A 56,976-nucleotide genomic window follows, 5' to 3' on the forward strand; every position below is an offset into this window, starting at 1 on the left:
GGCGCGCAATTCTGGGACCTGGACGTGCGCTGGCATTACCCGCAGCCGGGGTTGATTCGGGTGTTGGAAGTGGTTCGATCAACCATTTGATGAACACCCCTCTCCCGTAGCAGCACGGCTTGCCGGCGGGTGCGGTGTGTCTATGATGGATGTGCCACCTGACACACCGCTCCCGCCGGCAAGCCGTGCTGCTACGGTCGGGGTTTGCAAATCCTGAACAACACCCACAAAAAAACCGCCTGGTCCGTGACCTCCAGGCGGTTTTTTTCAGACGCCAAGTTACTGGTGCCTGTACTGACCTAGTCGCGGATGAACCCGCCCCCACAGTGATTGTGAGAGCGCCTCATCCGCGATCGGGTCCGATTCTTTGTGCTTACTTCTCGACGAATGCGCGCTCGATCAGGTAGTCACCCGGCTCACGCATGCGTGGCGAAACGGTCAGGCCAAAGCTGTTCAGCACTTCGCTGGTCTCGTCGAGCATGCTCGGGCTGCCGCACAGCATGGCGCGGTCGTCCTGCGGGTTGATCGGTGGCAGACCGATGTCGCTGAACAGCTTGCCGCTGCGCATCAGGTCGGTCAGGCGGCCTTCGTTCTCGAACGGCTCGCGGGTAACGGTCGGGTAGTAGATCAGCTTGTCGCGCAGCGCTTCGCCGAAGAATTCGTTCTGCGGCAGGTGCTCGGTGATGAACTCGCGGTAGGCGACTTCGTTCACGTAGCGCACGCCGTGGCACAGGATGACCTTCTCGAAACGCTCGTAGGTTTCAGGGTCCTGGATCACGCTCATGAACGGCGCAAGACCAGTGCCGGTGCTGAGCAGGTACAGGTGCTTGCCTGGCTTCAGGTCATCCAGCACCAGAGTGCCGGTAGGCTTCTTGCTGATGATGATCTCGTCGCCTTCCTTCAGGTGCTGCAGCTGGGAAGTCAGCGGGCCGTCCGGCACCTTGATGCTGAAGAATTCCAGATGCTCTTCCCAGTTCGGGCTGGCGATGGAGTAGGCACGCATGAGCGGGCGCCCGTTGGGCTGCTGCAGACCGATCATGACGAACTGACCGTTCTCGAAACGCAGACCTGGATCACGGGTGCACTTGAAACTGAAAAGGGTGTCGTTCCAGTGATGAACGCTGAGGACACGCTCGTGATTCATGTTGCTCATGGTACGTGGGAACTCCTGAATATTTGCATGCGCCAATCAAAGCGCCATTGCGCAATATTCTAGTGGCAGACACAATATCTGTTAACTGAATTATCAAGATATGGGTTATCGGTTATATAGATATGCGATTTACTCTCCGTCAGCTGCAAGTCTTCGTCGCCGTGGCCCAGCAGGAAAGCGTTTCCCGCGCTGCCGTGCAGCTGTCTCTGTCTCAATCTGCGGCCAGTACCTCCATTACCGAACTGGAGCGCCAATCCAGTTGCCAGCTGTTCGATCGGGCGGGCAAGCGCCTGAGCCTGAACGCCACCGGGCGCCAGTTGCTGCCCCAGGCCGTGGCATTGCTGGACCAGGCCAAGGAAATCGAAGACCTGCTCAACGGCAAGTCCGGCTTCGGCTCGCTGGCGGTGGGCGCCACCCTGACCATCGGCAACTACCTGGCGACCCTGCTGATCGGCAGCTTCATGCAGCGCCACCCGGAAAGCCAGGTGAAGCTGCATGTGCAGAACACCGCCAACATCGTGCAACAGGTGGCTCACTATGAAATCGACCTGGGCCTGATCGAGGGTGATTGCAGCCACCCCGATATCGAAGTGCAGACTTGGGTTGAGGATGAGCTGGTGGTGTTCTGCGCCCCGCAGCATCCGCTGGCCAAGCGCGGCCAGGCCACCTTGAAAGAGCTGACCCACGAGGCCTGGATTCTGCGGGAACAGGGTTCAGGGACGCGGCTGACGTTCGACCAGTCCATGCGCCATCACCTCAACAGCCTCAACGTGCGGCTTGAGCTTGAGCACACCGAAGCGATCAAGCGCGCGGTGGAATCGGGGCTGGGGATTGGCTGTATCTCACGCCTGGCGCTGCGCGATGCGTTTCGCCGGGGCAGCCTGGTGGCGGTGGAAACCCCTGAGCTGGACCTGGTGCGGCAGTTCTACTTCATCTGGCACAAGCAGAAGTACCAGACGTCGGCGATCCGCGAGTTTCTGGAGCTGTGCAGGGCGTTTACCGCAGGGGTGCGGCGCAGTGACGAGATTGTGTTGCCCAGTATTGCCTGACGTTGACGCATTTCCCGTAGCAGTCCGGCTTGCCGGCGTCGGCGATTTTGAGGACGCCGACGCCGGCAAGCCGGACTGCTACAGGAATGTATTCAGCTCAGCAGAATCAGGCCCCAGACCACCGCAATCATGCTCAAGGCCACGAACTGCGCGGCGCTGCCCATGTCCTTGGCGTTCTTGGAGAGCGGGTGACGGTCCAGGGAGATGCGGTCGATGGCCGCTTCGATGGCCGAGTTGAGCAATTCAACGATCAGCGCCAGCAGGCACACCGCAATCAGGATCGCCCTTTCGCCACGACTGACGTGAAACAGGAACGACAGCGGAATCAGAATGACGTTGAGCAGCACCAGTTGCCGGAAGGCGGCTTCGCCCTTGAAAGCGGCAACCAGCCCGTCGAGGGAATAGCCTGCGGCGTTGAGCACGCGTTTGAATCCGGTTTGGCCTTTGAACGGTGACGTCATGAGGGAAACTTACTGATAAATGAAGACGAGGGAGGCTAGTTCAGCGACAGTCAAAAAAGTGTGAAGGTCTGCCGCCGAATGCCTTGAAACAGAGCGAAAACGCGCAAATCAGTTGGGCGAAATCGATTCCAGTTGTTGCAGCAACAGCGCGGCCTGGGTACGGGTACGCACGTTCAGCTTGCGGAAGATCGCCGTGACGTGGGCCTTGATGGTGGCCTCCGAAACGTTGAGTTCGTAGGCAATCTGCTTGTTGAGCAGGCCTTCGCAGACCATGGTCAGCACCCGGAACTGCTGCGGCGTGAGGCTCGCAAGCCCTTCGCTGGCCGCGCGGGCTTCATCCGAGACTCGCACGCTTTCATTCACCTGCGGCGGCCACCAGACATCGCCATCGAGCACGGTGCGCACTGCCTGCTGGATGGTTTCCAGGGAGCTGGACTTGGGAATGAAGCCGCTGGCACCAAACTCCTTAGACTTGACCACCACGGCCGCTTCTTCCTGGGCCGACACCATCATCACCGGCACCTGCGGATACTGGCCACGCAACAGCACCAGCCCGGAAAAACCATAGGCGCCGGGCATGTTCAGGTCCAGCAGGACCAGATCCCAATCGGATTTCTCAGTGAGGCGCGTTTCGAGGTCAGCGATGCTTTCGGCTTCGACCAACCGGGCATCGGGGCCCAGGCCAAGCGTCAGCGCTTGATGCAAGGCACTGCGGAATAAAGGATGGTCATCGGCGATCAGGATTTCGTAGTTCATTTCATGATCCTGTTTATAAGTGAGCGCCGACGGATTCAGCCCTCACGATGGCATCGGTAAATGCCAGCCCTCATCACCGTGTGCCACTGCGGCGCAAACCACGCCAAAAGCACGGGATACAAGGCGTTCGAACATTCATGCGGCGCCAAGGATGCCCAGCGAAGCCGGGGTGGTCAAGCTCGACGGTTTACGGCACAGTCTGCGGCCCTGAATCGACGAGTGCCATCATGCAACGACACGCCCTGCGAGCGGACCTGCTCATGCTCCTGACCGCCATGATCTGGGGCTCAGGCTTCGTCGCACAGACTGCGGGCATGGATCACATCGGCCCCTACCTGTTCTCCGGCCTGCGCTTTGCGTTGGGCTCGATCTGCCTGCTGCCGCTGATCCTGCGCCGCCCTGCCAGCGACCCTGCACCGGAACCCCTGATGACCCGCGGGCTGCTGCAAGGCGGCATCGTCATGGGCATCGCGCTGGCACTGGGCATCAACCTGCAACAGGTCGGACTGCTGTTTACCAGTGTCACCAACGCAGGCTTCATCACTGGGCTGTATGTCATTGTAGTTCCACTTCTGGGGCTGCTTCTGGGTCACAAGACCGGCATGGGCACTTGGCTCGGTTGCGTGCTGGCGGTGATCGGCATGTTCCTGCTCAGCGTCGGCGACAACTTTAAGGTCGCATCCGGTGACTGGCTGCAACTGATCGGCGCGTTCGTCTGGGGCGGGCACGTGATTCTGGTGGGCCTGTTCGCCAGCCGCCATGACCCGATCCGCCTGGCGTTCCTGCAATTCGCCACCTGCTCGGTCATCAGCCTGATCCTGGCTTTGATCTTCGAGCCGATTACCCTGGACAGCATCATCGCCGCGGGCCCTGCCCTGCTCTACGGCGGCGTATTCGCGGTGGGCGTCGGATACACCTTGCAAGTGGTGGCGCAGAAGCACGCCATTGCCTCCCATGCCGCGATCATTCTGTCGCTTGAAGCGGTGTTCGCCGCGATTGCCGGCGCGTGGTTTCTCGGCGAGGCGTTACAACTGCGTGGATATGTGGGCTGCGCGCTGATGCTGGCGGGGATGTTGCTGGCGCAGCTGTGGCCGAGGAAAGAACTGGCCTGACATCGCTGCATTCTGCTGTTGTGGGAGCGGGCTTGCCCGCGAAAGCGGAGGGTCAGGCACCTTTGCAGAGTCTGGACTGATGCCTTCGCGGGCAAGCCCGCTCCCACAGGTCTCGTGTCGCAGCGGATTCCCGCCCCCACAGGTTTGGTGTAGAGGCTACCTACAGAAACGGCTTTAGATGGCTGTGCGGGGCGTCATCCGGGTCGATGGGCAACAGGAACTTGGCGCCCAGGTAGTGGGCGCTGAACACATCCAGATAGGCGTCCAGCACCCCTGCGGCCTGTTGATCGCCGGCAAGCTCCAGACACAACGCCGCCACCTCGGCCGTGCAGAAATGATCGTCGCGCTTGGAGCGGCGCAGCCGATAGCGTGACATCTGCTCAGGCTCAAGACTCAGCACCGGCAGATTGTCCAGATAGGGGCTCTTGCGAAACATCTTGCGCGCCTCGGGCCAGGTGGCATCAAGGAGGATGAACAGCGGGCGTTTGCCCGGCTGCGGCGTCACTTGGGTGACCACCCGCTCGGGCGCCACGAACTCACCGGGGAACACGATGTAAGGCTGCCATTGCGGATCATTGAGCAGCGCCGGGAGCTTTTCGTCCACCTCGGTTCGCGACCAACTGAAGGCCTCGGTGTCCTTGATGACATCGGCAATCAGCCAACCCGTGTTGGTCGGTTTCAACGGCTCGGTGTCATACATCAGCAGACAGACTGCCGACTGCGCCTGAACCTCTGGTCTCCACGCGCACAGGCAGTAGCTTTCGATCACCCGGCATCTTGCACAGCGAGGCGCGCGCGAGCCTCGCGCAATGAACGGCTTGGTGCTGCGGGCCAGGCGTTCGGCGCGCAGACGCGAGACGGCATGGCTCATGGGGCAAGGCGCCCGGGTAACGGCAGCGGGCAGCAGGAAGACAACGACACAGGAAACATCCGGCAGGAAAAAGTCGCCGCAGTTTACCAGAGGCCGCCGGATCTCTGGTGTCGGCCTTGGCGACTCCCCTATACTGCCCGGCCTTGAAAGCCTTATGTCACCAGTGAACGCCTGCCGTTGTCGCCGGTCCAACACCGTTCATTGCTCCAGGAGAATCCAATGCTGCGCCTCATCGCCCCCGCGCTTACGCTCTTGCTCGTTGCCCCTCTGTGCGCCAACGCGGCGTCCAAACAGGACTACGAACTCAACAAGGAGCTTGAACAGGTCGCTGCGAAAAGCAACGTCGGAAAGCCCAACGCGCTCAGCGAAGACATTCTGGACAACGGCTACACCGTCGAAGGCAAGGTGCTCATCAACCACCTGAGCGTGCAGGCCGGCCAGGCTGCGCAAATGCGCGAGAACCCGGACCTGATGGGTCGCCAGTTGGGCACCAGCGTCTGCCGCAATGCTGGATACCGCCAGTTGATGGCCAAGGGCGCGGTACTGCGTTACGACTTCCGCGAATACAAGACCGATCGCCCGATCACCACTCAGCAGATCACCGCAGCCGACTGCGCCGCAAAACCGCCTACCAAGAAGAAGTAACCTGCCCTGCTAGCAGGCTGCGCGCCGTTGCTGATCTTCGGCGCGCAATTCGGCGACCAGCGCCTGAAGATAGTACGAGCGCCGGCCGTTCTGGCTCAGGCGCCTGACGCATTCCTGCTCCAGCGTGCAACGACTGCTGCGCGCCGACTCGATCAGCGAGTGGTACAGCTCCTGATCGACTTCCAGCCTGATGATTTCCATTTCATCCTCCCTGGCCCGTCCACGCCAGACGTGCACGTGGGCAAACCTCGATGACCGCCGTTCGACGCGCCACCCGACATTCGGGCCCGTCGATGCTATCCAGGTTGCAATGGCATTACTCTGCCATCTCTTTCAGTAAATCAGAGCGCTGACGCCTCATGCTGGCTTCCGACGAGTGGAAAGCAGGTTGCCCGATGCTCGTAAAGAGTCGTTGCCAGCGTGGATTGTTGGGCACATCATCGAGTCAGCCGCTGTACCTACCGTATTGATTCATCGTGTTTCACGGGCAAGAAAGGGGGTTGCCTGTCACAGTCGTCACGCACACTATTTTCTTTTCAACCCAAGGACATAGGCAGAATCAACGTGGCGTCAGCCTGTCGCCATCGAGCAATTGACCCTGGCCCCCGATGGGCTGTGAGCAGCGACGCATGAAGCGTCGTGATCCTGTGGCAACGCACCGGATCAATGATTCTGCAGAAGGAGAAAGTCTGAATGCCTTATGTACCCAATGATCTGTTGTCCCGCCATTTCCAGAGCAACGGAATGGACCTGACCGCCAAGGTCGAAGAACAACTCAACCTGGTGGCCCCCAACAGCCCCAATCTTGCGCTGTACCGAGACATGATGCTGACCGTCCTGCGCATGGCCCAGGACGACAGCAACCGCTGGAACGCCAAAATCGTCCTTCAGGCCCTGCGCGAACTGGACAATGCTTTCCGTGTGCTGGAACAGTTCCGGGGCCGGCGCAAGGTCACGGTGTTCGGCTCGGCCCGCACGCCGCTCGAGCACCCGGTGTACGCCCTGGCCCGTGAGCTGGGTGCCAAACTTGCCGCCTCCGACCTCATGGTGATCACCGGCGCAGGCGGCGGGATCATGGCCGCTGCTCACGAAGGCGCCGGGCTCGACTACAGCCTGGGCTTCAACATCACCCTGCCTTTCGAACAACACGCCAACGCCACCGTCGACGGGACGGGCAACCTCTTGCCCTTCCACTTCTTCTTCACCCGCAAGCTGTTTTTCGTCAAGGAGGCCGATGCCCTGGTGCTCTGCCCGGGCGGTTTCGGCACCCTGGATGAAGCGCTGGAAGTGCTGACACTGATCCAGACCGGCAAGAGTCCGCTGGTGCCCGTGGTGCTGCTGGATGCACCGGGCGGCACATTCTGGGAGGGAGCCCTGAGCTTTATCAGAAACGAACTGGAAGCCAACCGCTACATCCTGCCCAGCGACATGAACCTGCTGAAACTGGTGTACAGCGCCGACGAGGCCGTGGCCGAGATCAACCAGTTCTACAGCAACTTCCACTCAAGCCGCTGGCTGAAGAACACCTTCGTGATTCGCATGCACCATGCCCTGAGCGAGCAGGCGCTGTCGCAGATTCAGCAGAGCTTCGCCGACCTGCGCCTGAGCGATGATTTTCATCAGCACAGCTATCAGGAAGAACACGACGAGGCGCAGTTCAGCCACCTCATCCGCCTGGCGTTCAAGTTCACAGGGCGCAATCATGGACGGCTACGTGAGTTGGTGAATTTCATCAACCAGAGCGAAAACTGGGCGAAGCCGGTGCAAGGTATCAAAGCCACCGGTCGCGAACCCCTGCAGGCGACGTGAAACCGATCCCGTAGCAGTCCCGCTTGCCGGCGTCGGCGATTTCGAAACCGCTGACGCCGGCAAGCCGGACTGCTACGGGGGTATGCTCGCATCTGTGATCAGTCGTCGTAGCCTTTACCGCTAAGCAGACGGCTGATGAGTTCCGGCGGATAACCCCGATAACTGAGAAAGCGCATCTGCTGCCCACGCTCGCGGGCATCCTGGGGCAATTGTCCACCGAACTTGCGCTGCCAGCACTCTTCCAGCTTCTCTCGCCAGTCAATGCCGCACTCGCGAAGCGCCAATTCGATATCGGCACGCTGCAACCCACGTTGCCCCAGCTCTTCGCGGATGCGCAAAGGGCCGTAGCCAGACCGGGCACGGTAGGAAACAAAACTTTCGAGATAACGGGATTCGGAAAGCAGACCCTCTTCCGTCAGACGGTCGAGCTCCGTTTCGATCAATTCAGGAGGGGCGCCTCGCTGACGCAACTTGCGCGTCAGCTCAACCCGACCGTGCTCGCGACGTGCGAGCAGGTCCATTGCAGTACGCCGTACGGCGACGGGCGTATCAAGCTCTACCGACATGACAGCAATCAGATGTCAGCGTCTTCGACTTCAGCGATGTCGTCTTCGGCAACGCGAGACGATTGGGCTTTGACGTCAGGCGCAGCAGTCAGCAGTTTTTCGCGGATTTGCTTCTCCAGGGTCGCACCGATTTCCGGGTTGTCCTGCAGGAACTTGGCCGAGTTGGCTTTACCCTGGCCGATCTTGTTGCCCTGGTAGCTGTACCAGGCGCCGGATTTTTCCAGCAGACCGTGCAGCACACCCAGATCAATGATTTCGCCGTTACGGTAGATGCCCTTGCCGTACAGGATCTGGAATTCAGCCTGACGGAAAGGAGGAGCTACCTTGTTCTTGACGACCTTGACGCGGGTTTCGCTGCCGACCACTTCGTCGCCATCCTTGACGGCGCCGGTGCGGCGGATGTCCAGACGAACCGAGGCGTAGAACTTCAGCGCGTTACCACCGGTGGTGGTTTCAGGGCTGCCGAACATCACGCCGATCTTCATGCGGATCTGGTTGATGAAGATGACCAGGCAGTTGGCGTTCTTGATGTTACCGGTGATTTTACGCAGCGCCTGAGACATCAGACGGGCTTGCAGGCCGACGTGCATGTCGCCCATTTCACCTTCGATTTCAGCTTTTGGCACCAGCGCGGCAACGGAGTCGACGACGATGACGTCGATGGCGTTGGAGCGCACCAGCATGTCGGTGATTTCCAGGGCCTGCTCACCGGTGTCCGGCTGCGAGACCAGCAGGTCGTCGACGTTGACGCCCAGCTTGCCGGCGTATTCAGGATCAAGCGCGTGCTCGGCGTCGACGAACGCACAGGTGGCGCCCATCTTCTGAGCTTCGGCAATGACCGACAGGGTCATGGTGGTTTTACCGGAAGACTCCGGGCCGTAGATTTCAACGATCCGGCCTTTTGGCAGACCGCCGATACCCAGTGCGATATCGAGACCCAGCGAACCGGTGGAGATAGCAGGAATAGCCTGACGGTCATGATCGCCCATGCGCATGACTGCGCCTTTGCCGAACTGACGCTCGATCTGACCCAAGGCCGCAGCCAAGGCTTTCTTCTTGTTGTCGTCCATTGAAGTCCTCTCGTAATCGGTTAGGCCTGATGGCCGATATAACTGTATAAGTGAACAGTATTATTCCACAGGGTTGAGCCCGCGCCTACCCCTGATTTGGTATTTCTGCCTGAGTGAGCTGGATCAGCCCCTCTAGAGCGGCCTTCACCGTTTGTCGGCGCACCTGATCGCGGTCACCGGCGAACTGAAAGCGTCGGGCAATCAGCTGCTCTCCTGCACCCCAGCAGATCCACACTGTGCCCACCGGTTTCTCCGCTGACCCGCCATCGGGACCGGCCACACCGCTGACCGCGACCGAGAACCGGGCGCTGCTGTTGTCCTGTGCGCCCCGGGCCATGGCCTGAACCACTTCCTGGCTGACAGCCCCGACCTGCGCGAACAGATCAGGCGCAACGCCCAACTGCCGGGTTTTCTGCTGGTTGGAATAAGTGACGTAGCCAGCCTGGAACCACGCCGAGCTGCCGGGAATGCGGGTGATGGCCTCGGCGATGCCCCCGCCGGTGCAGGATTCAGCGGTACTCACTTGCGCATGTACTTTTAACAGCTGCTGCCCAAGGGTGGCAGCCAGTTGAGTGATGTCATCCACAGCGATTCTCCGAATGTTCCGGGCAAGCGCCACACGCTACACGAGCGTGCCGGCAGTGCAAGACAGGACGCGACCGCCCGGCAACCGCGCCTGTCCGATGGTCTATGCGGGCTCCAGCGGAACGGGGCATTTCTTGGGTGGCTTGATGGTTTCGGTGACGGTTTCCCGCGGTCGCTGCCGCGCCTCTTCCAGGGTGATGAAGCGTCCGTTGGTGGCGTCCCGTGCGCGTTTGCGTTTTTTCATATGAAAGTCCTTTTTCATGCCGGTCCGGAATCGGACCGCAGCCCCCACATCCTAGACAGCTGCAGCGGCAAAATGTGGCCCCGGAAACGCGCCGTGACGAATAACCCGGACCTGCGAGCCACGAGCGTGCGTGATACCCTTGGCCCCATCGCAAAAGCAATCGGATCTGGCGTCGACCCACGTAGGTGGAGTCCCACGCCACGCGCTCCATTTGCCCCAATCTTCCAACGAATTTGCCTAAATAACTGATGAATAAAGCAATTTCCGATCTCTCGTCGCACACGCCCATGATGCAGCAATACTGGAAGCTGAAGAACCAGCATCCAGACCAGTTGATGTTCTATCGCATGGGTGACTTCTACGAGATTTTCTACGAAGACGCCAAGAAAGCCGCCAAGCTGCTGGACATCACCCTGACCGCCCGCGGGCAGTCGGCCGGGCAAAGCATCCCGATGTGCGGCATTCCCTACCACGCCGCCGAAGGCTACCTGGCCAAGCTGGTCAAGCTGGGCGAATCCGTGGTGATCTGCGAGCAGATTGGCGACCCGGCGACAAGCAAGGGCCCGGTCGAACGTCAGGTGGTGCGCATCATCACCCCAGGTACCGTGAGCGACGAAGCGCTGATGGACGAGCGCCGCGACAACCTGATCGCCGCCGTGCTGGGTGACGAGCGCCTGTTCGGCCTGGCCGTGCTGGACATCACCAGTGGCAATTTCACCGTTCAGGAAATCAAGGGCTGGGAAAACCTGCTGGCCGAGCTTGAGCGCATCAACCCGGTCGAGCTGTTGATCCCGGACGACTGGCCACAAGGGCTGCCTGCCGAGAAACGCCGTGGCTCGCGCCGTCGCGCACCATGGGATTTCGAGCGGGATTCGGCACACAAGAGCCTGTGCCAACAGTTCTCCACCCAGGACCTCAAAGGCTTCGGGTGCGAGACCCTGACGCTTGCGATCGGCGCTGCCGGCTGCCTGCTGAGCTACGCCAAGGAAACGCAGCGCACTGCCCTGCCCCATTTGCGCAGCCTGCGCCACGAGCGCATGGACGACACGGTCATCCTCGACGGCGCCAGCCGCCGCAACCTGGAGCTGGATACCAACCTGGCAGGCGGGCGCGACAACACCTTGCAGTCGGTGATGGACCGTTGCCAAACCGCCATGGCCACCCGCCTGCTGACCCGCTGGCTGAACCGCCCGTTGCGCGACCTCAAAGTGTTGCAGGCACGTCAGGAATCGATCGGCTGCTTCCTGGAGCGCTACCGGTTCGAACAGCTGCAACCACAACTCAAGGAAATCGGCGACCTGGAGCGCATCCTGGCGCGTATCGGCCTGCGCAATGCGCGTCCGCGCGACCTTGCCCGCCTGCGCGACGCCCTGGCGGCGCTGCCCGAGCTGCAACTGGCGCTGGCCGAACTGGAAGCCCCGCACATCCAGCAGTTGGCAGTGACCACCAGCACCTACCCGGAACTGGCGGACCTGCTGCAACGGGCGATCATCGACAACCCGCCGGCGGTGATCCGTGACGGCGGTGTACTGAAGACCGGTTACGACGCCGAGCTGGACGAACTGCTGTCACTGAGTGAAAACGCCAGCCAGTTCCTGATTGACCTGGAAGCCCGCGAGAAAGCCCGCACCGGCCTTGCCAACCTCAAGGTCGGTTACAACCGGGTTCACGGCTATTTCATCGAATTGCCGAGCAAGCAGGCCGAACAGGCGCCGGCCGACTACATCCGTCGCCAGACGCTCAAGGGTGCCGAGCGCTTCATCACCCCTGAGCTGAAAGAGTTCGAAGACAAGGCCCTCTCCGCGAAGAGCCGCGCCCTGGCTCGGGAAAAAATGCTTTACGAAGCATTGCTCGAAGACCTGATCGGCCATTTGGCGCCGCTGCAGGACACCGCCGCCGCCCTGGCTGAACTGGACGTACTGAGCAACCTGGCCGAGCGTGCCCTGAACCTGGACCTTAATTGCCCACGCTTCACCGACGAGCCGTGCATGCGCATCGAGCAGGGCCGCCACCCGGTGGTCGAGCAGGTGTTGTCGACGCCTTTCGTGGCCAACGATCTGGACCTGCACGACAACACCCGGATGCTGGTGATTACCGGCCCCAACATGGGCGGTAAATCCACCTACATGCGCCAGACGGCGCTGATCGTGCTGCTGGCCCACATCGGCAGCTTCGTACCGGCGGCCAGCTGCGAGCTGTCGCTGGTTGACCGCATCTTCACCCGCATCGGCTCAAGCGATGACCTGGCGGGCGGGCGCTCGACCTTCATGGTGGAAATGAGTGAGACGGCGAACATCCTGCACAACGCCACCGACAAGAGCCTGGTGCTGATGGATGAAGTGGGCCGCGGCACCAGTACCTTCGATGGTCTGTCGCTGGCCTGGGCTGCGGCAGAATGTCTCGCCCAGTTGCGCGCCTACACCCTCTTTGCAACGCACTATTTCGAGCTGACAGTGCTCCCGGAAAGCGAGCCGCTGGTGGCCAACGTGCACCTCAATGCCACCGAGCACAACGAGCGGATCGTCTTCCTGCACCGCGTGCTGCCGGGGCCGGCCAGCCAGAGCTACGGCCTGGCCGTGGCCCAGTTGGCGGGGGTTCCAGGCAAGGTCATCAGCCGGGCCAAGGAGCATCTGCAGCGTCTGGAAACCACCAGCCTCCCCCACGAGCAGCCCAAGCCCAAGCCTGGAAAAGCGCCGGCGCCGCAGCAGGCGGACATGTTCGCCAGCCTGCCGCACCCGGTGCTCGAAGAGCTGTCGAAGCTGAAAATCGACGACATGACGCCGCGCCAAGCTATCGAATGGTTATATGGACTGCAAAACCGGATCTAACGGTGTTCGTTACAAGCTGTTAGAATCCCGCGCGGTTTGGGAACGGTACGGCCAGCAGCCGTGCCGTAAGACATCCGAGCCGCGTTCGAACATCGCCGAACCAAAGCCACGCCTGCATGCCCTGTCGGCATGGGGCTGCGCTGGCGATGTTCAGAATGGCCCGGGACCGTTCCCGACCGAGCAACCCTGACGTGAGGGGCTCTGCTGCCGCCGCCTGAGGAGAGAATTAGAAATGACCTTCGTCGTCACCGACAACTGCATCAAGTGCAAATACACCGACTGCGTAGAAGTATGTCCGGTGGACTGCTTCTACGAAGGCCCGAACTTCCTGGTGATTCACCCGGATGAGTGCATCGACTGCGCTCTGTGCGAGCCTGAATGCCCTGCCGTAGCGATCTTCTCGGAAGACGAGATCCCGGCCGGCATGGAAAACTTCATCGAGCTGAACGCCGAGCTGGCGGATGTCTGGCCTAACGTCACCGAGCGCAAGGATCCGCTGCCGGATGCTGCGGAGTGGGATGGCAAGCCAGGCAAGATCGAGCATCTGGAGCGCTAAGCCCGGTGCGACACCAGAAAAGACCCTGCGGGGTCTTTTTTGCGTTCAGGGGCCAGAGAAAACCTGGACGTCCTTTTGCGAGGGCACTTTCCTGCAGGCGAAAAAAAGGGGCGGTTTGACCCGCCCACATTTTTTCCGTAATTCCATTTAATCCTTTGTCATCATCCTGATGAATCGCATCCTGCGATGTCCCTGAGCAGTCCTCCTTGACCGCCTGTGCCAATCCGTCGGCACAGGTCTGATATTAGTGATTTAACGATCCAGAGCAACCACCCTGATTTTTCAAAAGTATTCATGAACACATGTTCAACAAAAATAAACAGCAGGGAAATCAGCGACCTGTATAATTTCACTCATAATTAAAAGGCGTGTGCGCACTTGAAATAGTGCAATATCTGACAAGTCACGTAAGAAATCGCTTACAACTAAAGTAATAGATCCCTACAGATTCACTTCACACCGGATAAACATTTCTGTAGTCCGGATTAACCAATTGTTCATCGTTGTCACATCATTTCATCACATAAAAAAAGCCCCGACTGTTCGGGGCTTTTATTTGATGCTAGTTCGCCATCAACTTGCGCGAACTGCTTGTTTCACTGAAACAATGACTCACTCGACAAGCCGTTCTTCTCGAGGATTTCACGCAGGCGCTTGAGGCCCTCGACCTGAATCTGGCGAACCCTTTCACGGGTCAGGCCGATCTCCAGGCCCACATCCTCCAGCGTGCTGCTTTCGTGGCCGCGCAAGCCGAAGCGGCGCACCACCACCTCGCGCTGCTTGTCGGTCAGCTCCGACAGCCACTGGTCGATGCTCTGGGACAGATCGTCGTCCTGAAGCAGCTCGCAGGGGTCTGTAGGGCGGTCGTCGGTCAAGGTGTCGAGCAGGGTCTTGTCCGAATCCGGCCCCAGGGACACGTCAACGGAGGATACCCGCTCATTCAGGCCGAGCATGCGCTTGACCTCACCGACCGGCTTCTCGAGCAGGTTGGCGATCTCTTCGGGTGAAGGTTCGTGATCGAGCTTCTGGGTCAGTTCCCGCGCAGCACGCAGATAGACGTTGAGCTCCTTGACCACATGAATCGGCAGGCGGATGGTCCGCGTCTGATTCATGATCGCGCGTTCGATGGTCTGACGGATCCACCAGGTCGCGTAGGTAGAGAACCGGAAACCGCGCTCCGGATCGAATTTTTCGACCGCCCGAATCAGGCCAAGGTTGCCCTCTTCGATCAGGTCCAGCAATGACAGGCCACGATTGACGTAGCGTCTGGCGATCTTGACCACCAGGCGCAGATTGCTTTCAATCATGCGCTTGCGCCCGGCCGGATCGCCGCTTTGCGACAGACGCGCAAAGTGGACCTCCTCCTCCGGGGAAAGCAAGGGTGAAAAGCCGATTTCATTGAGGTACAGCTGCGTGGCATCCAGTGCCCGCGTGTAGTCGATGTACTTGTGCTGCTTGAGTGCTGCGGAGTTTTTGGTCTTCGCACGAACAGAAGGTGTAGCTGGCTTCTCATCCGTTGCAGAATCCAGGACGATCCCGTGCTCCATCAGGAGAACCTCGTCGTCTATGTCAAACTCCGGCACTTCTTTGTTGAGAGCCATTGTTATAGTCCTTTGATGAGTTCGACCTCAAGCTCCAGTGGCGCCTTTTTCCCTGGCATCACGTGAGCCTGTCCCCTCTACGGCAGGAACAGGCTGGTAACCGATCAACGACGCGGCAAAAATTCAAGTGGATCGACTGGCTTGCCCTGACGGCGAATCTCGAAATGGAGCTTCACCCGATCAGTCCCCGTTGACCCCATCTCGGCAATTGTCTGCCCTGCCTTGACCTGTTGCCCCTCCCGAACCAACAGCCTACGGTTGTGACCGTAAGCACTGACGTAGGTATCGCTGTGTTTGATGATTACTAACTCGCCGTAGCCCCGTAATCCACTTCCGGCGTACACCACTGAACCATCAGACGCGGCTAAAACAGGCTGTCCCAAATCACCCGCGATATCAATTCCTTTATTCAAACTACCGTTTGAAGAAAATTTGGCGATCAAAACACCACTAGTTGGCCAGGCCCAGCCGCTCGGCGAACGCGCGCCAGCAACTACGGGCGTATTGACCGGTGCGGTCACCGCTGGCGGCGTGGTAGTGGAAGTGCTACCTGAAGTTGCACCTACAGGGCGTGTAATGACCGTGGTCTTGATTGAACCCGATGGCGAATTTGTGGTGTTCGATGTACTCGGTGCAATCACCACAGGCGCAGTTGCAACGGCTGTGGAATTTGAACTCGAACGGCCGTCGAAGCGGATCGCCTGGCCGACGTGAATGGTGTAGGGCTCCGGAATGTTGTTGCGCGCTGCCAGGGCTTTCCAGTCCCAGCCGTAGCGAAAGGCGATGGAGAACAGCGTGTCACCACGCTTGACGACGTACTGGCCCGTGGTGACCGGCTGACGGGTGGGCGCAGAAGGCTTGCCGTCGTTGCGATCGACGACGCGCACGCCGCCCGATGGCGAGCTGGAGCAGCCAGCCAGAAGGAAACTCAGGGCAATGCCAGTCACCAGACGTTGAAAACATGTTGAAGACATACGCTGCCGAATGACTGTGAGACTCACCCGCCACTCCCTTTACCGGTGACTGAATTAAAGCTGCCTATTGTGTCTTGGTGATGACTGGCAGCCATGGAAAAACTGGTTACGACATTTGTGCACAACGGCCAGCAGCGTTCGGGCAGACCCTCCTCGCAAACAGCCAGCCTGTAGACAGGCGGCGCCTTGCGGAATTCATTGCAGCTGCAAAACAGTCTTTACGCCAGCGGCCCGTTGAGCAGCGGCACGAAACGCACGGCCCCCAGCACATGGCGGGAGAATCCGTGCTCTTCGCGGATGATCAGCATCAGTTGCTGCACCTCGCCCGCCCCGACCGGAATCACCAGGCGTCCGCCGGGTGCCAACTGGTCCAGCAGCGCCTGAGGTACATCGGTGGCCACCGCCGTGACGATGATGCCGTTGTAGGGGGCCAGCGCCGGCCAGCCTTCCCATCCGTCGCCCCAGCGAAACACCATGTTGCGCAGGTTCAGCTCCTGCAGGCGCTCCTTGGCGCGATCCTGCAGCACCTTGATTCGCTCGACCGAGAACACCCGCTCCACCAGTTGCGCCAGCACGGCAGTCTGGTAGCCGGACCCCGTGCCGATCTCCAGTACCTTGTCCAGCGGCCCTGCCGCCAGCAGCAGCTCGCTCATGCGGGCCACCATGTACGGCTGGGATATGGTCTGGTTGTTGCCGATCGGCAGCGCCGTGTCTTCATAGGCACGGTGGGCCAGGGCTTCGTCGACGAATAGATGCCGGGGCGTCTTGCGAATCACCTCCAGCACCTGGGTGTTGGCGATGCCTTCTTCGTACAGACGCTGGATCAGGCGCTCGCGGGTTCGCTGCGAGGTGAATCCCACACCCCGGCGTAACAGATCATCTTGCTCACGCGACATCAGGCCATGCCCTCCAGCCAAGTGTTCAGGCTGTTGAAACCGTCCTGATAGGTCCGATCCAGCTGCAACGGCGTAATCGATACATAACCTTGCATCACGGCATGAAAGTCCGTGCCTGGCCCGCCATCCTCGACATCCCCGGCAGCGGCAATCCAGTAACCGGCCTTGCCACGGGGATCGACCACCTGCACGGGGGCGGCAGCGCGCGTGCGATGCCCCAGGCGGGTCAACTGGATGCCGCGCACATGGTCCAGCGGCAGGTTCGGAATATTCACGTTCAATACGGTACGCGGTGGAAGATCGAGCTTGTCGTGAGCTTCGACCAGAAGCCGGGCGTAGTGCGCGGCGGTTGCCAGGTTATCGACCTGACGCGACAAAAATGAAAAGGCAAACGAGGGACGCTGCAGAAAACGCCCCTCCAGCGCTGCGGCGACGGTACCGGAGTACAGCACGTCATCGCCCAGATTGGCGCCCAGGTTGATGCCGGAGACCACCATGTCGGGCTCCTGCTCCAGCAGGCCGTGGATCCCCAGGTGCACGCAATCGGTCGGCGTGCCGTTCAGGCTGATGAAGCCGTTGTCCAGAACGATCGGGTGCAGCGGCCTGTCGAGGGTCAGCGAACTGCTGGCACCGCTCTTGTCTTGATCGGGAGCGATGACCGCGCACTCGGCATAGCCCGCCAGCGCACCGTAGAGCGCAGCCAGTCCGGGTGCCGTGACCCCGTCATCATTTGAAATCAGAATACGCATGAGCTGTCCGTCTGTCCTGCGGGCGCCAGATCGACGAGTTCACGCACCAATGCGGTGGCGAAGCATCCGGCCGGCAGGACGAATTCCAGTTGCAGAATGTCAGGCTCGGGATAATGCCACGTCAACCGCCCGATGGGCAGTCGCAGGATGCGACGTTCGTGCTCCATTCCGGCTTTTATCAACCAGTTACACAGCGATGACTCGCGCTGGGCGATGCTGTTTTCAAGCTCGGCGGTGGCCCCGGCTGCCGGAGAATCGCCTTCGCCCCACTGGGGACCTGTGGGGTGCAGGTCCAGGATGGCCAGGCGCGGATCGCTGCATTCGGCTTCGCCCGCCGGGAAGAAACTGCGGCTGTCGGTGAATGCCAGCAGATCCCCGACCTGCGCGCGCTGCCAACTGCCATCGGCGACCCGGGCCGCCAGCACCTGATTGAACAGGTAGCTGCGCGCCGTGGACAGCAGCCGCGAACGCACATTGCGTTGTTCAGGCAATGCCTGGCGTTCAGCGTAGTGGCGGGCTTCGCCGACGTTGCCGCCCTCGTAGCCGAAGCGCTGGGCACCGAAATAATTGGGAATGCCGGCAGCCTTGATCGCTTCCAGGCGTTGATCCAGCGCAGCCTTGTCGGCCTGCAACTGCGTCAGGCGCAGGGTGAAACCGTTGGCCGCATGGGCGCCGCGCTGCAGCTTGCGCTTGTGGCGCTTGCTGTCGAGGATCTTCAGGGTGTCGTTCTCGGCCGCCGACATGTCCGGATCGGCCTTGCCGGGCAGCTGAATGCTGAACCACTGGCGCGTCAGGGCCTGGCGATCTTTAAGGCCGGCGTAGGCGACGGTGCGCAGCGGCACGCCTGCGGCCTTGGCCAGCCGACGGGCTGCTTCCTCGGTGTTCAGGCCGCGTTTCTCAACCCACAGCCACAGGTGCTCGCCGTCGCCGGACAGTGGAATGTCCAGCACTTCGTCCACTTGAAAATCTTCGGCGGTGGCCTTGAGTACCGCAGTGCCCAGCGCATCGCCATAGGCCCGCGGGCCCAGCAGTTCGAATTCGGTCATTGGGCGATCAACAACGCCACGGCGTGAACCGCGATGCCTTCTTCACGGCCGGTAAAACCCAGCTTCTCGGTGGTGGTGGCCTTGACGTTGACCTGGTCGAGTTCGACCTGCAGGTCTTCAGCGATCAAAGCGCGCATGGTGTCGATGTGCGGTGCCATCTTGGGCGCCTGGGCGACGATGGTGGCGTCGACGTTGCCGACCTTCCAGCCCTTGGCATGCACTTGCTTGAGGACGTGACGCAGCAGCACGCGGCTGTCGGCGCCCTTGAATTGCGGATCGGTGTCCGGGAAATGCTTGCCGATATCGCCCAGGGCGGCGGCGCCCAGCAGGGCATCGCTCAAAGCATGCAGCAGGACATCGCCATCGGAATGAGCGAGCAGCCCGAACTTGTGCGCAATACGCACCCCACCCAAGGTAATGAAATCGCCCTCAGCGAAACGGTGCACATCGTAGCCGTGGCCAATACGCATAAAAAAACGCCCTGAAAAAGTCAGGGCGTGATTCTACCTATTTTGTCGGACATTAGGGCGTCTGACTGACTGAACACCGCGTGCTGCGGCGCAGCAATATCCCGTAGCAGTCCGGCTTGCCGGCAGGGACAGACTTGATTGCGCCACCGCCGGCAAGCCGGACTGCTACGTAGAGCACGCCATCAGACCAAGGTGTTGCATGACCTCGTCAACCCGCCAGTGCTTGCGCGTGGTGACGCAGGTGATCCTCGACGAAGCTGGCGATGAAGTAATAGCTGTGGTCGTAGCCTGGCTGCATGCGCAGTTCCAGCGGATGGCCCGCCGCCTTTGCCGCCTGCACCAGTGCCTCAGGCTTGAGCTGGTTGGCAAGGAAGTCGTCACGATCGCCCTGATCCACCAGCAACGGCAGGCGCTCGGCCGCATCGGCGATCAGCACGCTGGCATCCCATTCGCGCCAGCGCGAGCGGTCTTCGCCCAAATAGCGGGAAAAGGCCTTCTGCCCCCAGGGGCAATCCATCGGGTTGGTGATCGGCGAGAATGCCGACACCGATCTGTAGCGCCCCGGGTTGCGCAACGCACACACCAGCGCACCGTGCCCGCCCATCGAATGGCCGCTGATGCTGCGTTTGTCGGAAGCCGGAAAATGCGCCTCGATCAGGTTCGGCAGCTCGCTGACCACATAATCGTACATGCGGTAGTGGCGCGCCCAAGGCTGTTGGGTGGCGTTCAGGTAGAAGCCGGCGCCCAGGCCGAAGTCATAGGCGCTGTCCGGGTCGTCCGGCACGTCGGCGCCGCGAGGACTGGTGTCCGGTGCGACGATGATGATCCCAAGCTCGGCGGCGATGCGCAGGGCACCGGCCTTCTGCATGAAATTCTCGTCGGTGCAGGTCAGGCCCGACAGCCAGTACACCACCGGCAGCTTGCCGCCCTGCTCTGCCTGAGGCGGCAGATAGACCGCGAACACCATGTCGCAACCCAGCACGTCGGAATGGTGTTTGTAACGTTTATGCCAGCCGCCGAAGCTTTTCTGGCACGAGATGTTTTCCAGACTCATAGGTCGTTCCTCCCAGCCGCAAGCGTCAAGCCGTCAGCTGCAAGTCGGGCAGCGGCGCGCCTTCTTGCAGCTTGCGGCCTGTAGCTTGTCGCTGCTTTTAGAAGTGGATGACCGAACGAATGCTTTTGCCTTCGTGCATCAGGTCGAATGCTTCGTTGATCTTGTCCAGGCCCATGGTGTGGGTGATGAAGGTGTCCAGCGGGATTTCGCCGGTCTGGGATTTTTCAACGTAGCTTGGCAGCTCGGTACGGCCCTTCACGCCGCCGAACGCCGAACCGCGCCAGACGCGACCGGTCACCAACTGGAATGGACGGGTGGCGATTTCCTGGCCAGACGGCGCGACGCCGATGATGACCGACTCGCCCCAGCCTTTATGGCAGCATTCCAGCGCGGCGCGCATCAGTTGTACGTTGCCGATGCACTCGAAGCTGTAGTCCACGCCGCCGTCGGTCATTTCGACGATCACGTCCTGAATCGGCTTGCTGTGCTCTTTCGGGTTGATGAAGTCGGTGGCGCCCAACTCACGGGCCACGTCGAACTTGGCCGGGTTGATGTCGATGGCGATGATGCGCGAGGCCTTGGCCATTTTCGCGCCGATGATCGCCGCAAGGCCAATGCCGCCCAGGCCGAAGATCGCCACGGTGGCGCCCTCTTCCACTTTGGCGGTGTTCAGCACCGCGCCGATGCCGGTGGTCACGCCGCAGCCCAGCAGGCAGACCTTCTCCAGCGGCGCTTCCTTGGGGATTTTCGCCAGGGAAATTTCCGGCACCACGGTGTACTCCGAGAACGTCGAGCAACCCATGTAGTGGTAGACCGGCTGGCCGTTGTAGCTGAAACGGGTGGTGCCATCGGGCATCAGGCCCTTGCCTTGGGTGGCGCGGACTTTCTGGCACAGGTTGGTCTTGCCGGATTTGCAGAATTTGCACTCGCGGCATTCGGCGGTGTACAGCGGGATCACGTGATCGCCCACGGCCAGGGAGGTGACGCCCTCGCCCACCGCCTCGACGATACCGCCACCTTCGTGACCAAGGATGCACGGGAACACGCCTTCGGAGTCCGCACCGGACAGGGTGTAGGCGTCAGTGTGGCAAACGCCGGATGCGACGGTACGAATCAAGACCTCACCGGCTTTCGGCGCCTCGACGTCCACTTCGACAATTTGCAGAGGCTCGTTTGGCGCGAAGGCTACGGCTGCACGTGACTTGATCATCAATCTTCTCCAGCGGGTTTAAAAAAGGTTAAACAGACCAGGAGTGTAAAGCAGTGCCGTTTGATGAATAATCCGGACAAAAGCAAAACATTAATGCTGTACAGGGATAATCGATGTACACCAATCGCTGGGATGGACTGGACGAATTCGTCGCGGTGGCCGAATGTGGGCAATTCACCGCAGCCGCAGAGCGCATGGGGGTGTCGTCGTCCCACATCAGCCGGCAGATCGCGCGCCTGGAGGAACGGCTGCAAACCCGCTTGCTGTACCGAAGCACGCGCAAGGTGGCGCTGACCGAAGCCGGTCAGACGTTCTTGCATCATTGCCAGCGTCTGCAGGATGGACGCGAGGAGGCACTGCGCGCGGTGGGCGATCTGACCAGCGAACCCAAGGGCCTGCTGAGGATGACCTGCGCGGTGGCATACGGCGAACGCTTCATCGCGCCGCTGGTGACCCGGTTCATGGATGAGTACCCGCAATTGCGCGTGGACATCGAGCTGACCAATAACACCCTGGATCTGGTGCATGAGGGGATGGACCTGGCGATTCGACTTGGTCGGCTGCAGGAATCGCGAATGGTCGCCACCCGCCTGGCTCCCCGGCGCATGTACCTGTGCGCGTCGCCCTCCTATCTGGAGCGCTATGGCCGGCCACACAGCTTGTCGGAATTGAACCGGCATAACTGCCTCATTGGCAGTTCGGACAGTTGGCTGCTGCAGCAGAACGGTAAGGAATTCTCCCAGCGCGTCCACGGAAACTGGCGCTGCAACAGTGGGCAAGCGGTACTGGATGCGGCGCTACAGGGGGTGGGGTTGTGTCAGCTGCCGGATTATTACGTGCTTGAGCATTTGAAAAGCGGCGCATTGATTTCATTGCTCGATGCCCACCAGCCTCCCAATACCGCAGTGTGGGCGCTGTACCCGCAGCAACGGCATCTGTCGCCGAAGGTAAGGAAGCTGGTGGATTATCTGAAGACAGGGCTGGCGTTGCGGGATGAGTACCGGTAGCAGCCGGGCTGGCCCGCGGGGTTTGGGGTGAACCCAGATGCCGCGAACTCGCCCGGGCCCTGTAGGAGCGCGCTTGCCCGCGATGGCGGCGGGTCAGACGCAGCATCTGTCACAGGCGAATCGCAGTCGCGGGCAAGCGCGCTCCTACAGGTTGGGGGGCAGGTAGATACCGAGAACTGGCCCCGACTCTTGTAGGAGTGAGCTTGCTCGCGATGGCGGCGTGTCAGGCACCGTGATGGCGAATGACTCACCGCAATCGCGAGCAAGCTCACTCCTACAGGATCGCCTGCACTCGTCCAACCAACGCTTGAATTTACCGCAGTGCAGATAACTGCCGTTACCGTACCAGCCGGGCTTGCCCACGGGGTTTGGGGTGCACGCAAATACTGCGAACTCGCCCCCGGCCCTGTAGGAGCGCGCTTGCCCGCGATGGCGGCGGGTCAGGCGCAACATTTGTCACAGGCGAATCGCAGTCGCGGGCAAGCGCGCTCCTACGGGGCCGGATCAGCGGTTGAATTCACCGCGACGCTGGCGCAGCCATTCGAGGTCTTCGGGGCGGGTGACTTTGATGTTGTCGGCGCGGCCTTCGATCAGGCGGGGGGATTGGCCGGCCCATTCGATGGCCGAGGCTTCATCGGTGATCGAGACGTTGGACACCAGGCTGTCCGCCAGTGCCCGGTGCAACGCGCCCAACCTGAACATCTGCGGCGTATACGCCTGCCAGATCAGGCTGCGATCAACCGTTTCAGTGACCCGGCCATTGGCATCGGCGCGTTTGAGGGTGTCCTTGGCCGGTACCGCGAGCAAGCCGCCCACAGGGTCGTGCGCCAACTCACCCAGCAGGTTGTCCAGGTCGGACCGCGCCAGGTTCGGGCGCGCGGCGTCATGCACCAACACCCAGTCATTGTCATCGGCGCCATTGGCGTGCAGGTGCAACAGTGCATTGAGCACCGAGTCCGCACGCTCCTTGCCACCGGCGACCCGCTGAATGCGTGAGTCCAGTGCACAGGGCAAGGTGGGCCAGTAAGGATCATCCACAGCAAGGCTCACCACCATCCCTTTGAGCTGGGGATGATCGAGAAAGCAAAGCAGGCTGTGTTCAAGAATTGTGAGGCCGCCCAGTTGCAGGTACTGCTTGGGACGGTCTGCCGCCATGCGTGCACCAACGCCCGCTGCGGGAATCACTGCCCAGAAGGCAGGAAGGGATTGAGTCATTTACAGGAGGTCACTGTGCCAACTGATAAAGGGTCTCGCCGTCCTTGACCATGCCCAGTTCATGACGGGCACGTTCTTCAACGGTTTCCAGGCCTTTTTTCAACTCAAGCACTTCGGCGTCCAGAACCCGGTTGCGCTCGAGCAACACATCGTTTTCGGCATGCTGATCAGCGATTTGCTGGGTCAGACTGGCCACCTGCGCAAGGCTGCCATTACCCACCCACAGGCGATACTGCAGGCCAGCGAGCAGCAAGAGCAGAACGAGGAACAACCAGTTAGGACTGCGCATTGTGAATATCTGTTACCCGGTGGAGAAAGACAGCAAAACCGACCATTTCAAATGCCCAAGAGCCCGGTGGTCACCGGGCTCGTGGATCAGGACGTCAGGATAAATCGCTTTTGACGATTTGCCCTACAGCGCCTGCTGCCTTTTTACCATCTAACTATCAGCCGCGAAACTCGCCGCGACCACGGTATACAGCTTTGGCGCCCAATTGCTCTTCGATACGCAGCAGTTGGTTGTACTTGGAGATGCGATCGGAACGGCTCAGGGAACCGGTCTTGATCTGGCCAGCCGAAGTGCCCACAGCCAAGTCGGCGATGGTCGAATCTTCGGTTTCGCCGGAGCGGTGCGAGATCACGGCGGTGTAACCGGCGGCCTTGGCCATCTGGATGGCTTCCAGGGTTTCGGTCAGGGTGCCGATCTGGTTGAACTTGATCAGGATCGAGTTACCGATTTTCTTCTCGATACCTTCTTTCAGGATCTTGGTGTTGGTCACGAACAGGTCGTCGCCCACCAGCTGGATCTTGTCGCCGATCTTGTCGGTCAGGACTTTCCAGCCATCCCAGTCGGACTCGTCCAGACCGTCTTCGATGGAGATGATCGGGTGCTTGCTGACCAGATCGGCCAGGTAGTCGGCGAAACCGGCGGAGTCGTACTCGCCTTCTTCGCTCAGCACGTACTTGCCGTTCTTGTAGAACTCGCTGGCTGCGCAGTCCAGGGCCAGGGTCACGTCGGTGCCCAGCTTGTAGCCGGCGTTTTTCACGGCTTCGGCGATGGCGTCCAGGGCTTCGGCGTTGGAGTTCAGGTTCGGTGCGAAACCGCCTTCATCACCTACGGCAGTGTTCAGGCCACGGGCCTTCAGGACAGCCTTGAGGTGGTGGAAAATCTCGGTGCCCCAGCGCAGGCCTTCGGAGAAGGTCTTGGCGCCGACTGGCTGAACCATGAATTCCTGGATGTCGATGTTGTTGTCGGCGTGCTCGCCACCGTTGATGATGTTCATCATCGGGACCGGCATAGTGTACTCGCCCGGCGTGCCGTTCAGGTTGGCGATGTGCGCGTACAGCGGCAGGTCCTGATCCTGTGCAGCGGCCTTGGCGGCAGCCAGGGACACGGCGAGGATGGCGTTGGCGCCCAGGCTTGCCTTGTTCTCGGTACCGTCGAGCTTGATCATCGCGTGATCCAGCGCTTTCTGGTCAACCGGATCCTTGCCCAGCAGCAGGTCGCGGATCGGGCCATTGATGTTGGCCACAGCCTTCAGAACGCCCTTGCCCATGTAACGGCTCTTGTCGCCATCACGCAGCTCAAGTGCTTCACGCGAGCCGGTGGAAGCACCGGACGGCGCGCAGGCACTGCCGATGATGCCGTTGTCGAGGAGCACATCTGCTTCCACGGTGGGATTGCCACGGGAGTCGAGAACTTCACGACCTTTGATGTCGACGATTTTTGCCATTGTTGTTAACACTCCAAGATTGACGAAAACGACGCAGCTGGGAAAAGCGACTGGCGTCTCGGAGCACTAGACAGCGGGCAGGCCCGAGACGACAGAAATTCCCGACCCGTTGGTCGGGAATGAAACGAGCGGCACTGTACCGGAGGTGACGGTGCCGCAGAAGCGGATTTTAAGCCGTTTCGATGGTCGGGAACGCCTTGACCAGGTCATCAAGGGCCTTGAGCTGGGTCAGGAACGGCTCAAGCTTCTCAAGACGCAGGGCACACGGGCCGTCGCATTTGGCGTTGTCCGGATCCGGATGCGCCTCCAGGAACAGGCCCGCCAGGCCCTGGCTGATGCCGGCCTTGGCCAGGTCAGTCACCTGGGCACGACGACCACCGGCAGAATCCGAACGACCGCCCGGCATCTGCAAGGCGTGGGTCACGTCGAAGAATACCGGGTATTCGAAAGCCTTCATGATGCCGAAGCCGAGCATGTCCACCACGAGGTTGTTGTAGCCGAAGCTCGAACCACGTTCGCACAGGATCAACTGATCGTTACCGGCTTCTTCGCACTTGTTCAGGATGTGTTTCATTTCCTGAGGCGCTAGGAACTGGGCCTTCTTGATGTTGATCACGGCGCCGGTTTTCGCCATCGCCACGACCAGGTCGGTCTGGCGCGACAGGAAGGCCGGCAACTGGATGATGTCGCAGACTTCAGCCACGGCAGCAGCCTGATGCGGTTCATGCACGTCAGTGATCACGGGCACGCCGAAGGTGCTCTTGATCTCTTCGAAAATGCGCATGCCCGCTTCCAGGCCCGGACCGCGATAGGAGGTCACGGAAGAACGGTTGGCCTTGTCGAAGCTGGCCTTGAACACGTAGGGGATACCGAGCTTCTCGGTCACCCGCACGTACTCTTCGCAGACTTGCATGGCCATGTCCCGCGACTCCAGGACATTCATGCCACCGAACAAGACCATGGGCTTGTCGTTGGCGATGTCAATGGAGCCCACGCGGATGATTTTCTGTGCCATGTAATGAATTCCCTATCAGGCGTTCTTCTGGTGTTGAGCGAGCGCTGCCTTGACGAAGCCACTGAACAGCGGGTGACCGTCACGAGGCGTGGAGGTGAACTCCGGGTGGAACTGGCAGGCCACGAACCATGGGTGATCCTTGGACTCGACCACTTCGACCAGCGCGCCGTCACCGGAACGACCGGAAATCTTCAGGCCCGCATCGATCAGTTGCGGCAGCAGCTTGTTGTTCACTTCGTAGCGATGACGATGGCGCTCGACGATGGTGTCGTTGCCATAGCAGTCGTGCACCAGAGAACCCGGTTCCAGCAGGCATTCCTGCGCGCCCAGGCGCATGGTGCCGCCCAGATCGGACGCTTCGGTACGGGTTTCGACGGCGCCGGTGGAGTCTTCCCACTCGGTGATCAGGCCCACCACAGGGTGCGCGCTGGTACGGTCGAATTCGGTGGAGTTGGCGTCTTTCCAGCCCAGCACGTTACGTGCGAACTCGATGACCGCCACCTGCATGCCCAGGCAGATACCCAGGTAAGGCACCTTGTTTTCGCGAGCGAACTGAACAGCGGTGATCTTGCCTTCCACGCCGCGCAGACCGAAGCCGCCCGGTACCAGGATCGCGTCCACGCCTTCCAGCAGGCCGGTGCCCTGATTCTCGATGTCTTCGGAATCGATGTAGCGCAGGTTGACCTTGGTGCGGTTGGTGATGCCGGCGTGGCTCATCGCTTCGATCAGCGACTTGTACGCATCCAGCAGCTCCATGTACTTGCCGACCATGGCGATGGTGACTTCGTGCTCGGGGTTGAGCTTGGCATCGACGACCTTATCCCACTCGGACAGGTCGGCGCCGCCGCATTGCAGGCCGAAACGCTCGACCACGAAATCGTCCAGGCCTTGCGAGTGCAGGATGCCCGGGATCTTGTAGATGGTATCGGCGTCTTCCAGACCGATCACCGCACGTTCTTCAACGTTGGTGAACTGGGCGATCTTGCGGCGCGACGACACGTCGATCGGGTGGTCGGAACGGCAGACCAGGACGTCTGGCTGCAGGCCGATGGAGCGCAGTTCCTTGACCGAGTGCTGGGTAGGCTTGGTCTTGGTTTCGCCTGCGGTGGCGATGTACGGAACCAGCGTCAGGTGCATCAGCATCGCGCGCTTGGAGCCGACTTCGAAACGTAGCTGGCGAATGGCCTCCAGGAACGGTTGCGATTCGATGTCACCCACGGTGCCACCGATTTCCACCAGGGCCACGTCGGCATCGCCGGCGCCCTTGATGATGCGACGCTTGATTTCGTCGGTGATGTGCGGGATCACCTGAATGGTCGCGCCCAGATAATCACCACGGCGCTCTTTGCGCAGGACGTGTTCGTACACACGGCCCGTGGTGAAGTTGTTGTTCTGGGTCATGGTGGTGCGAATGAAACGCTCGTAGTGACCCAGGTCCAGGTCGGTCTCGGCGCCGTCATGGGTGACGAACACTTCACCGTGCTGGAACGGGCTCATGGTGCCCGGGTCGACGTTGATGTAGGGGTCCAGCTTGAGCATGGTGACCTTAAGTCCCCTCGCCTCCAGGATGGCCGACAATGAAGCCGAGGCAATGCCTTTCCCCAATGAAGAAACAACACCGCCCGTGACGAAGATGTAGCGCGTCATGAAAAACCCTAGAAGTCTGCGTTAAAGCGGTCAGAGCCGCCGGGGAAAGCGAAGGAAGGCCGAAGCCCCCGATGACCTGCGTGTTTCACAGTGCATTTCTGAAATTGCCGCGCTGATAGCGACTGGCCGGATACGGACCTGTCCATTGCTCGCCACATTTTGAGAATCGCCCAGTAAAGACTGGCTGGTAATCGGCAACTTGTGTCGTCCCGGAAGGATCGACATAAGCTGTATCAAGAAGGGAGCGTAGTCTACCGGAAACCAGCTCTCATCTCAAACGGTGGTCGTTCGTCGGTGGCTGCCAGTGCAAACGCCAGTCGCCACGGGGGTCGGCGTCCAGTCCCGGAAGGTTGGCGACCGCCAGTAACTGCTCGCCCCGGTACAACAGCGGCAATCGGCCGCGCAGGAACACCGGCACGCGTTTCTCGTTGAGCAGGCGCTTGAGATCCCGCCGCCCGCGCTCGGGCACATCGAGTACTTCCCCGCCGCGCCGGTAATGCACGTGCAGGCCGCCACGGGGAATTTCCCCCAGCAGGTGCAACATGCCGTTGCCGGGCAGTGTCAGGGGCTGCGAGGCCATGGACCAGTGCTGGGAGCCGGCCACATCCTTGAGCCAGATACCCGACAGCCACCAGATCCTGCCTTCGGCGCGGTGCAACTGGCCGTCAGCCAGGCGCCAGATCGGCCGCCCGTCGGGGCCTGCGTCTCGCAGGGAATTCCAGCCCGCCCAGTGATCGGTGTCCGGCAGGCGCGTCAGCCGTGTCAGCCAGTGCCGCAGGGCATTGCGCTGACGGGCCTCGGACAGGCCTTCCAGTGGCGCCAGCTCCAGCGACGGCAAGTCCAGCCAGGGCCAGGTGCACGGGGTTTGCGCTGTCGCCAGATCCTGGACTGCCAATTCGTCGAGCAAGCCCTGGGCTTCGGCCAGATGCGCGGCGCTGCGGGTCATGCTGACAACCGCCTGGGGCCAGCGCGTAACCAGCATCGGCATGACGTGGCTGCGCAGGTAATTGCGCGAGAAACGGCTGTCCTGGTTGCTGGGATCTTCGATCCAGCTCAGGCCTTCCTCCTGCGCATAGGCTTCGAGCACGGCGCGCGGCTCATCCAGCAGCGGGCGAAACAATGTCCCTCTGCCCAGTGGACGATGGCCAGGCATCGCCGCCAGCCCTCGAACCCCGGCGCCACGCAGCAGCCTGAACATCAGGGTTTCGGCCTGGTCGTCGCGGTGTTGCGCGGTCAGCAGCACCTCGCCGTCCTGCATCACCCCTTCCAGCGCGGCGTAGCGGGCCTCGCGGGCGGCCTGTTCGAGGCTGGCGCCGGGCCGGACCTGAACATCGAGCACCTGAAAAGGCACTCCCAGAATCTGACACATCTGACGGCAATGTCCCGGCCACGACGCAGCAACGGCCTGCAAGCCGTGATGGACATGGACAGCGGTCAAGGGAGGCAAGGCGTGCTGGCGGGCGAGATCGGCCAGCAGGTGCAACAGGACGGTGGAATCGAGCCCACCCGAGAAGGCAATCCGCCAAGCGACCGCGCCACGCCAGGGTTCCAGGCGCGGTAGCAATCGTTTGGCGAGTTGTTTTCTGATGCAGTCCGGCTTGCTCATGGTTGAACCTTCAAGCTGGCCGGACTGTGGGAGCCGCGTCGGTTATACGCCGTAGCTCATCAGACGCTCGTAACGACGAGCCAGCAGTTCATCGTTGTTGAACTTCTTGAGCATCGCCAGCTGGCTGCTCAAGGCTTCGCGGATCGAAGCGGACGCGCCGGCCGGGTCGCGGTGCGCGCCGCCCAGAGGTTCGCCAATCACCTTGTCGACAATGCCCAGGCCCTTGAGGCGCTCGGCGGTGATGCCCATCGCTTCGGCAGCGTCGGGCGCCTTCTCGGCGGTTTTCCACAGAATCGATGCGCAGCCTTCCGGCGAGATCACCGCGTAAGTGGAGTATTGCAGCATGTTCAGCTGATCGCACACACCAATGGCCAATGCACCGCCCGAACCGCCTTCACCGATCACGGTCGCGATGATCGGGGTCTTCAGGCGCGCCATGACACGCAGGTTCCAGGCAATCGCTTCGCTCTGGTTGCGCTCTTCGGCGTCGATGCCCGGGTAGGCGCCCGGGGTGTCGATGAAGGTCAGGATCGGCATCTTGAAACGCTCGGCCATTTCCATCAGGCGGCACGCCTTGCGGTAGCCTTCAGGGCGCGGCATGCCGAAGTTACGGCGAACCTTCTCGCGCACATCGCGGCCCTTCTGATGACCGATCACCATCACCGGCTTGTCGTCCAGGCGAGCGATACCGCCCACGATGGCCGCGTCGTCGGAGAAGTGACGGTCGCCGTGCAGCTCGTCGAACTCGGTAAAGATGTGTTCGATGTAGTCCAGGGTGTACGGACGGCGTGGATGACGCGCCATGCGCGCGATCTGCCAGCTGGTCAGATTGCCGAAAATGCTTTCGGTGAGCGTCTTGCTCTTATCTTGCAGTCGAGAGATTTCATCGCCGATGTTCAGCGAGTTGTCATTGCCTACCAGACGCAGCTCTTCAATCTTGGCTTGCAGGTCAGCAATCGGCTGTTCGAAATCCAGAAAATTCGGGTTCATAGGCATCCGTCTTGGGTCGACGGCCAAGAGGCCGGCCGGTTGATCCGTAAGCGCCATACCTTAATGGAACTGGCGCTGTCCGGTCGAGTTTAAAAAAATGTCGGGCTTGAAAGCGTCGAGTCAAAAAAATCTCATGATCAGCTTCTAGCGATACTGCAGGAAGACGTTCTCACGTCCGAACTGGTCACGCAGGGCCTGAATCAGGCTGTCTGCGGGATCGATTCGCCACGCTTCGCCAAACTGCAACAAGGCGCGGGCCTCCTGCCCTGTGTAATCGAGCGTGATCGGGCACGCTCCCCGGTGCTTCTTGCACAGGTCACCCAGCCAGCGCAGGCGATCACCCTTGAGTGCCTCGCTGCGCACAGTCAGGCGCAAACTTTCGGCAAGGCCGGTGCGCGCTTCCTCAAGGCTCATGACGCGCTTGGCACGCAAGCGCAGGCCGCCTGAGAAGTCATCGGAACTGACCTCGCCTTCGACCACCACCATCGCGTCGGTCTGCAACAGCGACTGCGCGGCCTGGAACGAATCGGCGAACAGCGAGGCTTCGATACGCCCGGAACGGTCGTCCAGGGTGATGAAGCCCATCTTGTCGCCCTTTTTGTTCTTCATTACCCGCAGCGCGATGATCAGCCCGGCAACGGTCTGGGTATCGCGTGCAGGCTTGAGATCGACGATGCGCTGGCGAGCGAAACGACGGATCTCGCCTTCGTACTCATCGATCGGGTGCCCGGTCAGGTACAGCCCCAGGGTTTCCTTCTCGCCACGCAGGCGCTCTTTGAGAGTGACCTCCTTGGCACCGCGATGGTTCGCATAAACATCGGCATCGGGTTCGTCGAACAGCCCGCCAAACAGGTCGCTGTGGCCGCTGTCATGGCTGCGCGCGGTCTGCTCGGCGGCCTGGATCGCCTCTTCCAGAGCGGCCAGCAACACGCCACGGTTGCGGTCGATGTTGGCGTGATACTGCTTGGGCTCGTCATAGAAAAACGGACCAAGACGGTCCAGCGCGCCGCTGCTGATCAGACCGCCCAGGGTGCGCTTGTTGACCCGCTTGAGGTCGATGCGCGCACAGAAATCGAACAGGTCCTTGAACGGGCCCGCCTGACGCGCCTCGGTGATAGCTTCCACCGGGCCTTCGCCCACGCCCTTGATCGCGCCCAGGCCATACACGATGCGGCCGTCGTCGTTCACCGTGAACTTGAACTCGGAGTTGTTCACGTCCGGTGCGTCGAGGCGCAGCTTCATGGTGCGCACTTCCTCGATCAAGGTCACGACCTTGTCGGTGTTGTGCATGTCCGCCGAGAGCACTGCGGCCATGAACGGCGCCGGGTAGTGCCGCTTGAGCCAGGCAGTCTGGTAGGACACCAGGCCATAGGCGGCAGAGTGGGATTTGTTGAAACCGTAACCGGCGAATTTCTCCACCAGGTCGAAAATGTTACCGGCAAGGTCCGGGTCGATATTGTTGGTCTTGCAGCCTTCGATGAAACCGCCGCGCTGCTTGGCCATCTCCTCGGGCTTTTTCTTGCCCATCGCCCGGCGCAGCATGTCTGCCTCGCCGAGGGTGTAGCCGGCCATGACCTGGGCAATCTGCATCACCTGTTCCTGATACAGGATGATGCCGTAGGTCGGCAGCAGCACGGGCTTGAGGCCTTCGTACTGGTAATCGACGTGCGGGTACGAGAGCTCCGCGCGACCGTGCTTGCGGTTGATGAAGTCGTCCACCATGCCCGATTGCAGCGGGCCCGGGCGGAACAGCGCCACCAGTGCGATGAGGTCTTCCAGGCAGTCGGGCTTGAGCTTCTTGATCAGCTCCTTCATGCCGCGGGATTCAAGCTGGAACACCGCCGTGGTTTCGGCTTTCTGCAGCAGGTCGTAGGTCGGCGCGTCATCGAGGGGGATGAAAGCGATGTCCAGCGGCTCCTCGCCCACTTTGGCGCGGTCGCGGTTGATGGTCTTCATCGCCCAGTCGATGATGGTCAGGGTCCGCAGGCCCAGGAAGTCGAACTTCACAAGCCCGGCCGCCTCGACGTCGTCCTTGTCGTACTGGGTCACCAGGCCGCTGCCTTCCTCGTCGCAATAGATGGCGGCGAAGTCGGTCAGCTTGGTCGGCGCGATCACCACACCACCGGCGTGCTTGCCGACGTTACGCACAACGCCTTCGAGCTTGCGGGCCATCTCCCAGATTTCGGCGCCTTCTTCGTCGGTCTTGAGGAAGTCGCGCAGGATTTCTTCCTGCTCGTAGGCCTTCTCAAGGGTCATGCCGACTTCGAACGGAATCATCTTCGACAGGCGATCGGCCAGGCCGAAGGACTTGCCCTGGGCCCGCGCCACGTCACGCACCACAGCCTTGGCGGCCATGGAACCGAAGGTGATGATCTGGCTGACCGCATTACGCCCGTACTTGTCGGCCACGTATTCGATCACCCGGTCGCGGCCGTCCATGCAGAAGTCGACGTCGAAGTCGGGCATGGAAACCCGCTCGGGGTTCAGGAAGCGTTCGAACAGCAGGTCATATTCCAGCGGGTCGAGGTCGGTGATCTTCTGCACATAGGCCACCAGGGACCCGGCACCCGATCCACGGCCAGGGCCGACCGGCACGCCGTTGTTCTTGGCCCACTGGATGAAGTCCATAACGATCAGGAAGTAACCGGGGAAACCCATCTGGATGATGATATCCAGCTCGAAATTCAGCCGGTCAACGTATTCCTGGCGCTTGGCTTCGTAGTTGGGCGTGGTGTCTTTCGGCCACAGTACGGCGAGGCGCTCTTCAAGGCCCTCGAACGAGACCTTGCGGAAATATTCGTCGATGGTCAGGCCATCGGGAATCGGGAAGTTGGGCAGGAAGTGAGTGCCCAGCTTGACCTCAATGTTGCAGCGCTTGGCAATCTCGACGGTGTTCTGCAACGCATCGGGCAGGTCGCTGAACAGCTCGGCCATTTCCTCGGCGCTTTTAAGGTACTGCTGATCGCTGTAGTTGTGCGAGCGGCGCGGGTCGTCCAGCGCCCGGCCTTCACCGATGCACACACGGGTTTCGTGGGCTTCGAAATCTTCCTGCTTGAGGAAGCGCACATCGTTGGTCGCCACCAGCGGCGCGCCATGACGCTCGGCCAGGGCAACCGCCGCGTGCAGGTGTTCTTCGTCGTTGATGCGGTTGGTGCGCTGGATCTCGACATAGAAACGGTCGGGAAAAACCGCCATCCATTCCTTGAGCAGCACGTCGGCCTCGGCCGGATTGCCCCCCAGCAGCGCCATGCCGATCTCGCCTTCTTTGGCGGCCGACAGGGCGATCAGTCCTTCGCTGGCTTCGGCCACCCACTCGCGCTCGATGACCACCATGCCATTGCGCTGGCCGGTCATGAAACCTCGTGAAATCAATTCGGTGAGGTTCAGGTAGCCCTTGGGGTTCATCACCAACAGGCTCATGCGGCTCAACGGCGCATCGCGATCACGCCCGGCCAGCCAGATGTCGGCACCACAGATCGGCTTGATCCCGGCGCCCATGGCGCTCTTGTAGAACTTGACCAGCGAGCACAGGTTGTTCTGGTCGGTCACCGCCACCGCAGGCATGTTCATGGCCGTCAGCGCCTTGGCCAGCGGTTTGACCCGGACCAGACCGTCGACCAGCGAGTATTCGGTGTGCAGGCGTAGATGAACGAAAGAAGCCGGCATAGTGGAGGTGATTCCTATGGCGCACAGAAAACGAAGGCCGGATTGTACCGGCCTCGCAAGAAAACATCAGCCCGCGATCAGTTGAGCGGTAGCGAGGCGAACCCGGTGGCCGTCAACATCTCCCGTGCTTCATAGGCCGCGCGGACCGGTGCGAACGAACGTCGGTGAATCGGCGTCGGGCCCAGACGGGCCAGCGCTTCCAGATGCACCGGCGTCGGATAACCCTTGTGCCCGCCGATGCCGTAGCCCGGATACAGCAACTCCATGGCCGCCATTTCGCGGTCACGGGTGACCTTGGCCAGGATCGACGCCGCGGCAATCGCCGGCACCTGGGCGTCACCCTGAATCACCGGCGCGCTGGGCACCGACAATTGCGGGCAGCGGTTGCCGTCGATCAGCGCCAGCTTGGGGGTGATCAGCAGACCTTCCACAGCCCGCTTCATCGCCAGCATCGTGGCGTGCAGGATGTTCAGGTCGTCGATTTCCTCTACCTCGGCCCGCGCGATGTGCCAGCACAGGGCTTTCTCACGGATCTCGTCGAAGAGCTTTTCGCGCTTGGCTTCGGTGAGTTTTTTCGAGTCGTTCAGCCCCAGGATCGGGCGATTGGGGTCAAGGATCACCGCAGCGGTCACCACGGCGCCACACAGCGGGCCACGACCCACTTCATCGACGCCGGCGACCAGGTCCTCGACCAGATTGAAATCCAAACCCATTTGCATTGATCGCACACTCATGGTGAAGGCGACCGGCCAATCAGGCTCAGCACCGCATCGGCGGCCTGATTGGACGCATCGCGACGCAAGGTACGGTGAAGCGCATCGAAGCCTGCGGTCTGCTCCGCGCCGTTGTCCAGCAGCGGCAGCAGGGTTTGCGCCAGGGCATCGGCAGTCGCCGCATCCTGCAGAAGCTCAGGCACCAGCAAGCGCTGGGCCAACAGGTTCGGCAGCGACACGTACGGACTCTTCACCATCCGCTTGAGTATCCAGTGGGTCAGTGGCGCCAGACGATAGGCAACCACCATCGGTCGTTTGTACAGCAGCGCTTCCAGGGTCGCGGTGCCCGAGGCGATCAAGACCGCATCGCAGGCAGCCAGCGCCACGTGGGAGCGGCCATCGAGCAGGGTCAGTGGCAGGTCGCGCCCTTGCAGCAGCTCTTCGATCTGCGCGCGGCGTTGCGGGCTTGCACACGGCAGGACGAACCGCAGGTTCGGGCGCTGGGCCAGCATTCGCTCGGCGGCCTCGAAGAACAGCGCCCCCAGGCGCCCCACTTCCCCGCCACGGCTGCCCGGCATCAGTGCAACCACTGGCCCTTCGCCCAGCCCCAGTTCAGCGCGTGCCGCAGCGCGATCGGCCTCAAGGGGGATGGTGTCGGCCAGCGGGTGCCCGACGAACCGCACCGGCACGCCTTTCTCTTCGTAGAAACGCGCCTCGAAGGGCAGAAGGGTCAGCATCAGGTCGCAGCCTTCGCGAATCTTCAACACGCGCTTCTGCCGCCACGCCCACACGGACGGGCTGACGTAGTGCACGGTCTTGATTCCGGCCTGACGCAGTTTGAGTTCGATATTGAGGGTGAAATCCGGCGCATCGATGCCGATGAACACATCGGGCTTTTCATCGATCAGGGTCTGGATCAGCAGCTTGCGCCGCGCCAGCAACTCCTTGAGACGCCCCAGCACTTCCACCAGCCCCATGACCGACAGGCGCTCCATGGGAAAGTAGGACGTCATGCCTTCGGCTTCCATGAGCGGACCGCCCACGCCGATGAACTGTGCGTCAGGATGATGAACCTTGATGGCGCGCATCAGGCCCGAACCCAGGATGTCGCCAGAGGCTTCTCCGGCGACCAGCGCAATACGCAGGGCACTCATGGTTAACGGGTGATGCCGCGGGTCGAGTTCTGGATGGACTCAAGGAACAGCGCGACTTCCGGAAACTGTGTAGCGGGTTCGGCCAGTTCCACCACCGCCTGTTCTACGGTCAGGCCCTGACGATAGACCGTCTTGTAGGCGCGACGCAGGGCATGGATGGCATCGTCGGAGAAACCGCGACGGCGCATGCCTTCGAAGTTCATGCTGCGCGCTTCTGCCGGGTTGCCGAACACCGTGACGAACGCCGGGACGTCCTTGCCGATGGCCGTGCCCATGCCGGAAAAGCTGTGGGCGCCAATGTGGCAGTACTGATGCACCAGCGTGAAACCGGACAGGATCGCCCAGTCGGCCACATGCACGTGGCCGGCCAGCGCGGTGTTGTTGACCAGGATGCAGTGGTTGCCGATGACGCTGTCGTGACCGATGTGCGCGTAGGCCATGATCAGGTTGTGATCGCCGATGGTGGTCTCGGCGCGATCCTGAATGGTGCCACGGTGAATGGTCACGCCTTCACGGATCACGTTGTGATCGCCGATCACCAGGCGAGTCGCCTCACCCTTGTATTTCAGGTCCGGCGTATCCTCACCTACCGAGGAAAACTGGTAGATGTGGTTGTGTTTGCCGATTTTGGTCGGCCCGCGCAGGATGACATGCGGACCAATGACCGTACCCTCACCAATTTCCACACCGGGTCCGACGATCGACCACGGGCCGACCTCCACATTGTCAGCCAGGATGGCCGTCGGATCGATGATGGCGCGAGGGTCAATCAAACTCATAGTTTGCGTTCCGCACAGATGATTTCTGCGGAGCATACCGGCTTGCCGTCTACCGAAGCCTGGCACTCGAACTTCCAGATCTGACGCTTGCAGCTCAGGAACTTGGCTTCAAGAATCAGTTGGTCGCCCGGCAGTACCGGCTGGCGGAAACGCAGCTTGTCGGAGCCCACGAAGTAGTACAGCGTGCCATCGGCAGGCTTCACGTCAAGCATCTTGAAGCCCAGGATGCCGGCGGCCTGAGCCATGGCTTCGATGATCAGCACGCCCGGCATGATCGGGTGCGCCGGGAAGTGCCCATTGAAGAAGGGCTCATTGATGCTGACATTCTTGTAGGCACGAATGCTCTTGTTCTCGACATCGAGCGCCACCACACGGTCCACGAGCAGGAACGGGTAACGGTGGGGCAGATATTCGCGGATTTCGTTGATGTCCATCATTTCGAGAGGAAGCCTGTAGTCAATATAGGGAGTGCGCGACGAGTGCGCGGCACTCCTCTGGCAAATCAAGGAGGCAGTTTATCGGCTATGCACACTTGATAAGAAAAAAGTATCAGCCATCAGATGACGCTTTACCGCCTGAGGTCACTGCCTCGACAAGCTTTTCCAACTGCTGCAGCCGGCGCGACATGTCGTCGAGCTGGCGAATGCGTGCGGCGCTCTTGCGCCACTCGGCGGCCGGCTGCATCGCCGTCCCCGAAGAATACGAGCCTGGCTCGGTGATGGAACGGGTGACCATGGTCATCCCGGTGATGAAAACGCCATCACAGATTTCGATGTGCCCGACCAGCCCTACCCCGCCTGCCAGCATGCAGTGCTTGCCGATCTTGGCGCTGCCGGAGATACCGACGCAGGCCGCCATCGCGGTGTGGTCACCCACCTGAACGTTGTGGGCGATCTGGATCTGGTTATCGAGCTTCACACCGTTGCCGATGCGGGTGTCGTCCATGGCGCCACGGTCGATGGCCGTGTTCACACCGATTTCCACGTCGTCGCCAATGGTGACGCCGCCGATCTGGGCAATCTTTTGCCAGACGCCCTTCTCGTTGGCGAAACCGAAGCCTTCGCCACCCAGCACGGCACCCGACTGGATGACCACACGCTGGCCGATGCGCACGTCGTGGTACAGCGTGACGCGCGGCGCCAGCCAGCCGCCTTCGCCGATCACGCTGCGCGCGCCGATGAAGCAGTGGGCGCCCAGGGTCACGCCGGCCGCAATGCGCGCACCGCTTTCGATCACGACATACGGCCCCACGCTTGCAGCCGGATCGACGACAGCATCGTCAGCCACGACAGCAGTGGGGTGAATGCCCGCCGCAGCCTTGGGCTTGGGATCGAACAGGTGCGAGATGCGCGCGTAGGCCAGGTACGGATCGGCGATCAGCAGCGCATCACCCGCATAGCCTTCGGCATCCGCAGGCTTGAGCAGCACGGCAGCGGCGTGGGACGTGGCGAGGAATTTACGGTACTGGGGATTGGCCAGGAAACTGACCTGACCTGGACCGGCCTCCTGCAAGGTGGCAAGTCCGGTAATCTGCTTGTCCGCGGGGCCACGCAGGGTGGCTCCGAGGAACTCGGCCAGCTGGCCGAGCGTGATAGTCGCGGTCATGAATTTACTTCAGCTGGTTCATGCGCTCGATGACCTGGCGAGTGACGTCATATTGTGGCTTGACGTCAATCACGGCACCGCGCTCGAACACCAGGTCGTAACCGCCCTTCTTGATCACTTCTTCAACAGCCGAGTCCAGTTTTGGCTTCAGTTGCTTGAGCATGTCACGGTCAGCGACGGCCTTGGCTTCGTTCAGCTCCTTGGACTGGAACTGGAAGTCACGGGCTTTCTGCTTGAAATCCAGCTCCAGTTTTTCGCGCTCAGGCTGGGCCATCTTGTCGCCACCGGCGACCAGACGATCCTGGATGCCCTTGGCGCTGCTTTCCAGAGCCTTGAGCTTGGTCAGTTGCGGGCCGAATTTCTTCTCGGCGTCGACGGCGTACTTCTTGGCCGCGTCGGATTCGAGCAGCGCCATCTGGTAGTTCAGTACCGCGATTTTCATGTCGGCAAAGGCCGGGCCTGCGACCAGGACCGTTGCCAGCAGAGCCAATTGAGTCAACTTACGCACGATGTAACTCCTACAGAATTCGTTGTCGTTATCAGTGACCAGACCCTTAGAAGGTCTGACCGAGAGAGAATTGGAAGACCTGGGTTTCGGTGTTGTTGTCCGGTTTCTTGACCGGCATGGCCAGAGCGAAGCTCAATGGACCCAATGCGGTGATCCAGGTCACGCCAACACCCACCGAGCTTGCAAGGCCCGAGAGCTCAGGACCGTTACACTCGATCTTCTCGCCGCTGAGTGTGGTCTTCTCCCCACCGCAGTTGGTGTTGAACACGTTACCCACGTCCCAGAACAGCGAGGTACGCAGCGAACGCTGGTCCTTGACGAACGGCAGCGGGAACAGGATTTCGGCACCACCAGTGATCAACACGTTACCACCGAACGGCAGCGGATCCTGATCCGGGTCAGCGAGGGTGCCAGGACGACCGCCCGGGTTGCCTTCGCCGCGGCTAGGCGTACTGCGCGGACCGAGGGTGCTGTCCTTGAAGCCACGTACCGAGTTGAAGCCACCGGCGTAGTAGTTCTCGTAGAACGGCAGGCCCGAGGTCGAACCGTAACCGTCACCGTAGCCCAGTTCCGAGTGCAGGCGCAGGGTGGTGTTGGTGGTGATCGGGTGGAACAACTGGCCGCGGTAGTCGAGTTTGTAGAACGACAGGTCGCTACCCGGAATGGTGGTTTCCAGCGTCAGGCTCTGGGAGTGACCACGGGTCGGCAGCGTGCCTTTGTTCAGGGTCGATTCGGACCAGCCCACGGACGCCTTGAAGTTGGTGAAGCTGTCGCCTTCCTTCTCCAGGAAGTCGAAGATTTCGTCAACGGTGTAGGTACCGGTGTTGATCTGGTCCTGCTGAACCGACAGGCCGAAGTTCAGGCGCGCGGTTTCGCTGATCGGGTAGCCCATGTTGATACCGGCACCCAGGCTGTCGACCGAGTAGCTTGCGATATCGACATCGAGGTCGTCGTAGTTGGTCTTGCGGTAGAACGCACTGTAACCCAGGCTCACACCGTCCGGCGTGAAGTACGGATCGACGTAGCTGAAGTTGTAGCGGGTCTGGTATTCACTCTTGGTCAGGCCGATGCTGACCTTGTTACCGGTACCCAGGAAGTTGTTCTGGCTGATCGAACCACCCAGGATCAGACCCGCGCTCTGCGCGAAGCCCACACTGGCGGTGATCGAACCGGAGGCCTGCTCTTCCACGGCGTAGTTCACGTCGACCTGGTCGTCGGTGCCCGGCACTGCCGGTGTTTCGACGTTCACTTCCTTGAAGAAGCCCAGGCGGTCCAGACGGGTCTTGGACTGGTCGATCAGGTAGGTGGAAGCCCAACCGCCTTCCATCTGACGCATCTCACGACGCAGCACTTCGTCCGCGGTCTTGGTGTTGCCACGGAAGTTGATGCGGTTCACGTAGGCACGCTTGCCCGGATCGACGGCGAACAGGATGTCGACGGTGTGGTCTTCATCGTTCGGGGTCGGCACGCCGTTGACGTTGGCGAAGGTGTAGCCTTCGTTACCCAGGCGGCGGGTGATCAGCTCGGACGTGGTGGTCATGACCTTGCGCGAGAACACCTGGCCAGGCTTGACCAGCAACAGCGACTTGACCTGGTCCTCAGGGACCTTGAGGTCACCGCTGAGCTTGACAGACTTGACGCTGTACTTCTCACCCTCATGGATGTTGACGGTGATGTACACGCTCTTCTTGTCAGGCGTGATGGACACCTGGGTCGAAGCGATATCCATGTTGATGTAGCCGCGGTCCAGGTAGTACGAACGCAGGCGTTCCAGGTCGCCGGACAGCTTTTCACGGGCGTACTTGTCGTCGTTCTTGAAGAAGGACAGCCAGTTGGTGGTCTTCAGTTCGAACAGGTCGGTCAGGTCTTCTTCCTTGAATACCGAGTTGCCCACCACGTTGATGTGCTGGATGGCTGCGACCGCGCCTTCGTTGATGTTGATTTTCAGGCCCACGCGGTTGCGCGGCTGAGGAACGACTTCGGTGGCGACTTCTGCCGAGTAACGACCCTGGGCCACGTACTGGCGCTGCAGTTCGTTACGCACGCCTTCCAGGGTTGCCCGCTGGAAGATCTCGCCTTCGGCCAGACCCGACTGCTTCAGACCTTTCATCAGGTCTTCGGTGGTGATCGCCTTGTTGCCTTCGATCTCGATGCTCGAAACGGACGGACGCTCGACCACGGTGATGACCAGCACGTTGCCGTCACGGCCCAGCTGGATATCCTGGAAGAATCCGGTTTTGAACAGAGCGCGGGTGGCATCGACGAGATGCGCATCATCGGCGGTCTCACCCACGTTCAACGGCAGCGCGCCAAAGACGCTGCCGGCGGATACCCGCTGCAGGCCGTTGACACGGATATCGGAGATAGTGAAGGACTCGGCGTGAACTTCGGCGATCATCAGTGCGGAAAGAACCGCAGTTAGCAGCAGACGTTTCATGAAGTCCTTTCTTATTCCAACTGGCAATAAACAAACTGCCGCAAAATGCGGCAGATTCACAATTCGGCGTAGCTTTTACAGTCGTCCCAGATCGTTGACCAGTGCGAGCAACATGACTCCGACCACCAGGCTTATACCGATCTGGACCCCCCAGCCTTGAACCTTTTCCGACAGCGGACGACCACGCGCCCACTCGATCAGATAAAAAAGCAAGTGCCCCCCGTCCAACACTGGAATGGGCAGCAAATTGAGAACCCCCAGGCTTATGCTCAGATAAGCAAGGAAATTCAAGAAGTCACCTACACCTGACTGGGCCGAAGCGCCCGCCACTTTAGCAATGGTTATCGGTCCGCTCAAGTTTTTTACCGAGAGCTCGCCGAACAACATTTTCTTCAGTGAATCGAAGGTCAGTACGCTCATCGTCCAGGTACGGCGCGCGCCCTCTGCCACGGCAGCTACAGGGCCATAACTGACCTCGCGGAGCATTTCCGGTGGCCAGTCGACACCTTTGACCCCGGCACCCAGATACCCGGTTGCCGCCTTGCCTTCACCGCGCGCGGCCAGGGTGACAGGCACGTCGATTGTCGCACCATCGCGCTCGACACTCAGTGAAATTCGGGTATCAGGACGGACACGAACCCGATCCACGACCTCTTGCCACTCACCCAGCGGCTGGCCGTCGAGGGCCAGCAGGCGGTCACCGGTCTTCAGGCCTGCGGCCTGGGCCGGGCCCTTGGGATCGAGCTCGGCCAGCACCGGAGGCAGCGCCGGACGCCACGGACGAATGCCCAGCGAGCGGATCGGATCGGGCTCATCCACGCCCTTGAGCCAGTTATCCAGCGCCAGGGTGCGCGGGGTATCGACATCCGAGCCCTTCTCGCGGACTTTCAGCGCAATGCTGCCGCTCTCGCCCAGGCGGCGTACCAGTTGCAGGTTCACAGCCGCCCAGCCGCTGGTGGCCTCGCCATCAACGGAAACAATTTCCTGGCCCGAAACCAGACCGGCCTTCTCGGCGATGCTGCCCGCCTCGACGCCACCAATGACCGGGCGCACCTGCTGGCTGCCCAGCATGGCCAGCACCCAGAAAAACACGATGGCCAGCAGGAAGTTGGCAACCGGGCCGGCGATGACGATCGCGATGCGCTGATACACGGACTTGCGATTGAAGGACTGGTCCACCAGCTCGGCAGGTACTTCGCCCTCGCGCTCGTCGAGCATCTTGACGTAGCCGCCCAGGGGAATGGCGGCCACCACGAACTCGGTGCCGCGACGGTCGTGCCAGCGCAACAGCGGCATGCCGAAGCCTACGGAGAACCGCAAAACCTTGACGCCACAGCGCCGCGCCACCCAGAAGTGGCCGAACTCGTGAAACGTCACCAGTACACCCAACGCAATCAGGGTGCCGACAATCATGTATAGCGCGCTCATCGCTGTTCTCCGGGTACCGGCATGGCGAGGGCTACGGACAGCGTCAAGCTGCTCGTGCGCCTTGCCAGGCCTGTGCCTGTGGGCATTTGTCGCTTACCGCCCGTTCCGGCTGAGCCACTGCTCAGCCAGCGTTCGCGCCCTGGCGTCGACCTCGAAGACCGTCTCCAGCTCGTTCAGGGCAACCACAGGCTCTATGTTCAGGACTTCGTCGATCATACTCGCGATTTCAGGGAAGCGAATGCGCCGATCCAGAAACGCCGCCACGGCGACCTCGTTGGCGGCATTCAATACTGCCGGGGCGCTGTCGCCGGTCTGCGCAGCTTGCCGCGCCAGACGCAGGCAAGGGAAGCGCAATTCGTCCGGAGCCTGGAAATCAAGCCGGGCAATGCTGAACAGATCCAGCGGCGACACACCCGAATCGATCCGCTCGGGCCAGGCCAGCGCGTGGGCGATCGGCGTGCGCATGTCGGGGTTGCCCAACTGCGCCAGCACCGAGCCATCCACGTAATCGACCATCGAATGAATTACGCTTTGCGGGTGAATCACCACTTCGATATTCGCAGGGGCCGTGTCGAACAGCCAGCAGGCCTCGATCAGCTCAAGGCCCTTGTTCATCATGCTGGCCGAATCCACGGAGATCTTGCGCCCCATGGACCAGTTCGGGTGCGCACAGGCCTGATCCGGCGTGACATGCTCGATGTCGGCCAGAGGCGTTTCGCGAAACGGTCCGCCCGAGGCAGTCAGCAGAATGCGGCGAACGCCCACCTGATCCAGGCCGTTGGAGTAGTTGCCCGGCAGGCACTGGAAAATGGCGTTGTGCTCGCTGTCCAGCGGCAACAGGATGGTGCCACTGCGGCGCACGGCCTGCATGAACAGGGCGCCCGAGGTGACCAGGGCCTCCTTGTTCGCCAGCAAGACCTTTTTGCCTGCCTCGACAGCGGCCAGCGTAGGACGCAACCCTGCCGCGCCGACGATGGCCGCCAGCACAGTATCCACCTGAGGATGGGCAGACACCTCGCACAGGCCGCCCTCCCCTACCAGCACCCGGGTGTCCAGGCCGGCGGCGCGCAAGTCATCCTGCAACTGCCGGGCAGCGGCCGTAGTCGGCACAACGGCGAACTGCGGGGTGTGGCGAACGCACAGCGCCAGCAACTCGGCGATACGGGTGAAGCCCGTGAGGGCAAACACCTGATAGCGCGAAGGATGGCGGGCGATGACGTCCAGCGTGCTCAGCCCGACGGAGCCGGTAGCCCCCAGGACCGTGATCAGTTGCGGCTTGCTCACATCAGGCCCCAGTCTTTGGCGGCCCAGAGCAGCAGGGCGAACACCGGGATCGCCGCGGTCAGGCTGTCGATGCGATCCAGCACGCCGCCGTGGCCAGGCAACAGGTTACTGCTGTCCTTGATCCCCGACTTGCGCTTGAACATGCTCTCGGTCAGATCGCCGACCACGGAAATCAGCACCACGATGGCGGCGCATACCAGGGCGAACAGGATTTCCCCAACGCCCCAGCCGCGAACAACGCCCACCACGGCGGTAATCACCAGGCAGGTTGCCAGGCCGCCGTAGAGGCCTTCCCAGCTCTTGCCGGGGCTGACTTTCGGCGCCAGCTTGCGCTTGCCGAAGGCCTTGCCGGAGAAGTAGGCACCAATGTCGGCACCCCACACCAGGATCATGACGGCGAGAATCAGCCAGTTGCCCATCGGTTCGAGCTTGATCAGCACCAGCCCTTGCCAGGCCGGCAGCAGGATCAAAAGGCCGATGGCCAGTTTGTAGATCACGCTGGACCAGTGTTCGCTGGACTCGGGGTACGTCAGCACCAGCCAGGTTGCCGCCAGCCACCACAACAGCGCAGCGACCAGGATCCACGGTGCAAGGCCGGGCAGCAGATACAGCAGGAACAGCAGCACGCCGACCACTGCCGCGAACAGCACGCGGGCCGACTGCGCCTCGAAACCGGCAAGGCGCGCCCATTCCCAGGCACCCAGCACCACCACTGCAGCGATGAACAGCGCAAAGCTGCCACCCTCGAGCAGAAAAAAGCCGCACAGGGCCAGCGGCGCGAGGATCAACGCTGTGATGATTCGTTGTTTGAGCATTAAGCGCGGGCTCCAGCTTCTACCTGCTCGCTGGTTTTCCCGAAGCGGCGTTGGCGCGAAGCGAAATCGGCCAGCGCATGGCGCATGGCATCGTGTTTGAAGTCCGGCCAGAACAGGTCGGAGAAGTACAGCTCGGCGTAGGCCAGCTGCCACAGCAGGAAGTTGCTGATGCGATGCTCGCCACCGGTGCGGATGCACAGGTCGGGCAGCGGAAGGTCGCCCGTGGCCAGGCAGGTCTGCAGCAACTGCGGGGTGATGTCTTCGGGGCGCAGATGGCCGGCCTGAACCTCACGCGCCAGGCGCTGCGCAGCCTGGGCGATGTCCCACTGACCGCCGTAGTTGGCGGCGATCTGCAAGACAAAGCGGCTGTTACCGGCAGTGCTGGCTTCGGCTTCGCGAATGGCGGCCTGCAGCTCAGGGTGAAAACGCGAGCGATCGCCGATGATGCGCAGGCTGATGCCGTTCTCGTTCAGGCGCTTGGTCTCGCGACGCAAGGCCGTGAAGAACAGCTCCATCAGCGCGCCGACCTCTTCGGCCGGGCGCTGCCAGTTCTCGCTGGAGAACGCGAACAGGGTCAGCACCTCGACCTTGGCCTCGGCACACACCTCGATGACCGCCCGAACGGCGTCAACTCCCGCCTTGTGACCCGCCACGCCTGGCAACAGGCGCTTCTTGGCCCAGCGATTGTTCCCATCCATGATGATCGCGACATGACGCGGTACCGACGACGGCACAGCCAGCTTTGTCTTTTCCATGAAAGCTTCCCGACCTTATACGGCCATCAGGTCCGCTTCTTTGTCATCCGTGGCCTTGGTGATCTGGCCTTCGAAGTCCTTGATCAGTTTGTCGATATCAGCGCTGGCACGACGCTCTTCGTCTTCGCTGATTTCCTTGTCCTTGACCAGTTTCTTCAGATCGCCCATGGCATCGCGACGGATGTTGCGCACGGCAACCCGAGCGTCTTCGGCAGCGCTGCGGGCCTGCTTGGTGAAGCCCTTGCGGGTTTCTTCGGTCAGCGGCGGCATGGAGATCAGCAGCAGTTCGCCCAGGTTGGTCGGGTTCAGGTTAAGACCTGCACTGCCGATGGCCTTGTCGACGGCGCCCAGCATGTTGCGCTCGAACGGCACGACCTGCAGGGTACGGGAGTCTTTCACGGTAACGTTGGCGACGCCGGTCAGCGGAGTGTCCACGCCGTAGTAAGGAACCATCACCGAACCCAGCACGCTTGGGTGAGCCTTGCCGGTACGGATCTGGCCGAACGCGTGATGCAGGGACTCCAGGGACTTCTTCATGCGCTCTTGAGCGTCTTTCTTGATTTCGTTGATCATTGTACGCCTTCCTCGATCAAGGTTCCTTCCGCGCCGCCATGCACGATGTTCAGCAGGGCGCCGGGTTTGTTCATATTAAAGACACGCAGCGGCATCTTGTGGTCACGGCACAGGCAGATGGCCGTCAGATCCATTACGCCCAGCTTGCGATCCAGTACTTCATCGTAAGTCAGATGATCGAACTTCTCGGCATGCGGGTCCTTGAATGGATCGGCAGTGTACACACCATCGACCTTGGTTGCCTTCAACACGACGTCGGCATCGATTTCGATGGCCCGCAGGCAGGCTGCCGAATCGGTGGTGAAGAACGGGTTGCCGGTACCGGCAGCGAAAATCACCACTTCCTTGGAATTCAGGTGGCGCATCGCCTTGCGACGATCGTAGTGATCGGTCACACCCACCATGGAAATGGCGGACATCACGATGGCGGAAATATTGGCACGCTCAAGGGCGTCGCGCATGGCCAGACCGTTCATCACGGTGGCCAGCATGCCCATGTGGTCGCCAGTGACGCGGTCCATGCCGGCAGCGCTCAATGCCGCGCCACGGAACAGGTTGCCACCACCGATGACCAGGCCGACCTGAACACCGATTCCTACCAGTTGACCCACTTCAAGCGCCATGCGATCCAGCACTTTCGGATCGATGCCAAACTCTTCGGACCCCATCAGGGCCTCGCCGCTAAGCTTGAGTAGAATGCGTTTATAGCGAGCTTGATATCCACTGCCCTGCTGAGCCATTGCGAATCTCTCCTGCGGCGTATAAAAAAAATGTCAGAGTTGCCGGCCGTTTGCGCCTGCGCTAACTCTAGGCTACTGCGCCGGTTGTGGCCTTGTGAGCCATGTACCGGAAAAACAAAATCCTGCTGCCGTTTTGACAAAGAGGCTGCGCGCGTGAGCGGGCAGCCTCTTGGGTCGACAGTCGGAGAACCGTCTTATTGCTTGCTGGCAGCTACTTGAGCAGCGACTTCTTCAGCGAAGTTGTCGACTGGCTTCTCGATGCCGTCGCCTACTTTGAAGTAGGTGAAGGAAACGATTTCAGCGCCGGCTTTCTTGGCCAGTTCACCGACCTTGATTTCAGGGTTCTTGACGAACGCTTGCTCGACCAGGCTGGCTTCGGCCAGGAACTTGGTGATGCGGCCCTGAACCATCTTGTCAGCGATCTCGGCAGGCTTGCCTTTGATCTTGTCTTCGTTCAGCTGCAGGAAGACGTTCTTCTCGCGCTCGATCGCTTCGGCAGAAACGTCCGACGGCAGCAGGAACTCAGGGTTGCTTGCAGCAACGTGCATCGCGATGTCTTTGGCCAGCTCGACGTCACCGCCTTTCAGGACAACGGCTACGCCGATCTTGTTGCCGTGCAGGTAGGAACCGACAACGTCGCCTTCAACGCGTACCAGACGACGGATGTTGACGTTCTCGCCTACTTTGGCAACCAGGGCAGTACGTGCTTCTTCCTGAGCGGCGATCAGCGGAGCTGCGTCGGTCAGTTTCTCGGCGAATGCCTTGTCGACGCTTGCAGCGACGAAGTTCTTGAAGTCGTCCTGCAGAGCCAGGAAGTCGGTCTGGGAGTTGACTTCGAGCAGGACAGCGACTTTGCCGTCTGCCTTGATGGCGATTGCGCCTTCAGCAGCAACGTTGCCTGCTTTCTTGGCGGCCTTGATGGCGCCCGAAGCACGCATATCGTCGATGGCTTTCTCGATGTCGCCGCCGGCCTTGGTCAGGGCCTTCTTGCAGTCCATCATGCCTTCGCCAGTACGCTCGCGCAGTTCTTTGACCAACGCTGCAGTAATCTCTGCCATTTCAAAATCCTCTTGGATAGGTCTTAAACCATTCCACCCGCCGGGCGGGCGTTCAAATTCGCTTGAAAATCCATGATGACCGCTGCACATGACATCAGATCGATGGCAACGCCAGATGGTTTTCGAGGTGGCAAAAAGGGGGCCAAGCCCCCTTTTTGCGTGCCAAGCGGCGCTAAAGCGTCACTTACTCGGCAGCAGGTACAGCCGCTTCTTCAGCGTAAACTTCGGTGCCGCCAGCAACGTTGTTGCGACCACGGATAACGGCGTCAGCCATCGAACCCATGTACAGCTGGATGGCGCGGATGGCGTCATCGTTACCTGGGATGATGTAGTCAACACCTTCAGGGCTGCTGTTGGTATCGACTACGCCGATGACCGGAATGCCCAGCTTGTTGGCTTCGGTGATCGCGATGCGCTCGTGGTCAACGTCGATGACGAACAGTGCGTCTGGCAGACCGCCCATGTCCTTGATACCACCCAGGCTACGATCCAGCTTTTCCAGATCGCGAGTGCGCATCAGCGCCTCTTTCTTGGTCAGCTTGGCGAAAGTACCGTCTTCAGCCTGAACTTCCAGCTCGCGCAGACGCTTGATGGAGGCACGGATGGTTTTGAAGTTGGTCAGCATGCCGCCCAACCAGCGGTGGTCGACGTACGGCGAACCGCAACGTGCTGCTTCTTCAGCAACGATCTTGCCAGCGGAACGCTTGGTGCCGACGAACAGGATCTTGTTCTTGCCCTGGGCCAGGCGCTCTACGAACGTCAGAGCGTCGTTGAACATTGGCAGGGTTTTTTCAAGGTTGATGATGTGAATCTTGTTGCGCGCGCCGAAAATGAACTTGCCCATTTTCGGGTTCCAGTAACGGGTCTGGTGGCCGAAGTGCACACCGGCCTTCAGCATATCGCGCATATTGACTTGGGACATGATAGTTCCTTGATAAGTCGGGTTAGGCCTCCACGTATCCCAATGACCAACCAGCGGCTCGAGCCGAGGGCACCCAGGTCATCGTGTCGACACGTGTGTGGGTTTGTGCTTTCGGGGCATACCCCGTAAAGCGGCGCATTTTATATCACAAAAGTCTGGATAACGGAACCTGAAATAAGATCCTGTTTTGCCGAGGCTTTTGCCGGGCCGGGGATGCCATGCCGCACACCCTCGTCGCCTCTATATAAGGAAGCGATGATAACCCGCTTGGCGACGGTCTGGTAGAATCGCGGTTTTCCGTGTTTAGCTGCGGCCTGGCCGCGCCGAGAGAGCCTTGTATGTCCGTTACCCTCAAAACCCCTGAAGACATCGAAAAGATGCGCATTGCCGGCCGTCTGGCCGCCGAAGTCCTGGAAATGATCGGGGCCTACGTCAAGCCTGGCGTGACCACCGACGAACTGGACCGCATCTGCCACGACTACATCGTCAATGAGCAGAAGGCCATTCCGGCGCCGCTCAACTACAAGGGTTTTCCCAAGTCCATCTGCACCTCGATCAACCACGTGGTCTGCCACGGCATCCCGAACGAGAAGCCGCTCAAGGAAGGCGACGTGCTGAACATCGACGTGACCGTCATCAAGGACGGCTACCACGGCGACACCAGCAAGATGTTCCATGTCGGCAAGGTGCCAGAGTGGGCCGAGCGCCTGTCGAAAATCACCCAGGAATGCATGTACAAGGGCATCGAGCTGGTCAAGCCCGGCGCTCACCTGGGCGACATCGGTGAAGTGATCCAGAAACACGCCGAAAAGAACGGCTTCTCGGTGGTGCGTGAATACTGCGGCCACGGCATCGGCAAGGTGTTCCACGAAGAACCGCAAGTGCTGCACTACGGCAAGGCCGGCGAAGGCATGGAACTCAAGGAAGGCATGACCTTCACCATCGAGCCGATGATCAACCAGGGCAAGGCCGACACCCGTCTGCTGGGCGACGGCTGGACAGCCATCACCAAGGACCGCAAGCTGTCGGCACAGTGGGAACACACCATTCTGGTCACCGCCACAGGCTACGAGATCTTCACCCTGCGCAGCGACGACACCATCGCCCGCACCTCCGCCTGATACTCACGTCCAGACAGCATGCATAGATAGAAGGAAAGCAGTTCGATGCCGCAGGTGGACCCAGATTTGTTCGATCGCGGCCAGTTCAAGGCCGAACTGGCGTTGAAGGCCAGCCCCATCGCTGCCTTCAAGAAAGCCATCCGTCAGGCCCGCGAGGTGCTGGACGAGCGTTTCAAGTCCGGCCGCGAGATACGGCGCCTGATCGAGGACCGCGCCTGGTTCGTCGATAACATCCTGCAACAGGCCTGGGAGCAGTTCGACTGGAGCGATGACGCCGATATCGCCTTGCTGGCGGTCGGCGGCTACGGCCGTGGCGAGTTGCACCCCTATTCGGACATCGACCTGCTGATCCTGCTGGACAGTGCCGATCACGAGCTGTTTCGCGATTCCATCGAGCGCTTTCTGACCCTGCTGTGGGACATCGGCCTGGAGGTCGGTCAGAGCGTTCGCTCGGTCGAGGAGTGCGCCATCGAGGCCCAGGCGGACCTCACGGTGGTCACCAACCTCATGGAAAGCCGCACCATTGCCGGCCCGGAGCACTTGCGCCAACGCATGCTGGACGTCACCAGCACGCAGCACATGTGGCCGAGCAAGGAATTCTTCCTGGCCAAGCGTGCCGAACAGAAAGCCCGACACCACAAGTACTTCGACACCGAGTACAACCTGGAACCCAACGTCAAGGGCTCGCCCGGCGGGCTGCGGGACATCCAGACCATCCTCTGGGTCGCGCGGCGACAGTACGGCACGCTGAACCTGCACGCACTGGCCGACGAGGGCTTTCTGCTGGAAAGCGAAAACGCCCTGCTCGCCTCTTCCCAGGAGTTCCTGTGGAAGGTCCGCTATGCGCTGCACATGCTGGCCGGGCGCTCCGAAGACCGTCTGCTGTTCGACTACCAGACCAACATCGCGCGCCTGCTGGGCTACCAGGACAGCGACGCGAAGCTGGCCATCGAACGCTTCATGCAGAAGTACTACCGGGTGGTCATGAGCATCGCCCAGTTGAGCGATCTGATCATCCAGCACTTCGAGGAAGTCATCCTCTCGGACGACCAGAACACCGCGACCGAGGCCATCAACTCGCGCTTCCAGCTGCATGACGGCTACATCGAAGCCAGCAACCCGAACGTCTTCAAGCGTACGCCCTTCGCGATGCTGGAGATTTTCGTGCTGATGGCCCAACGCCCGGAAATCAAGGGCGTGCGTGCCGATACCATCCGTTTGCTGCGCGAACACCGGCACCTGATCAACGACGATTTCCGTAACGACATTCGCAACACCAGCCTGTTCATCGAGCTGTTCAAGTGCGAGATCGGCATCCACCGCAACCTGCGCCGGATGAACCGCTACGGCATCCTGGGCCTGTACCTGCCCGAGTTCGGCCACATCGTGGGACAGATGCAGCACGACCTGTTCCACATCTACACCGTCGATGCCCACACGCTGAACCTCATCAAGCACCTGCGCAAACTGCAGTACACCCAGGTGTCGGAGAAATTCCCGCTGGCCAGCAAGCTCATGGCCAAGCTGCCCAAGCCCGAGCTGATCTACCTGGCCGGCCTGTACCATGACATCGGCAAGGGCCGTGGCGGCGACCACTCGGAACTCGGCGCGGTGGACGCCGAAGCCTTCGGCATCCGCCATCATCTGCCCGACTGGGACACCCGACTGATCGTCTGGCTGGTGCAGAACCACCTGGTGATGTCCACCACTGCCCAGCGCAAGGATCTGTCCGATCCGCAGGTGATCCACGATTTCGCGCAATTCGTCGGCGACGAGGTGCACCTGGATTACCTCTACGTGCTGACCATCGCCGACATCAACGCCACCAACCCGACGCTGTGGAACTCCTGGCGCGCCAGCCTGTTGCGCCAGCTGTACACCGAGACCAAGCGCGCCCTCAAGCGCGGCCTGGAGAACCCGGTGGACCGCGAAGAGCAGATCCGGCGCACCCAGAGCGCCGCACTGGATATCCTGGTGCGCAGTGGCACCGACCCCGACGACGTCGAGCAGCTGTGGTCGCAACTGGGGGATGATTACTTCCTGCGCCACACGGCCGGCGACGTCGCCTGGCACAGCGATGCGATCCTGCAGCAACCTGCAGATGGCGGGCCGCTGGTGCTGATCAAGGAAACCACCCAGCGCGAATTCGAGGGCGGCACGCAGATCTTCATCTACGCGCCGGACCAGCACGATTTCTTCGCCGTGACCGTGGCCGCCATGGACCAGTTGAACCTGAACATTCATGACGCCCGGGTCATCACGTCCACCAGCCAGTTCACCCTCGACACCTACATCGTGCTCGACAACGACGGCGGCTCGATCGGCGACAACCCGGAACGCATCAAGGCCATCCGCCAGGGCCTGACCGAAGCGCTGCGCAACCCTGACGACTACCCGACCATCATCAAGCGTCGCGTGCCCCGTCAATTGAAGCACTTCGCCTTCGCACCGGTGGTGACCATTTCCAACGACGCCCAGCGCCCGGTCACCGTGCTCGAACTGAGCGCCCCGGATCGCCCAGGCCTGTTGGCGCGGGTGGGCAAGATCTTCCTGGAGTTCGACCTGTCGCTGCAGAACGCCAAGATCGCCACCCTTGGCGAGCGCGTGGAAGACGTGTTCTTCCTCACCGATGAGAACAACCAGCCGTTGTCCGACCCGCAACTGTGCCGCCGCCTGCAAGACGCCATCGTCGAGCAGCTCAGCGTCAATGCAGAGCCCGGGACGGAACTGCGCATCAGTATTTGAAAGCCCCGTAGATTCGATTCAATGGCGCCTGACCGGAACGTCAGGTGCCCAGCTCCTTGAGAACGATTGCCCATGAACAACGCTCTGCAACAGCTTCAGCCTTACCCGTTCGAAAAGCTTCGCGCCCTGCTCGGCAGCGTTACGCCCAACCCGGACAAGCGCCCGATCGCGCTGTCCATCGGCGAGCCCAAGCACAAGTCGCCGGAATTCGTCGCCAAGGCCCTGGCCGACAGCCTCGACCAGATGGCTGTGTACCCGACCACCGCCGGCATCCCTGCCTTGCGCGAAGCCATCGCCAAATGGTGCGAGCGTCGTTTCAGCGTGCCAGCGGGCTGGCTGGATCCGGCAAAACACGTGCTGCCGGTCAACGGCACCCGCGAAGCGCTGTTCGCCTTCACCCAGACCGTGGTCAATCGCAGCGATGACGGCCTGGTGGTCAGCCCCAACCCGTTCTACCAGATCTACGAAGGCGCGGCGTTCCTGGCCGGCGCCAGGCCGCACTACCTGCCGTGCCTGCCCGAGCACGGGTTCAACCCGGACTTCGATGCGGTTTCGGTCGATGTCTGGAAGCGCTGCCAGATCCTGTTCCTGTGCTCGCCTGGCAACCCGACAGGCGCCCTGATCCCGGTCGAGACCCTGAAAAAGCTCATCGCCCTGGCCGATGAACACGACTTCGTGATCGCCGCCGACGAATGCTACAGCGAGCTGTACTTCGACGAAGCCACCCCGCCGCCAGGCCTGCTGACCGCCTGCGCAGAACTGGGCCGCCAGGATTTCAAGCGCTGCGTGGTGTTCCACAGCCTGTCCAAGCGCTCCAACCTGCCGGGCCTGCGCTCGGGCTTCGTCGCGGGAGATGCCGACATCCTCAAGGCTTTCCTGCTGTACCGCACCTACCACGGCTGCGCGATGCCGGTTCAGACACAACTGGCAAGCATCGCCGCATGGAACGACGAAGCCCACGTGCTGGCCAACCGCGACCTGTACCGTGAGAAATTCGACGCCGTGCTGGAAATCCTCTCGCCGGTAATGGACGTGCAACGCCCCGACGGCAGCTTCTACCTGTGGCCGAACGTGGGCAGCGATGACGCAGCCTTCTGCCGCGACCTGTTCGAAGCCGAGCACGTCACCGTGGTGCCGGGCTCGTACCTGTCGCGGGACGTCGAAGGCTTCAACCCCGGTGCTGGCCGCGTGCGCATGGCACTGGTCGCGCCACTGGCCGAGTGCGTCGAAGCGGCGCAGCGGATTCGCGAGTTCGTGAAGTCCCGCTGATCGTCGGGTGCGCCTGAGGCCCTGACTGAAGGGTTTTCAGGCGCGCCGGCCGCGGTGCCTGTGCGCTATATATATGTATGACCCGGCCCCCGCCGTAGCCGCTTAACCTTCCGTGATGTTCAGGCCTCGTCGATTCTCGATGACGCCATCACTGGAAAGGATAGCCACGGTGAATACACCGCTTTACCACTGCCACACCCATCACCACCCGGACCTGCAGGCTGCTTCTGAAGCGGCGCTTCGGGAAAACCCCTTCAACGCAGCCATTACCCCCAGTTACCTGACCGACGGCGAACAGACCACGGATCGTGACTCACGCATCGTGACGTCATTCACCAAGTACTGGGCGCGCGGGCGCACGTTGCGAATCCGCTTTCTCGGCACCATCCCTCCCGTTCTGCAGCAGGTATTTTTCGAAACGGCGTGCAAATGGCTGCCCCACGTCAACCTCAAGTTCAAGCTGGTTGACTCGGGCGATGCCGAGATCCGCATCATCCTCGACAGTGACCTGCACCTGAGCGCCGTCGGCACCGACGCTTTGCTGGGCTTTCACAGGCAGGACGTGCCGACCATGCACTTCGACCTGACCCGCCTGATCGACACCAGCAAGCTCATGGGTATGCAGGGCAAGTCGATGGACGCATTCGATATTCGCAACTACCTGAGCGCAGACTTCGAACGCACCGTGCTGCACGAATTCGGCCATGCGCTGGGCGCCGAACACGAACACCAGCACCCCGACGCGAACATTCCCTGGGACGAAGAAAAAGTCATCCAGGACTTCACCACCAAGGGCGTGAACGAAGCATTCATTCGCCAGAACGTCCTGAACAAATATGAAGCCGCAGACTTTTCCTATTCCGGCTACGACCCTGAGTCAGTCATGCACTACAACGTGCTTCAGAAGCACACGCGCGGAGACTTCCAGATCGCCAATACCGGCAAGGGGCTGAGCACCAAGGACAAGGAGTTCATGAACTTCATCTACGGCGACCGCCAGAATGATCGCGGCCCTCTGGCCTAACCACGCTCCTGCTTGAACACGCCGAGGTTGGCCTCGTTGAGGTCCAGTTCGGCCAGTATCACGCGAAGCACATCGTCGCCGATCTGCCGGTGGCGATGCAGGCTGTAGAGTTCAAGGCGCTGGGCGCGCAGGGCGTTCAGGCGCATGCGTTTCTCCAGTTGATCCATCTGGAACGCCAGCGCCTGGGCTTCGGCCGTGTCGTCGAATATTTCCAGGCGGTGGCGATACTCGGACATGATCCGCGACTTCACTTCGGTGGCCATCACCGCCATTGCAGCGTCGGTGGAGTGGGTCGCGTCGGGCAATTCTTCGCTCTCCAGCGCCTTGATCGCCGCCGGGGTGGTGCGCTTCCAGGCATCGCGCACCTCGCGTTTGAGGCGCAAGTCCGGCTCGCTGACCAGCCCGCGCAACAGCAGTGGCAGGCAGACACAGGCCACGATCAGGGACAGCAGAATCACGCCGGCAGCGATGAAGATCAGCAGGTCCCGTTCGGGGAAATCGACACCGGCGGCGATCAGCATCGGCACCGACAAGGTACCCGCCAGCGTCACCGCACCTCGCACTCCGCCCACTGTCAGCAGCAACGAGGAGCGCATAGACAACTCCAGCGAACCGTCCCCGCGCCCACGCCAGCGGCGAACCAGCACCATCAGGCGCCACACGCTTCGCACCCACACGTAGCGCAGCAGCGCCAGCACGACGAAGATCGCCAGCACATCCAGGCAACGCCAGAGCAGCGTCGGCCAGACCGTGACCTCGTGGTGAGTGACGGCGCTGACGATCTCCGGCAACTGCAGGCCGAGCAGCAAAAAGATCAGCCCGTTGAACGCGAATTCCAGCAGCGTCCACACGCTTCGATTGAGCAGCCGGGTGCTGGTCTGGCGCGGCAACAGGTCAACCCAGCTTTGCATCATCCCCGCCGCCACCGCCGACAAGATGCCCGACACCTCAAGCCGCTCGGCCAGGACATAGGCGGCAAACGGCAGCAGCAACATGAACACCACGTGGGTCGCCGGATCATCCCAGCCCCGGGCGATCATCCAGCTGCGAAAGCGCCCCACCAGCCAGCTCAGCCCGACACCTACCGCCAGCCCGCCACAGGCCACCAGCACAAAGGTCAGGCTGGCATCGGTCAGGGAAAACACCCCGGTGATGGCCGCGGCCAGGGCGAACTTGAAGGTCACCAGGCCCGTGGCGTCGTTCATCAGGGCCTCACCCTGCAACAGACGCATGATCGGTGCAGGCAAACGGTCTTGGGCGATGGCAGAAACGGCAACGGCGTCGGTAGGAGAAAGCACCGCAGCCAGTGCGAATGCCACCGCAAGCGGTACGGAAGGCAGCAACCAGTGAATGAAATAACCGGCGCCCACCACCGTGAAAATCACCAGGCCCACGGCCATGGTCAGGATTGGCCCGCGAAAGCGCCAGAAATCCCGCTTGGGCATCCGCCAGCCATCGGAGA

Annotated in this window: 53 protein-coding genes (2 of these 53 cut by a window edge); 12 read left to right on the forward strand and 41 right to left on the reverse strand. The window is 61.1% G+C overall.

Annotation, left to right across the window (positions count from 1 at the left end):
* A protein-coding gene (gene tsaA / locus ACIPOO_RS23740; RefSeq protein ID WP_400610210.1) for a tRNA (N6-threonylcarbamoyladenosine(37)-N6)-methyltransferase TrmO crosses the window boundary here: on the forward strand, positions 1-90 show its 3' portion. Its footprint begins 615 nt before the window's first position; 90 of the gene's 705 nt are visible here — the last part of the coding sequence; the start codon falls outside the window, past its left edge; the stop codon is at positions 88-90.
* Positions 91-373: 283 nt separating this feature from the next.
* Here the strand turns inward: tsaA and fpr are convergent, their stop codons facing one another.
* Positions 374-1,153, reverse strand: a complete 780-nt coding sequence (gene fpr, locus ACIPOO_RS23745) for a ferredoxin-NADP reductase (protein ID WP_002554680.1) — start codon at positions 1,151-1,153, stop codon at positions 374-376.
* 122 nt (positions 1,154-1,275) lie between these two features.
* Here fpr and ACIPOO_RS23750 point away from each other — a divergent pair, with 122 nt between their 5' ends.
* The gene (locus tag ACIPOO_RS23750) at positions 1,276-2,202 is read left to right on the forward strand and encodes a LysR family transcriptional regulator (RefSeq protein WP_274134443.1); all 927 of its coding nucleotides are present in this window, start codon (positions 1,276-1,278) and stop codon (positions 2,200-2,202) included.
* 92 nt (positions 2,203-2,294) lie between these two features.
* Here the strand turns inward: ACIPOO_RS23750 and ACIPOO_RS23755 are convergent, their stop codons facing one another.
* Together ACIPOO_RS23755 and erdR are read right to left on the reverse strand one after the other, a co-directional pair.
* Positions 2,295-2,663 carry a diacylglycerol kinase gene (locus tag ACIPOO_RS23755; RefSeq protein ID WP_274134444.1) on the reverse strand — a complete coding sequence of 123 codons (369 nt, stop codon included), beginning with the start codon at positions 2,661-2,663 and terminating at the stop codon, positions 2,295-2,297.
* A gap of 108 nt (positions 2,664-2,771) precedes the next feature.
* Positions 2,772-3,419, reverse strand: coding sequence for a response regulator transcription factor ErdR (gene erdR, locus ACIPOO_RS23760; protein WP_400610212.1), 648 nt, complete (start codon positions 3,417-3,419; stop codon positions 2,772-2,774).
* 227 nt (positions 3,420-3,646) lie between these two features.
* Between erdR and ACIPOO_RS23765 the strand changes: the two genes are divergently transcribed.
* A complete protein-coding gene (locus tag ACIPOO_RS23765; protein WP_400610214.1) occupies positions 3,647-4,531 on the forward strand; it encodes a DMT family transporter in 885 nt (294 codons plus the stop codon).
* A gap of 160 nt (positions 4,532-4,691) precedes the next feature.
* Here the strand turns inward: ACIPOO_RS23765 and ACIPOO_RS23770 are convergent, their stop codons facing one another.
* On the reverse strand, positions 4,692-5,402 hold the full coding sequence (locus ACIPOO_RS23770; RefSeq protein ID WP_274134448.1) for a tRNA-uridine aminocarboxypropyltransferase: 711 nt from the start codon (positions 5,400-5,402) through the stop codon (positions 4,692-4,694).
* A 219-nt stretch (positions 5,403-5,621) separates the two neighbouring features.
* Between ACIPOO_RS23770 and ACIPOO_RS23775 the strand changes: the two genes are divergently transcribed.
* Entirely contained in the window at positions 5,622-6,047 is a 426-nt protein-coding gene (locus ACIPOO_RS23775; RefSeq protein WP_400610216.1) for a PA3611 family quorum-sensing-regulated virulence factor, read from the forward strand.
* 9 nt (positions 6,048-6,056) lie between these two features.
* Here the strand turns inward: ACIPOO_RS23775 and ACIPOO_RS23780 are convergent, their stop codons facing one another.
* Entirely contained in the window at positions 6,057-6,248 is a 192-nt protein-coding gene (locus ACIPOO_RS23780; protein WP_400610218.1) for a hypothetical protein, read from the reverse strand.
* A gap of 492 nt (positions 6,249-6,740) precedes the next feature.
* Here ACIPOO_RS23780 and ACIPOO_RS23785 point away from each other — a divergent pair, with 492 nt between their 5' ends.
* On the forward strand, positions 6,741-7,856 hold the full coding sequence (locus tag ACIPOO_RS23785; RefSeq protein ID WP_400610220.1) for an LOG family protein: 1,116 nt from the start codon (positions 6,741-6,743) through the stop codon (positions 7,854-7,856).
* Between the two features lie 98 nt (positions 7,857-7,954).
* Here the strand turns inward: ACIPOO_RS23785 and recX are convergent, their stop codons facing one another.
* The 4 genes from recX to ACIPOO_RS23805 form a co-directional block, all read right to left on the reverse strand.
* The gene (gene recX, locus ACIPOO_RS23790) at positions 7,955-8,422 is read right to left on the reverse strand and encodes a recombination regulator RecX (protein ID WP_274134454.1); all 468 of its coding nucleotides are present in this window, start codon (positions 8,420-8,422) and stop codon (positions 7,955-7,957) included.
* Positions 8,423-8,430: 8 nt separating this feature from the next.
* Positions 8,431-9,492 carry a recombinase RecA gene (gene recA, locus ACIPOO_RS23795; RefSeq protein ID WP_274134455.1) on the reverse strand — a complete coding sequence of 354 codons (1,062 nt, stop codon included), beginning with the start codon at positions 9,490-9,492 and terminating at the stop codon, positions 8,431-8,433.
* An 85-nt stretch (positions 9,493-9,577) separates the two neighbouring features.
* Positions 9,578-10,078 carry a CinA family protein gene (locus ACIPOO_RS23800; RefSeq protein WP_400610223.1) on the reverse strand — a complete coding sequence of 167 codons (501 nt, stop codon included), beginning with the start codon at positions 10,076-10,078 and terminating at the stop codon, positions 9,578-9,580.
* A gap of 102 nt (positions 10,079-10,180) precedes the next feature.
* Positions 10,181-10,321 carry a hypothetical protein gene (locus ACIPOO_RS23805; RefSeq protein WP_274134458.1) on the reverse strand — a complete coding sequence of 47 codons (141 nt, stop codon included), beginning with the start codon at positions 10,319-10,321 and terminating at the stop codon, positions 10,181-10,183.
* Positions 10,322-10,581: 260 nt separating this feature from the next.
* On the opposite strand from ACIPOO_RS23805, the gene mutS reads away from it, so the two are divergent.
* The gene (gene mutS, locus ACIPOO_RS23810; RefSeq protein ID WP_400610292.1) at positions 10,582-13,149 is read left to right on the forward strand and encodes a DNA mismatch repair protein MutS; all 2,568 of its coding nucleotides are present in this window, start codon (positions 10,582-10,584) and stop codon (positions 13,147-13,149) included.
* 232 nt (positions 13,150-13,381) lie between these two features.
* Positions 13,382-13,705 (forward strand): ferredoxin FdxA, encoded by a 324-nt coding sequence (gene fdxA, locus ACIPOO_RS23815; protein WP_274133861.1) that lies wholly within the window; start codon positions 13,382-13,384, stop codon positions 13,703-13,705.
* Between the two features lie 596 nt (positions 13,706-14,301).
* Here the strand turns inward: fdxA and rpoS are convergent.
* The 8 genes from rpoS to ACIPOO_RS23855 form a co-directional block, all read right to left on the reverse strand.
* Positions 14,302-15,306 carry an RNA polymerase sigma factor RpoS gene (gene rpoS, locus ACIPOO_RS23820; RefSeq protein WP_081565880.1) on the reverse strand — a complete coding sequence of 335 codons (1,005 nt, stop codon included), beginning with the start codon at positions 15,304-15,306 and terminating at the stop codon, positions 14,302-14,304.
* Between the two features lie 104 nt (positions 15,307-15,410).
* Positions 15,411-16,307: a peptidoglycan DD-metalloendopeptidase family protein gene (locus ACIPOO_RS23825; protein ID WP_400610226.1), complete on the reverse strand. Its 897-nt coding sequence runs from the start codon at positions 16,305-16,307 to the stop codon at positions 15,411-15,413.
* Positions 16,308-16,498: 191 nt separating this feature from the next.
* On the reverse strand, positions 16,499-17,176 hold the full coding sequence (locus ACIPOO_RS23830) for a protein-L-isoaspartate(D-aspartate) O-methyltransferase (protein WP_274133863.1): 678 nt from the start codon (positions 17,174-17,176) through the stop codon (positions 16,499-16,501).
* Positions 17,176-17,925 (reverse strand): 5'/3'-nucleotidase SurE, encoded by a 750-nt coding sequence (gene surE, locus ACIPOO_RS23835; protein ID WP_274133864.1) that lies wholly within the window; start codon positions 17,923-17,925, stop codon positions 17,176-17,178. The genes ACIPOO_RS23830 and surE overlap by 1 nt, the downstream gene beginning before the upstream one ends.
* Positions 17,913-18,971, reverse strand: a complete 1,059-nt coding sequence (gene truD / locus ACIPOO_RS23840) for a tRNA pseudouridine(13) synthase TruD (RefSeq protein ID WP_400610228.1) — start codon at positions 18,969-18,971, stop codon at positions 17,913-17,915. The genes surE and truD overlap by 13 nt, the downstream gene beginning before the upstream one ends.
* Complete coding sequence (ispF, locus tag ACIPOO_RS23845; protein ID WP_400610230.1) at positions 18,968-19,441, reverse strand: 2-C-methyl-D-erythritol 2,4-cyclodiphosphate synthase; 474 nt, start codon at positions 19,439-19,441, stop codon at positions 18,968-18,970. Before ispF ends, truD begins: the two co-directional genes overlap by 4 nt.
* A 208-nt stretch (positions 19,442-19,649) precedes the next feature.
* A complete protein-coding gene (gene fghA, locus ACIPOO_RS23850; protein ID WP_400610232.1) occupies positions 19,650-20,495 on the reverse strand; it encodes an S-formylglutathione hydrolase in 846 nt (281 codons plus the stop codon).
* Positions 20,496-20,592: 97 nt separating this feature from the next.
* Positions 20,593-21,705 carry an S-(hydroxymethyl)glutathione dehydrogenase/class III alcohol dehydrogenase gene (locus ACIPOO_RS23855; protein ID WP_274133868.1) on the reverse strand — a complete coding sequence of 371 codons (1,113 nt, stop codon included), beginning with the start codon at positions 21,703-21,705 and terminating at the stop codon, positions 20,593-20,595.
* Positions 21,706-21,818: 113 nt separating this feature from the next.
* On the opposite strand from ACIPOO_RS23855, the gene ACIPOO_RS23860 reads away from it, so the two are divergent.
* Positions 21,819-22,712: a LysR substrate-binding domain-containing protein gene (locus ACIPOO_RS23860; RefSeq protein WP_274133869.1), complete on the forward strand. Its 894-nt coding sequence runs from the start codon at positions 21,819-21,821 to the stop codon at positions 22,710-22,712.
* 504 nt (positions 22,713-23,216) lie between these two features.
* Here ACIPOO_RS23860 and ispD read toward each other — a convergent pair.
* The 23 genes from ispD to rpsB all read right to left on the reverse strand — a co-directional run bounded on the left by ispD (position 23,217) and on the right by rpsB (position 49,355).
* Positions 23,217-23,927 carry a 2-C-methyl-D-erythritol 4-phosphate cytidylyltransferase gene (gene ispD / locus ACIPOO_RS23865; RefSeq protein WP_274133870.1) on the reverse strand — a complete coding sequence of 237 codons (711 nt, stop codon included), beginning with the start codon at positions 23,925-23,927 and terminating at the stop codon, positions 23,217-23,219.
* A gap of 10 nt (positions 23,928-23,937) precedes the next feature.
* A complete protein-coding gene (gene ftsB, locus ACIPOO_RS23870; RefSeq protein ID WP_331189073.1) occupies positions 23,938-24,216 on the reverse strand; it encodes a cell division protein FtsB in 279 nt (92 codons plus the stop codon).
* Between the two features lie 157 nt (positions 24,217-24,373).
* A complete protein-coding gene (gene eno, locus ACIPOO_RS23875; RefSeq protein ID WP_400610235.1) occupies positions 24,374-25,660 on the reverse strand; it encodes a phosphopyruvate hydratase in 1,287 nt (428 codons plus the stop codon).
* 169 nt (positions 25,661-25,829) lie between these two features.
* The gene (gene kdsA / locus ACIPOO_RS23880) at positions 25,830-26,675 is read right to left on the reverse strand and encodes a 3-deoxy-8-phosphooctulonate synthase (protein WP_400610237.1); all 846 of its coding nucleotides are present in this window, start codon (positions 26,673-26,675) and stop codon (positions 25,830-25,832) included.
* 15 nt (positions 26,676-26,690) lie between these two features.
* Positions 26,691-28,322: a CTP synthase gene (locus ACIPOO_RS23885; protein WP_400610239.1), complete on the reverse strand. Its 1,632-nt coding sequence runs from the start codon at positions 28,320-28,322 to the stop codon at positions 26,691-26,693.
* 268 nt (positions 28,323-28,590) lie between these two features.
* The gene (gene tilS / locus ACIPOO_RS23890) at positions 28,591-29,928 is read right to left on the reverse strand and encodes a tRNA lysidine(34) synthetase TilS (protein WP_400610241.1); all 1,338 of its coding nucleotides are present in this window, start codon (positions 29,926-29,928) and stop codon (positions 28,591-28,593) included.
* A gap of 42 nt (positions 29,929-29,970) precedes the next feature.
* Positions 29,971-30,918 (reverse strand): acetyl-CoA carboxylase carboxyltransferase subunit alpha, encoded by a 948-nt coding sequence (locus ACIPOO_RS23895; protein WP_274133876.1) that lies wholly within the window; start codon positions 30,916-30,918, stop codon positions 29,971-29,973.
* 144 nt (positions 30,919-31,062) lie between these two features.
* The gene (gene dnaE, locus ACIPOO_RS23900) at positions 31,063-34,584 is read right to left on the reverse strand and encodes a DNA polymerase III subunit alpha (protein WP_274133877.1); all 3,522 of its coding nucleotides are present in this window, start codon (positions 34,582-34,584) and stop codon (positions 31,063-31,065) included.
* 77 nt (positions 34,585-34,661) lie between these two features.
* On the reverse strand, positions 34,662-35,303 hold the full coding sequence (gene rnhB / locus ACIPOO_RS23905; RefSeq protein ID WP_400610244.1) for a ribonuclease HII: 642 nt from the start codon (positions 35,301-35,303) through the stop codon (positions 34,662-34,664).
* 11 nt (positions 35,304-35,314) lie between these two features.
* Entirely contained in the window at positions 35,315-36,451 is a 1,137-nt protein-coding gene (gene lpxB, locus ACIPOO_RS23910) for a lipid-A-disaccharide synthase (RefSeq protein ID WP_400610246.1), read from the reverse strand.
* A 2-nt stretch (positions 36,452-36,453) separates the two neighbouring features.
* A complete protein-coding gene (gene lpxA / locus ACIPOO_RS23915; protein WP_274133880.1) occupies positions 36,454-37,230 on the reverse strand; it encodes an acyl-ACP--UDP-N-acetylglucosamine O-acyltransferase in 777 nt (258 codons plus the stop codon).
* A complete protein-coding gene (fabZ, locus tag ACIPOO_RS23920) occupies positions 37,227-37,667 on the reverse strand; it encodes a 3-hydroxyacyl-ACP dehydratase FabZ (RefSeq protein WP_274133881.1) in 441 nt (146 codons plus the stop codon). The genes lpxA and fabZ overlap by 4 nt, the downstream gene beginning before the upstream one ends.
* 112 nt (positions 37,668-37,779) lie before the next feature.
* A complete protein-coding gene (gene lpxD, locus ACIPOO_RS23925) occupies positions 37,780-38,835 on the reverse strand; it encodes a UDP-3-O-(3-hydroxymyristoyl)glucosamine N-acyltransferase (protein WP_274133882.1) in 1,056 nt (351 codons plus the stop codon).
* A 4-nt stretch (positions 38,836-38,839) separates the two neighbouring features.
* A complete protein-coding gene (locus ACIPOO_RS23930) occupies positions 38,840-39,343 on the reverse strand; it encodes an OmpH family outer membrane protein (protein WP_166593536.1) in 504 nt (167 codons plus the stop codon).
* Between the two features lie 46 nt (positions 39,344-39,389).
* Positions 39,390-41,780, reverse strand: coding sequence for an outer membrane protein assembly factor BamA (gene bamA, locus ACIPOO_RS23935; protein ID WP_400610249.1), 2,391 nt, complete (start codon positions 41,778-41,780; stop codon positions 39,390-39,392).
* 75 nt (positions 41,781-41,855) lie between these two features.
* Positions 41,856-43,208 (reverse strand): sigma E protease regulator RseP, encoded by a 1,353-nt coding sequence (gene rseP, locus ACIPOO_RS23940; RefSeq protein WP_274133884.1) that lies wholly within the window; start codon positions 43,206-43,208, stop codon positions 41,856-41,858.
* 93 nt (positions 43,209-43,301) lie between these two features.
* A complete protein-coding gene (gene ispC / locus ACIPOO_RS23945) occupies positions 43,302-44,492 on the reverse strand; it encodes a 1-deoxy-D-xylulose-5-phosphate reductoisomerase (protein WP_274133885.1) in 1,191 nt (396 codons plus the stop codon).
* Complete coding sequence (locus tag ACIPOO_RS23950) at positions 44,489-45,307, reverse strand: phosphatidate cytidylyltransferase (protein WP_274133886.1); 819 nt, start codon at positions 45,305-45,307, stop codon at positions 44,489-44,491. The genes ispC and ACIPOO_RS23950 overlap by 4 nt, the downstream gene beginning before the upstream one ends.
* Positions 45,307-46,062 (reverse strand): polyprenyl diphosphate synthase, encoded by a 756-nt coding sequence (uppS, locus tag ACIPOO_RS23955; protein WP_274133887.1) that lies wholly within the window; start codon positions 46,060-46,062, stop codon positions 45,307-45,309. The genes ACIPOO_RS23950 and uppS overlap by 1 nt, the downstream gene beginning before the upstream one ends.
* Positions 46,063-46,077: 15 nt before the next feature.
* Complete coding sequence (gene frr, locus ACIPOO_RS23960; RefSeq protein ID WP_274133888.1) at positions 46,078-46,635, reverse strand: ribosome recycling factor; 558 nt, start codon at positions 46,633-46,635, stop codon at positions 46,078-46,080.
* Complete coding sequence (gene pyrH / locus ACIPOO_RS23965) at positions 46,632-47,375, reverse strand: UMP kinase (RefSeq protein WP_274133889.1); 744 nt, start codon at positions 47,373-47,375, stop codon at positions 46,632-46,634. The genes frr and pyrH overlap by 4 nt, the downstream gene beginning before the upstream one ends.
* A 194-nt stretch (positions 47,376-47,569) precedes the next feature.
* Positions 47,570-48,433 carry a translation elongation factor Ts gene (gene tsf / locus ACIPOO_RS23970; RefSeq protein ID WP_274133890.1) on the reverse strand — a complete coding sequence of 288 codons (864 nt, stop codon included), beginning with the start codon at positions 48,431-48,433 and terminating at the stop codon, positions 47,570-47,572.
* A gap of 184 nt (positions 48,434-48,617) precedes the next feature.
* Positions 48,618-49,355 (reverse strand): 30S ribosomal protein S2, encoded by a 738-nt coding sequence (gene rpsB, locus ACIPOO_RS23975; RefSeq protein ID WP_274133891.1) that lies wholly within the window; start codon positions 49,353-49,355, stop codon positions 48,618-48,620.
* Positions 49,356-49,693: 338 nt separating this feature from the next.
* Here rpsB and map point away from each other — a divergent pair, with 338 nt between their 5' ends.
* From map to ACIPOO_RS23995, 4 genes are all read left to right on the forward strand, one after another.
* Positions 49,694-50,476 carry a type I methionyl aminopeptidase gene (gene map, locus ACIPOO_RS23980; protein ID WP_274133892.1) on the forward strand — a complete coding sequence of 261 codons (783 nt, stop codon included), beginning with the start codon at positions 49,694-49,696 and terminating at the stop codon, positions 50,474-50,476.
* A gap of 45 nt (positions 50,477-50,521) precedes the next feature.
* Positions 50,522-53,221: a [protein-PII] uridylyltransferase gene (locus ACIPOO_RS23985; protein WP_274133893.1), complete on the forward strand. Its 2,700-nt coding sequence runs from the start codon at positions 50,522-50,524 to the stop codon at positions 53,219-53,221.
* A gap of 72 nt (positions 53,222-53,293) precedes the next feature.
* Entirely contained in the window at positions 53,294-54,490 is a 1,197-nt protein-coding gene (gene dapC / locus ACIPOO_RS23990) for a succinyldiaminopimelate transaminase (protein ID WP_400610254.1), read from the forward strand.
* Between the two features lie 169 nt (positions 54,491-54,659).
* Positions 54,660-55,514, forward strand: coding sequence for a M12 family metallopeptidase (locus tag ACIPOO_RS23995; protein WP_400610256.1), 855 nt, complete (start codon positions 54,660-54,662; stop codon positions 55,512-55,514).
* Here ACIPOO_RS23995 and ACIPOO_RS24000 read toward each other — a convergent pair.
* Positions 55,511-56,976: the 3' portion of a Na+/H+ antiporter gene (locus ACIPOO_RS24000; RefSeq protein ID WP_400610258.1), read on the reverse strand. The gene runs 193 nt beyond the window's last position; the window shows 1,466 of its 1,659 coding nt (coding positions 194-1,659); its start codon lies beyond the right edge, outside the window — the gene reads right to left on this strand; it ends in the stop codon at positions 55,511-55,513. The two genes, ACIPOO_RS23995 and ACIPOO_RS24000, sit on opposite strands and share 4 nt — an antisense overlap.

The sequence above is a fragment of the Pseudomonas sp. NPDC090201 genome (assembly GCF_044746825.1).
Taxonomy (GTDB): domain Bacteria; phylum Pseudomonadota; class Gammaproteobacteria; order Pseudomonadales; family Pseudomonadaceae; genus Aquipseudomonas; species Aquipseudomonas putida_AD.

What these genes read in the sequence shown, in the direction of transcription:
- fpr (WP_002554680.1), bottom strand. Translation starts at nt 1,153, where the DNA reads ATGAGCAACATGAATCACGAGCGTGTCCTCAGCGTTCATCACTGGAAC.
- ACIPOO_RS23750 (WP_274134443.1), top strand. Translation starts at nt 1,276, where the DNA reads ATGCGATTTACTCTCCGTCAGCTGCAAGTCTTCGTCGCCGTGGCCCAG.
- ACIPOO_RS23755 (WP_274134444.1), bottom strand. Translation starts at nt 2,663, where the DNA reads ATGACGTCACCGTTCAAAGGCCAAACCGGATTCAAACGCGTGCTCAAC.
- erdR (WP_400610212.1), bottom strand. Translation starts at nt 3,419, where the DNA reads ATGAACTACGAAATCCTGATCGCCGATGACCATCCTTTATTCCGCAGT.
- ACIPOO_RS23765 (WP_400610214.1), top strand. Translation starts at nt 3,647, where the DNA reads ATGCAACGACACGCCCTGCGAGCGGACCTGCTCATGCTCCTGACCGCC.
- ACIPOO_RS23770 (WP_274134448.1), bottom strand. Translation starts at nt 5,402, where the DNA reads ATGAGCCATGCCGTCTCGCGTCTGCGCGCCGAACGCCTGGCCCGCAGC.
- ACIPOO_RS23775 (WP_400610216.1), top strand. Translation starts at nt 5,622, where the DNA reads ATGCTGCGCCTCATCGCCCCCGCGCTTACGCTCTTGCTCGTTGCCCCT.
- ACIPOO_RS23780 (WP_400610218.1), bottom strand. Translation starts at nt 6,248, where the DNA reads ATGGAAATCATCAGGCTGGAAGTCGATCAGGAGCTGTACCACTCGCTG.
- ACIPOO_RS23785 (WP_400610220.1), top strand. Translation starts at nt 6,741, where the DNA reads ATGCCTTATGTACCCAATGATCTGTTGTCCCGCCATTTCCAGAGCAAC.
- recX (WP_274134454.1), bottom strand. Translation starts at nt 8,422, where the DNA reads ATGTCGGTAGAGCTTGATACGCCCGTCGCCGTACGGCGTACTGCAATG.
- recA (WP_274134455.1), bottom strand. Translation starts at nt 9,492, where the DNA reads ATGGACGACAACAAGAAGAAAGCCTTGGCTGCGGCCTTGGGTCAGATC.
- ACIPOO_RS23805 (WP_274134458.1), bottom strand. Translation starts at nt 10,321, where the DNA reads ATGAAAAAACGCAAACGCGCACGGGACGCCACCAACGGACGCTTCATC.
- fdxA (WP_274133861.1), top strand. Translation starts at nt 13,382, where the DNA reads ATGACCTTCGTCGTCACCGACAACTGCATCAAGTGCAAATACACCGAC.
- rpoS (WP_081565880.1), bottom strand. Translation starts at nt 15,306, where the DNA reads ATGGCTCTCAACAAAGAAGTGCCGGAGTTTGACATAGACGACGAGGTT.
- ACIPOO_RS23830 (WP_274133863.1), bottom strand. Translation starts at nt 17,176, where the DNA reads ATGTCGCGTGAGCAAGATGATCTGTTACGCCGGGGTGTGGGATTCACC.
- surE (WP_274133864.1), bottom strand. Translation starts at nt 17,925, where the DNA reads ATGCGTATTCTGATTTCAAATGATGACGGGGTCACGGCACCCGGACTG.
- truD (WP_400610228.1), bottom strand. Translation starts at nt 18,971, where the DNA reads ATGACCGAATTCGAACTGCTGGGCCCGCGGGCCTATGGCGATGCGCTG.
- ispF (WP_400610230.1), bottom strand. Translation starts at nt 19,441, where the DNA reads ATGCGTATTGGCCACGGCTACGATGTGCACCGTTTCGCTGAGGGCGAT.
- fghA (WP_400610232.1), bottom strand. Translation starts at nt 20,495, where the DNA reads ATGAGTCTGGAAAACATCTCGTGCCAGAAAAGCTTCGGCGGCTGGCAT.
- ACIPOO_RS23855 (WP_274133868.1), bottom strand. Translation starts at nt 21,705, where the DNA reads ATGATCAAGTCACGTGCAGCCGTAGCCTTCGCGCCAAACGAGCCTCTG.
- ACIPOO_RS23860 (WP_274133869.1), top strand. Translation starts at nt 21,819, where the DNA reads ATGTACACCAATCGCTGGGATGGACTGGACGAATTCGTCGCGGTGGCC.
- ispD (WP_274133870.1), bottom strand. Translation starts at nt 23,927, where the DNA reads ATGACTCAATCCCTTCCTGCCTTCTGGGCAGTGATTCCCGCAGCGGGC.
- ftsB (WP_331189073.1), bottom strand. Translation starts at nt 24,216, where the DNA reads ATGCGCAGTCCTAACTGGTTGTTCCTCGTTCTGCTCTTGCTGCTCGCT.
- eno (WP_400610235.1), bottom strand. Translation starts at nt 25,660, where the DNA reads ATGGCAAAAATCGTCGACATCAAAGGTCGTGAAGTTCTCGACTCCCGT.
- kdsA (WP_400610237.1), bottom strand. Translation starts at nt 26,675, where the DNA reads ATGGCACAGAAAATCATCCGCGTGGGCTCCATTGACATCGCCAACGAC.
- ACIPOO_RS23885 (WP_400610239.1), bottom strand. Translation starts at nt 28,322, where the DNA reads ATGACGCGCTACATCTTCGTCACGGGCGGTGTTGTTTCTTCATTGGGG.
- tilS (WP_400610241.1), bottom strand. Translation starts at nt 29,928, where the DNA reads ATGAGCAAGCCGGACTGCATCAGAAAACAACTCGCCAAACGATTGCTA.
- ACIPOO_RS23895 (WP_274133876.1), bottom strand. Translation starts at nt 30,918, where the DNA reads ATGAACCCGAATTTTCTGGATTTCGAACAGCCGATTGCTGACCTGCAA.
- dnaE (WP_274133877.1), bottom strand. Translation starts at nt 34,584, where the DNA reads ATGCCGGCTTCTTTCGTTCATCTACGCCTGCACACCGAATACTCGCTG.
- rnhB (WP_400610244.1), bottom strand. Translation starts at nt 35,303, where the DNA reads ATGCAAATGGGTTTGGATTTCAATCTGGTCGAGGACCTGGTCGCCGGC.
- lpxB (WP_400610246.1), bottom strand. Translation starts at nt 36,451, where the DNA reads ATGAGTGCCCTGCGTATTGCGCTGGTCGCCGGAGAAGCCTCTGGCGAC.
- lpxA (WP_274133880.1), bottom strand. Translation starts at nt 37,230, where the DNA reads ATGAGTTTGATTGACCCTCGCGCCATCATCGATCCGACGGCCATCCTG.
- fabZ (WP_274133881.1), bottom strand. Translation starts at nt 37,667, where the DNA reads ATGATGGACATCAACGAAATCCGCGAATATCTGCCCCACCGTTACCCG.
- lpxD (WP_274133882.1), bottom strand. Translation starts at nt 38,835, where the DNA reads ATGACCGCGACTATCACGCTCGGCCAGCTGGCCGAGTTCCTCGGAGCC.
- bamA (WP_400610249.1), bottom strand. Translation starts at nt 41,780, where the DNA reads ATGAAACGTCTGCTGCTAACTGCGGTTCTTTCCGCACTGATGATCGCC.
- rseP (WP_274133884.1), bottom strand. Translation starts at nt 43,208, where the DNA reads ATGAGCGCGCTATACATGATTGTCGGCACCCTGATTGCGTTGGGTGTA.
- ACIPOO_RS23950 (WP_274133886.1), bottom strand. Translation starts at nt 45,307, where the DNA reads ATGCTCAAACAACGAATCATCACAGCGTTGATCCTCGCGCCGCTGGCC.
- uppS (WP_274133887.1), bottom strand. Translation starts at nt 46,062, where the DNA reads ATGGAAAAGACAAAGCTGGCTGTGCCGTCGTCGGTACCGCGTCATGTC.
- frr (WP_274133888.1), bottom strand. Translation starts at nt 46,635, where the DNA reads ATGATCAACGAAATCAAGAAAGACGCTCAAGAGCGCATGAAGAAGTCC.
- pyrH (WP_274133889.1), bottom strand. Translation starts at nt 47,375, where the DNA reads ATGGCTCAGCAGGGCAGTGGATATCAAGCTCGCTATAAACGCATTCTA.
- tsf (WP_274133890.1), bottom strand. Translation starts at nt 48,433, where the DNA reads ATGGCAGAGATTACTGCAGCGTTGGTCAAAGAACTGCGCGAGCGTACT.
- rpsB (WP_274133891.1), bottom strand. Translation starts at nt 49,355, where the DNA reads ATGTCCCAAGTCAATATGCGCGATATGCTGAAGGCCGGTGTGCACTTC.
- map (WP_274133892.1), top strand. Translation starts at nt 49,694, where the DNA reads ATGTCCGTTACCCTCAAAACCCCTGAAGACATCGAAAAGATGCGCATT.
- ACIPOO_RS23985 (WP_274133893.1), top strand. Translation starts at nt 50,522, where the DNA reads ATGCCGCAGGTGGACCCAGATTTGTTCGATCGCGGCCAGTTCAAGGCC.
- dapC (WP_400610254.1), top strand. Translation starts at nt 53,294, where the DNA reads ATGAACAACGCTCTGCAACAGCTTCAGCCTTACCCGTTCGAAAAGCTT.